This is a genomic window from Roseburia zhanii, from assembly GCF_014287635.1.
GTDB lineage: Bacteria > Bacillota > Clostridia > Lachnospirales > Lachnospiraceae > Roseburia_B > Roseburia_B zhanii.
This window is the reverse complement of sequence record NZ_JACOPH010000008.1, coordinates 57,672-115,342: the sequence shown is the minus strand read 5'-3', so window position 1 is coordinate 115,342 and position 57,671 is coordinate 57,672. Positions and strand designations below refer to the sequence as shown.

The window sequence follows — 57,671 nt, the reverse complement described above, 5'->3', positions numbered from 1 at the left end:
ATGCTCCTGCACCTACTGCGGAAGAATACGCTTTACATACCGTCACGATCTTTTTGATCTCATATGGCGGAATGCCTGCACCGATCGCACCGTAGGCAGCTAGTGTAGAAGAAGATGTTACCATTGGATAGATTCCATGGTCTGGATCTTTTAAAGTTCCTAACTGTCCTTCTAAGAGAATATTCTTGCCTTCTTTGATCGCTTTATCTAAGTAAGAAGATACATCACATACATATGGAGCTACCATATCACGGTACTCATGCATGGTATCTAATAATTCTTTTGGATCTAATAATGGTTTGTGATATAAATGCTCTAATAAGACATTCTTTGTTTCGCAGACACGCCCGATCTTTTCTTTTAAGATATCTTCTTCAAAAAGTTCATTTACCTGAAAACCGATCTTTGCATATTTATCTGAATAGAATGGTGCAATTCCTGATTTCGTAGATCCAAAAGATTTACCGCCTAAACGTTCTTCCTCATACTGATCAAATAAAATATGATACGGCATAACGATCTGTGCACGGTCAGATACTAAGATCTTTGGTGTCGGAACATCACGGTCAGTAATAGATTTGATCTCCGCAAACAATACAGGGATATTTAAAGCAACACCGTTTCCGATAATACTTGTCGTATGGCTGTAAAATACACCTGACGGCAAAGTATGGAGTGCAAATTTACCATAATCATTGACGATCGTATGTCCTGCATTTGCACCACCCTGAAAACGTACAATAATATCAGCTTCTTTTGCAAGCATATCTGTAATCTTGCCTTTTCCTTCATCTCCCCAGTTTGCACCTACAACTGCTTTTACCATTCTTCATTTCCTCCTTAAAAAAGCGGCTGTGTAAAAACACAGCCGCTACCTATCGTTCTTACTTTTTGATTATACAAAAAGGCATCTTATAAGTAAAATCAATGTTTCTTATATTAGATATAACTTGTGATTATGTGTTAGTTTTCTTCTCTTTTCGATAAAAGACGCCCTAACAGTTCTTCAGATGCTTTTGTCCGAGGAATCTTCTCATCATAAACAATGCAGAACTCCCGCTGCGGTATCTCTGATTCAAATTCTAATTCAAATAATTCCCCATCTGCTAACTGTTCCGCTGCAAAATCCCGTACCACAGATGCGATTCCAAGGCTCTTGACCGCAAACTGTATCAGCATATTGCTTGTCGCAAGTTCAAATTCCGGCTTTAACTGCACATCATACTGTTTTAAAAATTCTTCCACATAGGTCTTTGTAGAGGTACTGCCCTCTAAACACATGACCGGAAGATGCTCTAACTCTTTATAAGATAACTTTTTTCCCTGCAAGGCATGAAATTTTCTGCCTGCAACAAAAACATCCTGAATCTTACGGACCGGTATGACAGACAGATTTGCCTTTGTATTCACCGGTGTGCTCACCACACCAAAATCAATCTTTCCATCCTGCAGGTGTCGCAATGTTTCCGGTGTCGGTGCATTTGTGACCGTCACTTTGATCTTCGGATATGCTTCGTGAAATTCTTCTAAATACGAGAGCAGATAAAACTGTAAAGTCATATCACTTGCCCCAATGCGGATCTCTCCGCTTTCGAGATCAAGCATCTCTTTATATTTCTTTTCACCGAGCAGGATCGTTTCATAGCCTCTTTTGATATAGGAATACAGTACTTCACCCTCTGTTGTCAGACGAACACCTTTAGATGTACGCACAAACAACCGGCTTCCTAATGCATTTTCTAAATTCTTAACCGCCTGACTGACTGCCGGCTGGGATAATGATAATGCTTCTGCTGCTAATGTAATGCTCCGATGTCTGCTGACATAATAAAAAATGCGGTAATATTCTAAATTGATATCCATGTTACATTAATTCCGGTATCTTTTTTGAACAGGCAACTGCTAATGCTCCCGGTCCGATATGACAGGACACGCTAAGTGACAACGGATTCATAATGATCTCTGATCCTGGAAATGCTGCCTGCACTTCCTTTTTAAATTCTTCTGCTGCTTCAAGATCATGTGTATATGCCATTTCAAGGTACATATTCTTCCCTTCCGGATCATCGAACCGGTTGGTAAAATCATTCTTCATCGCATCGATCATCATGGATTTCGCCTGCTTGACTGTCCTTGCTTTTGCAAATGCGTCTAATTTTTCTCCTTGGATCTGGAGTACCGGTTTTAAACGGAGCAGTGTTCCTAACGCTGCTGCTGCCGGTGTGATACGGCCGCCTTTTTTCAGATACGCCAGTGTATCAACCATAATATAGATCGAAGATTCGAATTTCTCCCTCTCTAAGATCTCTTTGATGGCTGATGCCTGATATCCTTGTTCTGCAAGTGCTTTTGCATCTAAAACAGACTGCCGCTGGGTAACAGAGATTCTCTGGTTGTTGACAACAAATACTTTTCCATCGTAGTCTAATGCAAGCATGGCAGCCGTTTCATAAGAACTGCTCAATCCGCTTGACATCGGAATATGCACGATCTCATCATACTCTTTCAACAATTCATCCCATAACTCTGTAACACTTGCTATGGAAGGCATCGAAGTTGAGATCTCACACCCTTCTTTTAATCTGTTATAAAATTCTTCCTGCGTTAAATCCACATCTTCAAAAAATGTTTCATTATTTACAAAAAAAGGCATTGGTAATATATACACACCCAGTTCTTTCGCTTCCTGTTGTGCTATTCCACTGTTACTGTCTGAAACAACCGCAACTCTGCTCATAAAGTTTCCTCCTGTATAACGGATTATTGTTACAGTTCACAGATATCCTGCAAACCATAACTTATTTTCCATAAATCATAAAATCTAAAATTCTCTGCACATCTTCCTGTTCATGTGCAACGATCTCTAACTCTGGAATGTTTCCATTTGAAAAGATATTTGCAAGGGAAACGTACTGGCATAATTTGGATTTTAAATTTAATCTGTCACCTTCACCGGTAACTAATTCTACTGTTCCCTGACATTCGTCAATTACTTTAAAAAATGCATCTACATCTGTAATATTCTGTACTTTCATATTAATCTTCCTTTCTGTTCTGATCTGTTCTGATAATTGTATCCGGCAATCTATGTACTGTTACCGGAAACGGTCTGCTGTTTCTAAGTATAACATGACGCTCAATTATTGCAACCTTATTTCGGTAAAGACTGCTTAAAGAGTTTGTGAACGGTCTTTGATATTTTTATTAAAATTGATCACCTGATGATCATATTCTTCACTCATATAGGAAGAATGGATCATAAAATCTGCCGAAGCACGGTTATTTGCGATTGGAATGTCGTATACCTGTGCAATACGCAAAAGTGCCTTAACGTCCGGATCATGCGGCTGTGCTGTCAATGGATCTGAAAAGAATATCACAAAATCCACCTTACCTTCTACGATTTTTGCTCCGATCTGCTGGTCACCGCCTAATGGGCCGCTGTTATATCCCCGCACCGGCAGTCCTGTCTGGTCAGTGATCATTCTCGCTGTTGTTCCTGTTCCACATAGAAAATGCATCTTTAAAATGTCTGCATTTTCCCTGCACCATTCGATGAGTTCTTTCTTTTTTCCGTCATGTGCGATCAGTGCGATATTTTTCTGCTTGCCGATCGTCAATGTAATCATGTTATCGTCCATCGTCTTCTCCTTTTCTAGTCGTAACCATGCCCTATCTCTCAAGTTACTTCTGATGATTCTCACATATGCCTATTTTACCATGAATGTCTGGTTCTGAAAAGTTTTTTCTGTTTTTATGTGTGACTTCTTACCCCTTATATCAAAAAGGCCGAAGAAAGAGTGAATCTTTCTCCGGTCTGTATTCTATAGAATAATTTACATCATTCCGCCCATTCCTGCGCCACCTGCCGGTGCTGCCGGAATATCTTCTTTGATATTTGCAACTGCTGACTCTGTTGTCAGTAATGTGGATGCTACGGAAGTTGCATTCTGTAATGCACTTCTTGTAACCTTAACCGGATCAAGAATACCGCTTGCTACCATATCTACATATTCCTCTGTTGCTGCGTTAAATCCAACACCTGCTTCGGATTCTTTTACTTTATTGATGATAACTGCACCTTCGAGTCCTGCATTTGCAGCGATGTAGTATAATGGTGCCTCTAATGCTTTTAAGATTACCTTTGCACCTGTCTTTTCATCACCATCTAAGGTATCAGCTAATTTAGCAACTTCTTTTGATGCATGGATATAAGCAGAACCACCACCTGCAATGATTCCTTCTTCTACGGCTGCTCTTGTAGCATTCAAAGCATCTTCCATACGGAGTTTTGCTTCTTTCATCTCTGTTTCTGTAGCAGCACCTACACGGATAACAGCTACACCACCTGCTAATTTAGCAAGACGCTCCTGTAATTTTTCTTTGTCAAATTCAGATGTCGTTTCATCGATCTGGGAACGGATCTGTGCGATTCTTCCTTTGATTGCTTCTTTATCACCTTCACCATCAACGATCACTGTATTTTCTTTCTGGACTTTTACAGATTTTGCACGTCCTAACTGCTCTAAGGTTGTATCTTTTAATTCTAAGCCAAGTTCTTCAGAAATCACCTGACCACCTGTTAAGATAGCGATATCTTCCAGCATTGCTTTTCTTCTGTCACCATATCCCGGTGCTTTTACAGCTACAACATTGAATGTACCACGTAATTTATTTACGATAAGTGTTGTCAATGCTTCACCTTCGATATCCTCAGCAATGATTAAAAGTCTTGCTCCGCTCTGTACTACCTGCTCTAATAACGGAAGGATTTCCTGAATATTAGAAATCTTCTTATCTGTGATCAGGATATACGGATCATCTAATGCAGCTTCCATCTTATCCATATCTGTACACATATATGCGGAAACATATCCACGGTCAAACTGCATACCTTCTACTAAATCTAATTCCGTCTGCATGGTCTTTGATTCTTCGATTGTAATAACACCATCGTTTGTAACTTTTTCCATTGCATCTGCAACTAAGTTACCAACTTCTTCATCACCGGCAGAAATTGCAGCTACTTTTGCGATCTGGTCTTTGCCATTTACTTTTTCGCTCATGGCTTTCAATGCTTCTACGGCTGTATCAGTAGCTTTTTTCATACCTCTACGAAGAACGATTGGATTTGCTCCTGCCTCTAAGTTCTTCATACCTTCCTGAACCATTGCCTGTGTTAAAACAGTTGCGGTTGTTGTACCATCACCTGCAACATCATTTGTCTTTGTTGCAACTTCTTTTACCAGCTGTGCGCCCATGTTTTCAAAAGCATCTTCTAACTCGATCTCTTTTGCGATCGTAACACCATCATTTGTGATCAGTGGTGCACCAAAAGATTTGTCTAATACAACGTTTCTTCCTTTTGGTCCTAATGTAACTCTGACTGTATTTGCTAATTTATCAACACCTGCTCCTAAAGCACTTCTTGCTTCTGAACCATATTTAATTTCCTTTGCCATAATGCTTACCTCTTTCTTTTATTATTCTACAACTGCTAAAATGTCATTCTGTTTTACGATGATATATTCTGTATCTTCTAATTTTACTTCTGTTCCTGCGTATTTAGAATAAATAACTTTCTGTCCGACAGTTACCTGCATCTTTACTTCTTTTCCATCTACGATCCCACCCGGTCCTACAGCAATTACTTCTGCTTCCTGTGGTTTTTCCTGTGATTTACTTGTTAAGATAATTCCTGATTTGGTTGTTTCTTCTGCTTCTACCTGTTTCAGGACAACTCTGTCTGCTAATGGTACTAATTTCATTTGAAATGCCTCCTTATTATTTTCTGTTCTTTCTTTTTTGAGTTATTAGCACTCATTTCTTTCGAGTGCTAACTGATAGTCTTATAATATGTTTTGCAACACATTTCTGCAACCGGACTTTTTTATCCTTTTGCAATTATATTCTCATTTTTTCTCTTTTATGCTCTCGTTTTCTCGTTTTTTCTCATTTTCAGCGTTTTTTGGCTATTTTATACTTTTTTTAGAAATGCTTTATTTTGTCTTTTTAATCACTGCTTCTTTGAGTGTCTGATTACTCTCTTTCCATAGCAGTTTCAGTGTTTTCTTAAGTGCTTCCTGACTTTTTGTCCCAAGGTAATTCCGGATCTTTAAAAGGTCTACAAACTGTTTCCACTTCATATTAGCAAGATCATCTACTGTTTTGATCTCACCTTCTTCTAAGATACCAAACAGTGCATCTACAAATTCCTCACGTTCCCTGCCGTCCATCTGGTGAATCCATGCTTTTAAGGTCTTATCTAACAGCACACTCTGCTCTGTTACGGATTTTACATGGACAAATGACGGTCCTTGTACTTCCCAGCTCATTGCATCATGCTGCATCGGTCCATCATTGGAACTCTCCACGACTTCGTATTCTTCTTCATGCTCTAAGAGCATTCCAACGATCGATGATTCCGGTATGATCGTATGGATCTTTGGCAGCATTTTATGATATGCTTCTGAATTTATCATGTGCTCTGAAAATCCGGGACCATCATTGCTGTAGATCGCAATGATTTTTTTCTGAATCGATTCTTTACAGTATACGGACGCATAGACAGACAGATTCCCACCTTTCGAATGTCCGCCGACACGCACTTTTTTGTAACGGGCATTAACAACTTCATTTAAGTATTCCACGGCTTTTAACTGTCCCGGTGTCTGCTCTAAAAAACTCATGTTAAAATTTTCTTTCCAGCCGACGATCGTATTATCGGTTCCACTGTATACGACAAAAAAACTTCCGTCATCTAACCGGATCGTCATGGCACAGAACTGGGACTGCTCTTTTAAGTTAATGTCATTGATATAATTCGAAAGTTCGATATTTCCAAATCGTTTTGTCCTCGCCATTGCCCGCATCAGAAATGCAGCCATCTTTGTACTCGATACTTTTGCTTCGATCTCCTCATCGGTATGATGCTCAAAAAAGATCTTTGATGCTTCTTTTAAGGTAATGCTCTTATCTTCGTTTAATGAAGGTACGATCCCGTCAAAATCCACATATACCAGTTCTGAAAAGATCAGATTATCCACTTCATTAAATTCTGCCTGCTTAAAACTTAAATCCCCTCTCCAGAGAAGATAATCCATCATATTTGCCATAACTGCCTCCTCTAAATCAATGAAAAATATTCTAACCCTGTTTTGATCCCGTCTTCCCATAAGGATGTTGTAATATGATCTGCTGCTTCTTTAGCATCATCTGTCGCATTGCCCATTGCGATTCCATGTGCTGCATATTTTAACATTTCCACATCATTCGCACTGTCCCCGAATGCATATGTGTTTTCATGTGAAATGCCCAGATATCCGCAGACTTTTTCTATCCCACTGGCTTTTGAAAATCCTTTCGGCAAGATCTCCACAACTTGTTTTTCGTGAAAGACTAATTCATATTGGTCTGAAAGTGCCTTTTTAACTGCCGGAATGTCGCCTTTTGTAAAATCTGCACTCAGTTTATTGACTTCGTAATTCCCCGCATATTCTTTTAACGGTAAAAATTCTGTATCTAAGATCCTCTTTAAATAATCGATATATGGATCGTCCCCAAAACTTTCCTCATCTGCATACAAATAATGTTTTCCCTCTAAGATTGCCGGCATATGACAGTTTTCCAATTCTGTTAAAAGATCTGCAATCTCTTTTTGGGACAGGCTTCTCTCAAAGATCACTTCTCCATGATATTCGATATAAGTTCCACAGCCTGCCACGATCCCGTCAAATCCGATCTCCTCTAATAATTCCCTGGCACGTATCGTAGCCCGGCTTCTTCCGCTGCAGATAAATGCATAATTTCCATTTTCCTGTAACTTATGGATCGCTTCGATGGTGCTTTTAGGGATCTGCATCTGACTATCCCACAGGGTTCCGTCAATATCAAAAAATACTGCTGTTTTCATTTAAGATCTCCTTTTATCTGAATATTCCGTAATACGATAAAATGGTGCGAATCTGAATATTCAAATCCGCACCGTTTTCTATTCTTCATCACGACTGTCATACACATGATTACTTGCTATATATCCAATACACCAGATCAGTCCTGCAACTGTCAGTGAAGATATGCATTTGATCACATTGATCACAAGCTGCCGCAATGTCAATGTACCCAGCGTATATGCTGTTATCGTTCCCCGGATCGGCTGTATCAGCATTACCCATCCACCTACATAGACAGAAACTGCTAAACCGATCAGATATATGACAATTGCCAGACAAAATTTTATATTCCGACTCATCTCCCGATACTCCTTCTCACAACTCTCTCACTCATTGACAAGAGTATCATAACACTATTTAAGAGGTTTTTGCAAGAGTGAACCGTTTTACTGTACAGAAAGTCCTGAATATCCCAAAAGATTTTCGTCCACTTCCCTTGCCACTTCCCTGCCTTCACGGATCGCCCAGACAACTAAAGACTGTCCTCTGTGCATATCTCCTGCCGTAAATACTTTTTTGACATTTGTTGCATATTTTCCGGCTTCTGTAGCTACATTGGTTCTTTCATTCAACTGCACACCAAATGCATCTGCCACATATTTCTGCGTGCCAAGGAAACCTGCTGCGATCAGTACAAGGTCTGCATCTAATTTACCTTCTGAACCCGGCACTTCAACCATCATCATCCGTCCGGTCTTTTCATCTTTCTGGCTCTCTAATTTTACCGTCTTTACTGCTGTGACATTTCCGTTTTTGTCTTTGACAAACTCTTTTACCGTTGTCTGATAGATTCTAGGGTCTCTGCCAAACATAGCGATTGCTTCTTCCTGGCCATAATCTGTTTTGCAGACTTTCGGCCATTCCGGCCATGGATTGTTCTCTGCTCTCTCATCCGGTGCCTTCGGCATCATCTCAAGCTGTGTCACAGAAACGGCTCCATGACGGATACAGGTACCGACACAGTCATTTCCGGTATCACCACCACCAATGATCACGACTTTTTTACCTTTTGCAGAAATATATTTATTGTCTTTTAAACCAGAATCTAACAGGCTTTTTGTGGTTGCTGCCAAGAAATCTACTGCAAAATAGATTCCTTTTGCATCTCTGCCTTCGGCTTTGATATCTCTTGGATTCTTTGCACCACAGGCTAAAATAACTGCATCATAATCTTTGATGATCTTTGCTGCTTTGACATCCTTACCAACGTTTGCACCTGTGACAAATTCAACGCCTTCTTCTTTCATCACATTGATCTTACGGTCGATGATATGTTTTTCTAACTTCATATTCGGAATACCGTACATCAGAAGTCCGCCGACTCTGTCATCACGTTCATATACAGTCACTTTATGTCCACGTTTGTTAAGCTGGTCGGCTGCCGCAAGTCCGGCAGGACCGCTGCCGATCACTGCTACCTGCTTTCCGGTACGCACTCTTGGCGGTTTTGGATCGGCATATCCTTCTTCATAGGCATTTTCAATAATGCCATATTCGTTTCCTTTTACAGAAACAGGATCTCCATAGTGACCACAGGTACATGCTGCTTCACATAATGCCGGACACACTCTCGATGTAAACTCCGGGAAGTTATTCGTCTTTTTCAGACGGTTATATGCCTGCTCTAAATTGCCGGTGTATACCAGATCATTCCATTCCGGTACTAAGTTGTGAAGCGGACAGCCGCTTGTCATACCCATGATATTCATTCCTGCCTGACAGAACGGCACGCCACAGTTCATACATCTTGCAGCTTGTTTTCTCTGTTCTTCCTGTGAAAGAGGGGTGTGAAATTCGCAAAAATCCTTAATACGCTCCTTTGGACTCACCGCTGCTGCTGTTTTTCTCTCATACTCCATAAATCCTGTTGGTTTTCCCATCTTGCGTCCCCTCCTTAATTCCTTGTATTTGCATAAAATGCTTCAATCTGTGCCTGCTCTGAGGAAAGACCTTTTTCTTCCATCTGGACGATCGCCATCATCATGCGGTTATAATCATATGGGATGATCTTCTTAAATTTCGGCAGATATTCGCTGAAATTATCTAATACCTCTTTTCCTTTTTCGGAATTTGTAAAAGCAACATGTTCTTTGATCATCTCTTTTAATTCCATAACGTCATATTTGTTTGACACTTCTTCGGAAAATACCATTTCTTTGTTCATCTTTGTATACAGATCGTTATCTTCATCTAATACATAAGCGATACCGCCGCTCATACCTGCTGCAAAGTTCTTTCCAGTCTTACCTAAGACTACAACACGACCGCCTGTCATATATTCACAGCCATGATCGCCAACACCTTCTACAACGGCTGTTGCACCGGAGTTACGGACACAGAAACGCTCGCCTGCGACACCACTGATAAATGCTTTACCGCTTGTCGCACCGTATAATGCAACGTTACCGATAATGATATTGTCTTCTGTCTTAAACTTCACACCGGTTGGTGCATAGACAACTAATTTTCCACCGGAAAGTCCTTTTCCAAAGTAGTCATTCGAATCACCTACAAGCTCTAATGTCAGTCCTTTCGGGATAAATGCACCAAAGCTCTGTCCGCCGGCTCCATTACATTTTACAACGAAGCTGTCTTCTTCTAAGCTGTCACCGTACTGTTTTGTGATCTCTGAACCAAAGATCGTACCAAACGAACGGTCTGTATTTGTGACATCTACATTGATGCTGCGTTTCTGTCCGCTTGCAAGTGCATCTTTTAACTGTTTTAAGAGAACGGTCACATCTTTTGTCTTGTCTAATTTAAAGTCATAGACATGTTTTGGATCAAAAGTTACTTTTTCCTTAGGACCTGCAAATGGGTTATTTAAGATCTTAGAAAGATCTAATTCTTTTTCTCTGCCGGTCAAATCTTCTCTTACCTTTAAGAGATCGCTGCGTCCTACCATTTCATCTAAAGTATGGCAGCCTAATTTTGCCATATATTCTCTTAATTCTTCTGCGATAAAGCGCATGAAGTTCTCTACATATTCCGGTTTTCCTGCAAAACGTTTTCTAAGTTCCGGATTCTGTGTTGCGATTCCTGCCGGACAGGTATCTAAGTTGCAGACACGCATCATTACACATCCTAAAGTTACTAACGGTGCAGTTGCAAAACCAAATTCTTCTGCCCCAAGCAGTGCTGCAACAGCAACATCACGACCACTCATCAGCTTGCCGTCGGTTTCGATACGGACTTTATTACGGAGTCCATTCATGATCAGTGTCTGATGTGTTTCTGCAAGTCCTAACTCCCATGGCAGACCTGCATTGTGAATGGAACTCTTTGGTGCTGCACCCGTACCACCATCATAACCGGAGATCAAAACAACCTGTGCTCCTGCTTTTGCAACACCTGCTGCGACTGTTCCGACACCTGCTTCGGATACTAATTTTACAGTGATCCTAGCATTGCGGTTTGCATTCTTAAGGTCATAGATCAACTGCTCTAAATCCTCGATGGAATAGATATCATGGTGTGGCGGCGGTGAGATCAAAGATACGCCCGGTGTGGAAAGTCTTGTCTTTGCAATCCACGGATATACTTTTTTACCAGGAAGATGTCCACCCTCACCCGGTTTTGCACCCTGTGCCATCTTGATCTGGATCTCATCGGCACTGACTAAGTAACGGCTGGTAACACCAAATCGTCCGGATGCAACCTGTTTGATCGCTGAACAGCGGTTTACCCTGCTGTTTTTACTATCCATACGTTCTGCATCTTCTCCACCTTCACCGGAGTTGGATTTTCCATGCAGACGGTTCATAGCGATCGCTAATGTTTCATGTGCTTCCTGTGAAATAGAACCGTAAGACATTGCACCTGTCTTAAATCTTGTAACGATCGAATCCACACTTTCTACTTCTTCGATCGGAACACCTTTTTTCGGATAATTGAAATCCATCAGTCCGCGGATATTTGCATCTTTTTCTTCTGCATTGACTAACTGCGTATACTGCTTAAACAGGCTGTAATCTCCACGTTTGGTAGATTCCTGTAAAAGATGGATCGTTGCAGGATTATACAAATGGGAATCCGCACCGCTTCTCATCTTATGACGGCCCCTGCTGTCTAAGGTCAGGTCTGTTTCTAATCCTAATGGATCATATGCTAAGGAATGAAGTGCATCGACATCTTCTGCAATATCATTTAAGTTAATACCACCGATACGGCTGACTGTATCTGTAAAATATTTATCGATCACATCTTTATCAATTCCGATTGCTTCAAAGATCTTAGAACCCTGATAAGACTGAATGGTAGAAATACCCATCTTTGATGCAATCTTGACAATACCATTGATGATCGCCTGATTGTAATCATGGATCGCAGCATAATAATCTTTGTCTAACATATGTTCATCAATCAGCTGTTTTACAGTATCCTGTGCAAGATATGGGTTGATCGCACAGGCTCCATATCCTAACAATGTCGCAAAATGATGTACTTCTCTTGGTTCTCCGGATTCAAGGATCATGGCAACTGCTGTTCTCTTTTTCGTCTTTACTAAATGCTGCTGTAAACCGGATACCGCAAGCAGTGACGGGATCGGTACATGGTTCTCATCGACACCACGGTCAGAAAGGATCAGGATATTTGCTCCATCTCTGTATGCTCTGTCTGCTTCTACAAACAGATGATCGACCGCTTTTTCAAGGCTTGTATTTTTGTAATATATAATAGGAAGAACTGCTACTTTAAATCCTTCTACATTCATGGATTTAATCTTCATAATATCGGTATTTGTAAGGATCGGGTTGTTTACCTTTAATACCTGACAGTTGATTGCTTTTTCCTCTAATAAGTTACCGTCTTCTCCGATATAAACCGTTGTGGAAGTAACGACTTTCTCACGGATAGAATCGATTGGCGGGTTTGTTACCTGCGCAAACAACTGTTTAAAGTAGTTGAACAACGGCTGATGGTCACCTGCTAATGCTGCAAGCGGTGTATCAATACCCATTGCCGAAGTACCCTCGCCTCCATTTTTTGCCATCGGAAGGATTGCATCTTTTAAAGACTCATAAGTATAACCGAACGCTTTCTGCATTCTCTGGCGTTCTTCTTTGGAATATTCCGGTACACGTTCGTTCGGGATCTTTAAGTTTTCAAGGCAGATCAGATTCCGGTCTAACCATTCACCATACGGCTGTTTGCCGGCATACGTTTCTTTTAATTCTTCATCATCAATGATGCGTCCCTGCCTGGTATCTACTAAGAGCATTTTGCCCGGACGAAGTCTTTCTTTTGCAACGATCTTCGTCGGATCAATATCTAAAACGCCAACCTCAGAAGAAAGGATCAGATAATCATCGTCCGTCACATAATATCTTGAAGGACGCAGACCGTTACGGTCAAGGATCGCACCCATCACATCTCCATCAGAAAACAGGATCGATGCAGGACCATCCCATGGCTCCATCATCGTTGCGTAATACTGATAGAAATCTTTTTTCTTCTGTGGCATTGCCGCATTGTTTGCCCATGGTTCCGGGATCATGATCATAACAGCAAGTGGAAGATCCATACCACTCATCACTAAGAACTCTAATGTATTATCTAACATAGCGGAGTCAGAACCTTCACTATTGATAACCGGAAGGACTTTCTGGAGTTCTCCTTTTAAATGTTCTGATTCCATGGTTTCCTCGCGGGCAAGCATCTTATCTGCATTACCTTTGATGGTATTGATCTCACCGTTATGTACGATAAAACGGTTTGGATGTGCACGTTCCCAGCTTGGATTTGTATTCGTTGAGAAACGGGAATGTACAGTTGCGATCGCAGATTCATAATCTTTATCCTGTAAATCTGCAAAGAACAGACGTAACTGTTCTACTAAGAACATTCCTTTGTAGACGATCGTTCTGCTTGAAAAAGAAACGACATATGTATCATCATTTGACTGTTCAAAGACACGTCTTGCTACATAGAGTTTCCGGTCAAAATCGATTCCTTTTGCTACATTTTCCGGTCTTTTTACAAATCCCTGCATGATATATGGCATACAGTCAACTGCTTTTTGTCCAAGTTTTGTCGGATCTGTCGGAACCTCTCTCCAGCCTAAAAATTCCATGCCTTCCTTTTTCACGATGACTTCAAACATCTTCTTTGCCTGATTCCGTTTCAGTTCATCCTGCGGAAAGAAGAACATTCCGATTCCGTAATCTCTTTCCTCTCCAAGTTCGATTCCAAGAGGTTTTACTGCTTTAGAGAAGAATTTATGTGAAATCTGCAAAAGAATACCGACACCATCACCTGTCTTTCCTTCTGCATCTTTACCAGCTCTGTGTTTTAAGTTCTCTACGATTTTTAATGCATTCGCAACTGTATCATGTGTTTTGATACCTTTGATATTGACGACTGCACCGATACCGCAGTTATCATGTTCAAACCGTGGATCATACATACCCTGTGCTGTTGCATTACTTTCATTCTGCTGTTTCATAGCTTCATCCCTTTCCTTCATGCTTTTTCTACAAAAAATGATACATGATTTTTTCTCTCATGTAAATAACTTTTTTCTTCTTGTTGTCTGATAATACGACTTTTCATAACTTTTATTTCGTATTATCTGATAATATATGCGAATTTTTGTTTTGTTTGATCGTTATAGAAACAATTATAATTGATAATTTTTAAAAAGTTTTTAAAAAAACAGGTGCAATATGCACCTGTTTTGTAAATTGTGTCTGAATTGTGTGTCAACTACGACCAATTCATTCAGTGACTTATTCTATTTTTTGTTGGCTGAGATAATCCTGTATCTCATTTAAAACCATACGAGCGATTGATTGCATCCTTGTAGAAAGTATCCCTTAAACAATTTTCCGCAACCTTTAATGTGTCTTTGGATTCTTGAATACGATATTTGCACAGATCCACTTGTCGATTATCCATTCAGTACAATTCCCTCCTTTTTCACATTATCATAAAAAGGCAATGCCCCCAGCCAGTAATTAAATTGTTCTTCGTTCTTTATTACAACGCTTATATCCACAAAATATTCCATTTGAAATTCAAAAGCCACATTGAATATAGTATCTTCAACTTTTTCTATTTCTTCATCACTAAGTGTGGTTAAAATCATTATATCAATATCTGAATTATCTGTATAATCTCCGCGGGCAAAAGAACCATATAAAATAACTTTTGTCAGACTATCACCTAAGATTCTTTGCACTTGCCCTGAAAACTCCAAAATAATATCCCTCTTATCCTTCATACTACATTCACCTTCTCAAAACAAACTTCCACTTTCATACTATATACCTTTTACTTCACATTTATGGTATTCACTTTCCATACCCCGATTCCTGTGATAAAAAGCATCAGTACTGTAACTACGATCCAGATTACCATATGATTGTCCATTCCTGCAAACACATTCGTTTCTGCACGCAGTACAGAGGTAAGATTGGCTGCCATATGTGCTGCCACTGCTCCGGCGATATTGCCTGATCTTTCCACAAACCATGCCAATAGCAGTCCAAATACTGCTGCATAGACAAACTGCACCAGATTCATGTGTACCGCACCAAAGATCACTGCTGAACCGATCACTGCTGCCTTCACACCAAAGGAATCCTTGATCCTTCCATATACGATCCCTCTGTATAATAATTCTTCAACAAAAGGAATCACAATACACAGAGCAAGAATCTCAAGCGGAAGTCTGCCGGTATAAAAAGTCTGTTCTACCTGCTGATAAGAAGCTGAGTGTTCGGCAAGTTTTACCATACCAAGCAGATTGTTCCATGCTACCGCAAAACAGCCGCCTATGACAAACATCCATACCACCTGTTTTATCCGGATACCGGCACAGAGCATTTTGCACTGTTTCCAAAACGGCAGATTTCCCTCTACTGTTCCACGCATCATCTGATCCGGATAATAAAACGAATATAAAAATGGAATTGATACGAATGATGTGATGAGCTGCCGTAACAGCTTACTGTTCAAATCTGCCGGAAGTATAAAATCTAACATAAACAATGTAACTGCTGTTACGACAAAATAAATAGCGACCGGATAGATCACATTCCAGATCCTCATTGATTTAGAGAGTTTCAATGTAATCTGCCACCTCCTTTGCCGAATCACATATAAAAACGGCTCCAGCTTTTTTTAATTCTTCTGCTGTTCCAAAGCCATAGGTGACACCGATGCAGGGGATCTCTGCCTCTTTTGCACCGATCGCATCAAACTTTGTATCACCGATCAGTATCGTATCTTCCCGTTTCATGCCATTCTCTTTAAATACATGCTCTAAAACCTGTTTTTTGGTACTGATACTTCCATCTAATGCAGCACCGTATACCCCGTCAAAATATGTTTCCAAATGAAAATGTTCTATGATTCGCTGACAGGCTGTTTCCGGTTTGGAAGAAGCTACTGCAAGGTGATATCCTTTACCATGTAACTCCTGAATCAGTTCTGCAACCCCTGCATACAGTTCACACTCAAAAATCCCTTCTCTGTCAAAACGTTCTCTGTATTTGACTACGGACTGTATTGCCTTTTCTTCATCAAATCCATATTTTTTCTGAAATGATTCCTTTAAAGGTGGTCCGATAAAACAGAGCAGCTCCTGCTGTGGCGGCTGCTTGATTCCCCAGAAATCAAGTACATACCGGATGCAGTTCGTAATTCCTTCTTCGGAATTGATGATCGTTCCATCCAGATCAAATAGTATATTTTTCATTTCGCGCCTCCATAAGTTCTATGCCCACTATTATAATCAATACTTTTTGGTGTGACAAGAAGATTTGCATTCATAAGTGAACAAAACAACCTCCAAACCGAGTAATTATTCTTACATCAGTTCAGAGGTTGACACAAACTTTAGGATACTCCCAACTTCTCCACTTACTTTGTCTTCTTCAGTGCTTTCTTCCAGTTACTGTACATCTTTGCAGAACCTATTTTTTTGTAAGCACGAATTCGCACATAATAATTCTTCTTTTTCTTAAGACCCTTGATGGTATACTTTGTCTTTGAAGCCTTTTTGATTGTTATCTTCTTTAAATTTTTAAATTTCCTATTCAAGGAATATTGAATTTCGTATCCAGATGCGTCAGATGACTTCTTCCATGATAACTTCAATGATTTCTTCGCTGAATTAACTTTTAATCCTTTTACAGCTTTAGGAACCTTGATGCTTGACGTCGAAGTTACTTTTGGTTCTGTTATCGGTGCTGTACCCGACTCGGTCGTTGGTCCTATGGTTGGCTCGGTCGTTGGTCCTACGGTTGGCTCGGTTGTTGGTTCTACGGTTGGCTCGGTTGTCGGTTCTACGGTTGGCTCTTGTTTTTCCTCGTTTTTACTTACAATTACGATGCTGGTAACTTGTGTTCCATCCTCTGTTGTTGCAGTAATCTCTGATGTTCCTACTGCTTTTGCAGTAATTTCACCATCATTTACAGTAGCCACCTTTTCATTGGAACTAGACCATTCACATTCAACCATAGTATCATCATATATTGCATACAAAAAATCAGTTTCATTTTCATATAAATACATATACGGCATTGACATCTTTAATTTACTCTCAGAATAATCACTAATTCCCTCAACTTTACATGCTGCAACATACGAGCCATTACTTGCATAAGCCTTCAATGTTGTAGTCCCTTTTTTCTTAATTGTAACAAGACCATTTTCAACAACAGCAATATCTTCGTCATCAGAATACCAATCTACAGTCTGCACTGTTGCATTTTCAGGGTATACACTCGCACTTATCTGAATTTGTTCATCTTTCACTCCCACAATAGATGTTTTGTCTAATGAAATATATTCCAAATCTATATCATCTGTTGAAACCTCAACATCACAATAATCAGCATACTTTCTATCTTTCGTACTAACAAATATCCTTGTCTTTCCAACATTGTTAGCATGAATGATTCCATCATTTTCTATTGATGCAATATTTTCATCCAGACTATAATACTCTACTTCCATATCAGGATCGTTATGACTTAAGAAATATGTTATTTTTTCTGTATTTCCTCGCTTCATTACATATTTCTCTTTCTTTACAACAAGAGCACCCTCGTCATCCTCTCCTGATGCAACAAGAAATGATGCCGACATCACCTCGCTTGTATTCTTATTCGGTTCAGCTGCAATATATTGTAAAAAAGTATTTTTTGAAATTATCAGTTCACCTTTATACTCTGAACTAGCCTGTGTTGGAATAGTACCATCTGTTGAATAGTATATTTTTGCATTTTCCGGTGCACTCAAATGTATTTTTTTACTTTCTGTAAACACTCCCGACTCAGTATCACAAGTTGGATTGTCAGTTGTTTCAATGTACTTGTATATTGGGTAAATATCAACATCTGATTTCACACCAATAAATCCGTATTCATTCCAACCATCAAATACCATTCCGTTAATTTTGTCAGCCTCAGGCTCCATTGCATCATTTAAATATTCGACATCTTGAGAGCTGATAACCTCTCCATCATTATTAAAGAACCTAACTTTAAATGTCTTTATTTTATAATTAGCAGACAAAATGGTATTGTCAGTTACATTTGTTATTGTTTTACCATCCGGAGTTGTCCAATTTACAAAATCGTATCCTTCAATCTCTTTAATTTCAGGATAAGAAACCGGATCTCCGTAACTAAATACTTCTGTATATGCTTCCTTTGTTTCCCAGTTTACAAAAGCTACACTGTACTTGTTTTTCGCATATTGAGCAGTAATTTCCATATCATCTCTGATATTTGTAACACCATAATCCCATCCAATGAAAGTATAGTTTTGTTCTTCTGGTGCTTTTGGAGAAGTTGCACTATGACCTAATGTAACAGTCTGTGTATCAATTATTTCTCCGTTCATCCCCTTAAATATGACAGTATACTTAGGTTTTGGAGCTTCAATTGTTTCCAGATAAAAAGGTTCATCTCCTCCTTCTATCGCCATCATGACTTTATAATCGCCTGTTTTTTCACTAATCTCCTGTCTGCATACAAATTTATGTGAAAAACTTCCGTCTTCATTAATTGTGACTTTTCCAACATACTCATTATTAGAGTCAGAAGGTTCATCTCCTTTGTATACTTGAATTAAAGCTTCTTTTCCCGCTAATAAGGAATCAACACTGCCATTAATTGTATATTCTTTTCCTTCGTTATTCTCTAAATCCGTCATTTTAGCTCTATAACGGTACGTTGTTCTTGACTCCACCTCTTTAGAAGAATTTGCATTTACCTCATCAGTCGTCCAATCAGACCAGTCATCCCACTTTGACCATTTATATGAATATCCTTTTGTAGCATCTCTGTAACGATATTCTTTGTGACTTGTAGCAGGAACAGAATATTCTTGCTTTAAGAACCAGCATTCCGATCTAAAATTACATCCATAATCCCCAATATAATACTTTGTCTGTCCATTATATGAACCTATGGCTCTCATCTTCAAAGAATCATAACTATTTTCACAATACTCATAATAAATCATTCCACCTTCATTATAATATGAGAAAGCAAGCTTATTAGGATCCTTCCAATAATAGAATATTCTTCTTGAATATCCATCATTATTAGACACATCCTTTGATTGAACTTCGCGTTTTGTATTTATTGTTTCGCTTGGACTATATGCAGTTCTTGACCATCCACTCCATGAACCATAGTTCCAGTCAGTATCAAATATCGTATCTACCAGATTCCAGCCTTCATTCACAGAATTTCTGGTTGTAGCTGTTAATAGATTTCTATACCTGTACTCAGTTCTATTTTCCACCTCAACTTTTTCGCCCGGATTAGTCGGAATCCAATCACTCCATTCTCGTTCAAGTTCGTATGAAACTGTTTGCGAATATGGAATACCTGACGAAAATCTATCAACAATGTACAAACTGACATTTGTAGCTACTCCGTCATATGGTATGTACATTTCCAAATTTTTTCGATATTCAGCCTTATCCAATGAAAAAGCTCCTGATTCTGTTGAATTTATAAGTTTTCCAGTAGATGTTCTTAATGAAAATATTCCTCTGCATCTTGTTCGTTTATCAGGATTATTCTTTATATTGTAATTTACAATATATCCATCTTCCTTAAAAATACAACTATTTATTTCAACCAAAACCGGAAGATCATTATTTTTCCAGACATAACAAGCTTTTACAGTAACATTTCCCTGAACATTTTTATAATCCTCATTATCCCAGCCAGCGAAAACATATCCGGCTTCAGCTTCAGGTGGAGTCGGTGCAATAGCATCATTCTCGTATAAAACAGATTGTGTATCAACAATATTGCCATCTTTATCTACAAATGTTACTTTATACGAATTTCTTTTAAATTGTGCAACAATTGTCCTATCAGATGTCACATTACTATATTCACCTTTCCATCCAGTAAATGTATGCCCTTTTCTGCTGATTCCTGTCGGTGCAATTGCTGAATACCCATATCTTACTGTTTGCTCGCATAATAAGTTTTCCTTATTATCTTTATCATATTCTACAAAACGAACCTTACTAGGATTATGAGCTACAATGGTTTTATTAAGAACAGCTGTATCGCTATTCACTCCCCCTCGTGCGAAACCTGTTATTTGATACTCTCCCTCACCAGGCAGAGAAAAGGCTATCGATGTTGCATTTGCTGAATCTGTAGTCTGAGTTTTTGTATAACTTCCACCTTTTGTCTGGGTAATCGTCATTGAATAACCACTATAAGCAGCAGCATCTGCCCCCCAACATACTGTAACCGCATCTCCAACCGCATAATCTGTTTTAGATGTACTCAATGATGGAGTATTCGGCTTTTCAGTCCCTGTGGTTCTGTCATTAATCCAATCCGTATAATATCTGGTTCCATTCACATCGGCATATACTTGCCATCCATACACATGACCCGGTCTAAGGCTAATCCCTACTTCCGTATTAAGATTGTATTCGATACTACCCTCAGATACGTATTGATTAATAGGATAAAACACTTCTTCTTTTCTGCCAATTATATTGTTGCCATCTCTCACTTGAATTCCACATACAGAAATTCTTTTTCTGCCGGGATTGTATACCTTCGCTTTACAAACCATATTGGTATCATACTTATCAGCCCAAATAGCTTTCACAGAGGCATTTTTTACCGGTTGAGATTGTGGCAGAGATGGTGAAACATTACCACTCCCACTATAATGATATCCATAGGAAAACTTCATATCTTTAATATTATATCTATTATTTTGAATATGAACTACCCCCGGGCCATAATTGCCTTCCGCTACATGCAGCCAATTCTCACTTCTTCCTATTACAGCAAACCAATGCTGATTGCTCTTACTCACATACCAATGTCCAACATCTCCTGTATTCAGTTCATATTTATTTGTAAATTTTGAGCCCTCATGTAAAGATACACCATGTACATAAAGAGTAAAATCCCTTACATATGCATTACATCCGGTTCCTAACCCCTTCTCAATCTTAAATTCGGGGTCTTTTAACTTCCCCCAACTAACTCCGTTTTTCCATCTGTCATCCTTAATAAATTCTGCAATACTGCCCCTATCTTTTGCCATTACAAAACCAGCCCTACATACCGGGATACTCGTCAATAAAATTGCAAAAACAAGCAGTCTAGAAATCCATCTTCTAATTTTTTTCATATTCTATACCATCCTTATTTTACTTTGACCTTCTTTGCCTTTGACCAGTTCGAATACAATTTCATCGATTTCCCATTGATTTTCACCGTCTTATAAGTACGCACACGAACATAATATTTTTTCTTCGATTTTAATTTTTTAACTGCAATAGATGTTATCTTGTTCTTCTTTACTGTCTTGATCTTTGCACCTTTGAATTTTGCATTTGTGGCATATTGAAGTTCATAGCCGCTTGTCTGTGCAGACTGTTTTTTCCATTTTGCAAGGAAACTCTTTTTCTTTACAGTTACTTTAGATAGATTTGTTCCTTTTGGCACTATGTTAAATACTGCTGTCAGGGTTCCGGTATAATTACCGATTCCGGTTGCTGTAACGGTAGCCTGTCCGACATTTTTGTTGTTGCTATAGGTTAATGTGTAATTAGATGAATCAACAGTCTGTCCCGTTGTATCTGTAATGACAACTGCCGGCTGCTGTGCTTTTCCGGTATAAGTAACACTGGTAACAGATGATTTGATTGTGGATAAGGCTATTATTTTCTGTCCGTTATTATTATTATTTTTTGTAGAATTATTGTCTGTATTTTGGTCCTGATCTCCGTAAGATACGGAAACATTTGGAGAGTCAGCAAATACACGCCAATAGACAAATTTGGTAGAAGGATTTAAAAAGACAACATTTTTCAAGTTAGGACATTCTGAAAATGCATACTCATCTACAGCTGTAACTGATGCCGGTATCGTAACACTTTCTAAACCACTGGAACTAAATGCATATGCTCCGATTTTTGTAACTGATGTCGGAATTGTAACACTTTTTAAATTGCCACATTCATTGAATGCATATGCTCCTATCTGTGTAACAGTACTCGGAATCGTAACACTGGTAATATTTTTATTTTCGTAAAATGCATGACCTGCAATATATGTGACAGTGTTTGGAATATTCACATTGCCTGATGCAGTACTTCCATCAATTAAGATATTGTTAATTACTACAAACGGACTCTTTTTTGCTTCATTATCTAACCATGTTGTACCATAAAATGCCGCATCACCAATCTGCATCACTGATGCCGGGATCGTGATATTCGTCAGATTATCGCAGCTATAAAATGCAAACTCTCCAATGCCAATGACAGAATCCGGGATTGTCACGTTTGTTAAACTGGTGCATTGATTAAATGCATAATCTCCTATATATTTAACAGAATCTGGGATTGTTACAGTTGTCAGATTATTAAATCCCCTAAATGCAGCCCCGGCAATACTGGTAACAGAATCTGGAATCGTAAAATTTGTAATACTTTTATCACCTTTTACTTCTATCAATACATGATTCAGTATGATATATGGATCATCGTTATCAAACGCAGCAGACAGCCAAGCTGTTGCACTAAATGCTTCCCATCCAATATCATATGTAGCATCAGAAATTTGAATATCTTCTAACTTGTAACATCTACTGAAAGCTGAATTTCCTATCGTTGTGACAGAATCCGGAATTGTGATACCAGTCAGACTATAACAACCTGAAAATGCATTTTTTTCAATACATTTTACTGAATTAGGAATTACAATATTTGTTAAATTTTCACAATTACTAAATGCCCCTCTACTTATAGTATCAATCGAATTTGGGATCGTGATATTTGTTAATTTTTTACAACTACTAAATGCCGATTCACCTATAGTATCAATCGAATTTGGAATACTTACACTGACCAAGTTCGAACAAGATGAAAATGCATATTCCCATATTCTTGTAACTTTCTTCCCATCAATCTCCGATGGAATCACAATACTCGTCGTCTCATCATCATAATATTTCGTGATCATCACGGTTCCATCTTGTTGTACCTGATACTGATAATTTCCATACCGCAAATCATCTCCAACCGGATCAACAATATCTTCCTCTGCCGCCTGCACGATCATCTGCTCTGGTGATGCAGTTGCAGTTCCTGCCACCATGCATAATGCCAACAAAACAGATAAAAACTTTTTCTTCATATCATTCGCCCTCCTTTTTGTTTCCTATACTCTCAGAACTTTTTAGGTTACCCCAATCACGGTCATACGCACCTAAACAGCAGAGTGTTTAGGTGCTGTCTGAACAGTAACCTTTTTAGACCTCCGTTAGTATAAAACCATACAGATTGCAGACACTTCTACGATCTGTATGGTTTAAATAATTTTTCAATACTTATTTGACTTTCACTGTTTTTGCTTTTGACCAGTTAGAATATAATTGCGTGGATCTTCCATTGATCTGCACATTTTTATATGTACGAATACGCACATAATATTTCTTTTTTGCTTTTAATTTCTTAAGTGTAGCTGATGCAGTTTTGTTTTTCTTGATTGTTGTGATCTTTGCACCGTTAAATTTGGCATTTCTGCCATACTGAATCTGATATCCGGTTGTCTGTGCCGTCTGTTTCTTCCATTTTACAAGTGCCTTTTTCTTTTTCGCAGTCACCTTAGATAATTTTGTACCTTTTGGAAGAATGGTAAATGTTGCTGTCACTGTTCCTGTGCAGTTGCCAATTCCTGTAACAGTGATCGTTGCCTGTCCTACATTTACATTATTGCTATAGGTGATCGTATAATTCGATGCATCTTTCACTTGTCCTGCCGTATCAGTAACGACAACAGATGGTTTCTGTTCACCACCATTATAAACAACACTATTAACAGATGATCTTACATTCGATAAAACATATGTTGTTGGTTCTGTTGTCGTACTGCTATTACTGTCAGCAGCAGTCTGATTCTGATCCTGCCATAAAGTATGTGTAAAAGCAGTCTGATCAATTTGTGTATTTGGATTTAATAAAACAACTTGTTTTAAGTTCTCACACCAGGAAAATGCACCGGAAGCAATTTCTTGAACAGAAGCGGGGATCGTAATACTTGTTAAACTCTTGCAAGCACTAAAAGCATTCTCTTCTATACGTGTAATCGAATTTGGCAATGTAACAGATGTTAAACTGTTACATCCATTAAATGCGTCACTTCCTATAGCTGTCACGGAATCTGGAATTGTAACGGATGTTAAACTGTTACATCCATTAAATGCATCATTTCCTATAGTTGTCACAGAATTTGGAATTGTAACGGATGTCAAACTGCTGCAATCAGCAAATGCTTCTTTTCCTATAGCTGTCACAGAATTTGGAATCATAATACTTGTCAAACTCTTGCAATCACTAAAAGTGTTCTCTTCTATACATATAATCGAATTTGGCAACGTGACTGATGTCAAATTAACACAGGCATAAAATGCATTCTCTCCTATAGTTGTAACGGAATCCGGAATTTTAATACTTGTTAAACTTCCACACTCTGCAAAAGCACCAGATCCTATACGTGTAATCGAGTTTGGTAATGTAACTGATGTTAAACTATCACAATCACTAAATGCATAACCTCCTATAGCTGTCACCTTTTTTCCGTCAATTTCTGATGGAATAATAATGCTGCCCATAGTAGTACCAGCAGGAACATAACAAATCTCTATTGTTCCATCATCTAATTTAAGATAACAATCTTTCCAGAAATCACTATCCGTATCTTCTGTTGTATTCTCTGCCGCCTTCACGATCATCTGCTCCGGTGATGCAGTTACAGTTCCTGTCACCACACACATTGCCAGCAAAATCGATAATATTTTTTTCTTCATATTCTTGTACCTTTTCCTTTCATTCAACTTTCATACCTGTCCGATGTTTTTTAACATTAAGTTCTATTTCCACTTGATTGAATAGGTTCCGATATAGCCATAACTCTCAAGTTCCATATAATAAGTACCTTTTTCTACTTTTATTTTGCCCGTGTTTTTCTTTTTATTTTTTAATGTTCCATCGGTATATAATTTTAATTTTTTACCCGATTTTTGATATAATGACAAGAACATTGGATTCAGAGCACCTTGCCTGTCAATTTGTACTTTTATTGTCTTATTACTTGGAACTGTAATCTTATACCAACGAGATGTTTTTTTCTTTTTTGCATCATCACATGCAAATACACCTGTTTCTTTTTTACCGCTTTTTAAAGTAACTGCTTTTTTACTCTTATAATTTTTCTTCTCTTTTACAGCCGTAAATGTATATTGCAACTTATATGCCCCAGACTGTTTCACTTTTATATAATATGTTCCCTTTCGCACACCTGCATATGATATTCCACTCGAAAAGCTGTCACTCACTTCCTGCTTTTTACTGTTGCACAAAACGACAGAAATTCCATCTCCAGTTGCATTGATTTTTAAAAGTCCTGAAGATTTGGCATTAACTGGATAGTACGCCGGTGTTTTGTAATGACCATATCCATTCTCCCATTCTCCTGATTTCAGTGCCCTACCTGTCGTAACCGTCTTTATGTATGCTTTGACCTGAATATCTGCTGATACACTCTGATGTGTTTTATCCAGACTAAGAAGCAAGTACAACTTTCCTGCATTTTCTGTATATACAGAAAAATTCAGACTACATTTAGAATCTCTGACAGTATTTATACCATACTGCAAAACATCCTGCATACCTGACGGATTCTCTACATTACTGATAAAGCCTGTTATACTGGTTCCTGCCTGTGTAAAAATTGTTGTATCAATATTAACAGCTCCAGCTTGTGACACCTGTATCGGAATTTTGATCGCGCCTCCTGAATTTTCCTCTATCTTGTAAGTCGATGCCGTTACATTCGTTCCATCTTCCTCTGCTCCGACAAGATTTGCGGTTACTGCCGAAGTTTCTGCCGCCTGTGTTTTGATACCAGCGGCAACTGTTAATACTACTGCCATAGCCATCATAAATAATACTTTTACATATTTTCTCATAACCATATTCTCTCCTTTCATAGTTGGCTTAAATTGATTATACTACGCTGCTCTCGCCGCAAATGTCATTTGTACTAACTGGTTTTGATCTTGTCACATCTGGCATTATTTGTCATATATTGTCGTAAGTTTGTCGCAGTTTACAAGTATGCATGGTTATGTTCTAACGCCGCTTTCACCTCGCGGTACCGCTGTCTGCTCACAGGTATCTCCATTCCATTTTCCAAGATAATCTTTGTTGCCGCAAGTTCTACAATATGATTCCGGTTTACTGCATAACTTTGATGACACCGAATAAACGTTTCTCCATATGCTTCACACAATCCTGATATCCGTCCATAAATACATATGACTGCATCTTTCCTGTGGATCTGCAATTTCCGTCCCTGACTCTCGACATATGAGATTTCTTCTATTGGGAAAAAGATAGCAGTTCCATTCTGTTTTATGGAAAACAATTCTTCTTTGCCGCCTTTTTCTGACAGGACTTTTTTTACACATTTTTCTAACCGTTGTCTGTTTAATGGCTTTAACAACAGTCCATCTGGTGAGATTTCATCAAACATTGCTTCTACCTGTTGTAGATTTTCCGCTAAAAATATGATCTGTGCCATTGGAAATTTCTGTTGTATGTACATCGCAAAGTCTATCTCTGTCACCTGTTTGATTTCCATTGATAAAAAAATAATATCTGCTGTTCTTATAAATCCATCCTCTATTTCATAAAATAACTGTTTCGCAGATACATAGCCATGCAGCAAAAATTGCTTCGGGAATATCTGCCCGATCATCGTGCTTAGTTTTGAAACGGATTCCATTTCTTCGTCACATATGATTACTCTTTTCATAATTTCCCCTGACTTCTTCTTTTGCAACAATCGTTTCGCCTTTGTACCATTCTGTTTCTATATTTAAGATCTCACTGATCGCCTGTATGTATTTTTCTCCGCTTCGTTCTCCATGCAGGATCTTGTTCAGATACTGTGGCGTTGTCCCTAATGTATCTGCAAGCTGTGTCGCTGTCATGTTCCGGTCGATCAGCTTTTTCTTGATCAGTTTTCCAAACGTTGTATATCCTGCCTTTTCAAATGCACTCATACCATTCGCCTCTTTCGTTTACTCTCCTGAATAACTTTTCTCGATTGAGAAAATCCTTAATATATGTTATTTTTATTTTGGTTTATTTTTAACCCTTTCAAAAGTATATCTCTCATATCGGAGAATGTCAATATATTTTATCCTTTATAGGAGATTATAGCTTTACAAATGATATTAGCTGATGGTTACGATTTCGATATATATAATATGGAGGTACCTATGGAACTTGACACACTTGAAATTGGAAAACGAATCAAAGAAAGACGTAAAGAACTTCGTCTGACTCAACTAGATATAAAAGAAAAAACCGGAATTTCTTCCGGTAATATGAGTGATATTGAACGTGGAAACCGCCTTCCGGCAGCGAATACTTTACTACAGCTTTCAGAAGTCCTGCAATGTTCCATTGACTATCTTCTAAGAGGGAAATCTTCTATATCGGAGAATCCAACGACATCTCCGCCTACAGATCTTTCCCCACAGGAACAGGATATGTTAAAATTATTCCGCAATATTTCCAAAGACGATCAGGAAGAACTTCTGATGCTTGCTAAAATGAAATATTTAAGAATGCAAAAGGCAGCCGATTCTCATACAGATGCCTTTTAATTATTTTCTTCTTCTGGGTTATTTTTAACCCAGAACGTTGCTGCTGATCTATTCTGCTGATACTTTTCTTTTATCTGAAATGCATATCTGCATTCTGGTCTTTGTATTTTTTTCATTTCAAAATCCAGCACCTCAAAAATATCATAACCTGCCGGCACGTATCCCTGATCTGCTGTATATTCCTTATAATACTGCTTCATCTCTGCGAGCAGATCAGACGCATATGTCTTACAATCTGGATTTTCTTCCCAGAAAGATATTCTTGAAGCCTTTTGATGCAGCTGTATCCTCTCTTTTTCTGATACCTGCTCCAAAAAAATCCCATGAAGCTTTCTTTTTATGATACGCTCTGCCACAGGAGTATCTTCTTTTTCAAGCATCGATAAAAGCTGTGTGCTGCGATATGCGATCAACAGATGGATAAAGATCAGATCTTTTCGCTCCACACCGGAACAGCAGAACGGATTCAGATCCAGCATACGCAGTTCGATATGGTTGATTCCATTTTCTTCTAAATTTCTAAGCGTATTCTCTCCTTTAGGCTTTAAACGGATCGGATAATACAGTTCTTTTATGGAACTGATCTTCCCTGTAGCAAGATATTTCTTAATGCTTTCTATATATCCGTCAAAATCTGCATAGGAAAGTTCCGGTATAAACAGATTCCAGTATCCATAAGGACTGTTACGAAAAGAAGCATAGGTATTCCATTCTTCTTCCGGAACTTCCATATCTGTTAAGAAACGTTCCTCTGCCACCGGACTTGCGGCAGTCAGTGCAACGATCAGCCAGCTGTCCATCATCAATGCATCTGCTAATGTTGTATACCATGCGTTCTTCTTTGCCTGTTTATCTTTTCCGGCAAAAGAATCTTTGTAAATATCAAAAAAGGAATCCGGCAGGGAATAATTAAAATGTACGCCTGAATAGAGCATTTTTACTTTTCCGTACTTTTTCGCAAGGTATTTCCGGTATTCTGTTTTTTCTTCATAGGCACCGGTAAATTCTGCGATCTTAATCTGGTCTATGCCATCATACGCCGGTGGATTGGAATACATCCATAAAAATTCCATTCCCTCTCTCCGAAGGGCGATCTTTTCTTCTACAAGAGCTGAAAGTTCACAGATCTCATCACAGGCATCGTGTAACTGCAAATGTACACCGCTGATAAATTCCACCTGACTTTCACAGAAATCTCTGCTGATCTGTTCTTCTTCCATGACAAGATGTGGTGTTGCTGCAAGATACCCTCTGGCATCCACACGCAGAGATTCTTTTTCTATGCCAAATTTTCCTTTTAGTAATTCCTGTTTTAACTTTTTATTATCTGTCCATGCTTTCATATAATGCACATCTCACTTCTCCTAGATAGTAAAGTGAACCGAATGCGATCACAACTGCCTGTCCACTTTCTTCTAAGGCATCTTTGCAGGCATCTCTTACTGCCTGTCCTACACTTTGTTCTGCAATGGCATCTTTCCCCTGTATTCTGATCTCCCTTGCTAACTGCTCTGCTGACAGTGCTCTGTCATTCTCTGGTGTTACAGTATATATTTTTTCAAACAATGGTAACAAATGCCCTAACATTGCCGGATAAGCTTTATCTGCCATCACTCCCATGATCCCGATCAGCTTCTGATCTGGAAAATTAGTTGTTAATGTTTCTTTTAATTTTATAGCTGCGTCCTCATTATGTGCCCCATCAATATAAAATAACGGATCCTTTTGCAGACATTCAAATCTGCCCTGCCAGTTTGCCATGAAAAGTCCATTTAACAACTGTTCCTCTGTGATATGATACCCCTGTTCTCTCAAAACCCGAATCGTTTCAATGGCAACAGCCGAATTTTCTACCTGATAACTTCCAGTCATAGATAAACGAACTGTTCCTGATGCCGGATATTCATAACATAATCTGCCATCTTCCATTCTGATATGTGTTCTATCATGCACCTGTCTGATCTCTGTCTGCATCTTCCCGGCACGCTTTTGCAGTACCTGCATCACTTTTATCTTCTGATCAGCAGTTACGACCGGACATTTGTATTTGATAATTCCTGATTTAATTTCTGCTATTTTTTCTAATGTATCGCCAAGAAAAGACATATGATCCATACTGATCGATACAAATACGCTGCACAATGGTTCTTCGATCAGATTTGTTGCATCGGTACTGCCTCCCATACCGGTTTCTAATAAGACAATGTCACATTTCTGTTTATAAAACCATAAAAAAGCGGCTGCCGTATCGACTTCAAAGACTGTCGGATGCGGCTTTCCCTGCTGTTCTAAGGACATACAGGCTTTAGCAACTTCCTGCATACAGGCAGCATACGCTTCTTGCGAGATCTTTTCTCTGTTGATCTGATAGACCTCTAACGGATCAAATACCGCTGGTGAATTATATTGTCCCACCCGGTATCCAGCTTCTTTTAATACCGATGCTAAAAAACAGCTTACCGAGCCTTTACCATTCGTTCCTGCAATATGCACTATCTTTAATTCTTTCCAGATATCTCCTAATTCATACATCAGATTACGGATATTCGTAAGCCCTAATATACTTCCATATTCCTTCGCTTTTTCGTGAAACTGTACTGCTTCTTCATAATTCATCTGACCATCTCCTAAGTTCTGCCGCATATGCCTGCTCTATTGTCTATCTGTTTTTATCTTTCTGCCAATGACAATCTTACCCTAGGTATGTTTCACACCTTTGGTATCACGATTTCCAACCCGCAGGCGGTTTAATTCTAATTCTTTGCCCTTTAATGGAACAACGATATTCTCTCCTGCCTGCATCAGATAAACTTCTTCTAATTCATCGCCCATTGCAAGACGGATACCACGCACACCAACAGCGCCTTTTTTCTTCTCCGGGATACTGCCTGCCTCAATACGCAAGAACATTCCTTTCTTCGACTGCATGATCAGATGCATTTCTTCCTCATAAAAACCAATCTTGATGACTTCATCACCATCACTTAATTTTGTTGCGGCTGTTGTCCGTTTCGCCACATCAAATTCTGCGCCGTCTACCATCTTTAACATACCTGTTTTCGTTGCAAACAGCATTTTATGCAGCCGCATCTGCTCTAATGATGCCACGAATATCAGATTTTCCTCGCTGCTGTTATAATTGCTCAGGTTATCGATCGGCTGTCCTTTATCGCGGAATTTTCCATAGGGAAGATCGGCTACTTTTAACAGATGCATCTGTCCCTGACTTGTAAAAATACCAATCTTGTCTGTATTCTTACAAATGATCACATATTTATTTTCACTATCCGCAGCTTCTTTATTTCTCTCATATGCAGTCACATCGATCGTTCTCGCATAACCAAAACGATCCATTAAAAATACAACATCCATTTCTTCTACTTTCGGTTCTTCTAAGACGATCTCTGCACCGTTTTCGATCGTTGTCTTTCTCTCCTGTGCATATTCTTTCTTAAAGGCATCTAATTCCTTAATGATCACTTTTGCCATGGCAGAACGGTTATTTAAGATCTCCTCATACTCTGCTATGTTCTTAAGCGTTGTATCATGGTCTTTTAACAGGGCTTCGATCTCTAACCCGATCAGCTTGTACAAACGCATTTCTAAGATCGCTGTTGCCTGACGTTCTGTAAAATGAAGTTCAGATGCCTGTTTTTTTGATGCTTCACTCTTAAATTTGATCGCACCGGTTTCTCCTTCTACTAAACAGGCTTTTGCTTCTTTGATATTTTTACTGCCACGTAAGATCTCTATGATCAGATCGATCACGTCACAGGCTTTGATCAGACCTTCCTGAATCTCTTTCTTTTCTAATTCCTTTTTTAACAGTGTGGTATACTTTCTCGTTGCGATCTCATACTGGAAATTTACATGATGGCGGATAATCGGCACAAGTCCCATCGTTTCCGGTTTTCCCTCTGCAACTGCAAGCATATTTACACCAAAGGTATCTTCTAATCTTGTCTTTTTATAGAGCAGATTGCAAAGCTGTGTGGCATTTGCCCCTTTTTTCAGTTCAATGACGATACGGATTCCCTCTTTTGAGGACTGGTTTGAAATATCTACAATATCTGTCGTTTTCTTAGTTTCTACCAGATTGTATACATCATTTAAGAACTTACCGATGCCGGCACCGATCATCGTATACGGGATCTCTGTAATGACAATACGTTCTTTGCCGCCTTTGACCTGTTCGATTTCAATCCTGCCGCGGATCTTGATCTTGCCCATTCCGGTAGAATAGATCTGTAACAGATCATCTTTATTGACAACAATTCCCCCTGTCGGAAAATCCGGTCCACTGATATACTGCATCATCTGTTCGGTATTGATATCAGGATTTTTCATATAGGCTTTCACGCCTTCAATCACTTCACCAAAATTATGCGGTGGAATACTTGTCGCCATACCGACTGCAATTCCTTCTGCTCCATTGATCAGGATATTCGGCACTTTTACCGGAAGTACAAGCGGCTCTTTTTCTGTTTCATCGAAGTTTGGTCCAAAATCCACAACATCTTTATCTAAATCCGCAAGGTAAGCTTCCTGTGTGATCTTTTCTAAGCGTGCTTCGGTATAACGCATTGCAGCCGCTCCATCTCCTTCGATCGAGCCAAAATTACCATGTCCGTCTACTAATGGCATTCCCTTTTTAAATTCCTGTGCCATGACTACAAGTGCATCATAGATCGAGCTGTCTCCATGCGGGTGATATTTACCCATCGTATCTCCGACGATACGGGCACATTTACGATATGGCTTATCATAACGTATGCCAAGTTCATACATATCATATAAAGTTCTGCGCTGTACCGGCTTTAATCCGTCACGCACGTCCGGCAGTGCTCTTGCGATAATAACACTCATTGCATAATCAATATAAGATTTCTGCATAATCTCCGAATATTCTGTGCGGAGAATCTGTTCTGTTTCACTCATTTTTGTTATCCTTTCTGGTAACTATTCCGTACATTTACAATCACTCTTTATATATCTAATTCCGCATCTCTTGCATGTTCATAAATAAATGCTTTTCTCGGTGGAACATCTGTACCCATTAACATTTCTGTTACGTCAGATGCCATTCTTGCATCTTCGATCTCCACTTTCTTTAAGATCCTGCGCTTAGGATCTAGCGTAGTTTCCCACAACTGTTCTGCGTCCATTTCTCCTAAACCTTTATATCTTTGCAGGGTAAAACTGCCTTTATGTGTTTTACGGTATTTTTCTAAAGCGGCATCATCATAGAGATATTCTTCCTGCCCTTTTGATGGGATCGCTTTGTATAAAGGCGGCATGGCAAGATAGACATGTCCCTCAAAGATCAGTTCCGGCATAAAACGGTAAAACAATGTCAAAAGCAAGGTTGAAATGTGTGCACCGTCTACATCGGCATCTGCCATAATGATGATCTTGTCATAGCGGAGTTTTGTAATATCAAAATCATTGCCATATCCTTCCGAAAATCCACAGCCAAACGCATTGATCATTGTCTTGATCTCAGCATTTGCAAGCACTTTGTCAATACTTGCTTTTTCTACGTTCAAAATCTTACCACGGATAGGCAGAATTGCCTGAAAATTACGGTTTCTGGCTGTTTTTGCAGAACCGCCCGCAGAATCTCCCTCTACGATAAATATTTCACAGATTGAGGCATCTCTGCTCTCACAGTTGGATAATTTACCATTGGAATCAAAAGAGAATTTCTGCTTTGTCAGAAGATTCGTCTTTGCTTTTTCTTCTGTCTTACGGATCTTTGCAGCTTTTTCCGCACAGCCGATCACCGCTTTTAATGTATCTAAATTTTTATCGAAGAAAAGCTGGATCTCATCTCCGGTCACTTTTCCTGCTGCCCTTGCTGCGTCCTGATTATCTAACTTTGTCTTGGTCTGTCCTTCAAACCTCGGTGCAGGGTGCTTCACTGATACAACTGCTGTCATGCCGTTTCTGACATCTGTTCCGGTAAAATTCGCATCTTTTTCTTTTAAGATGCCAAGTTCCCTTGCATACTGGTTAATGACCGTCGTAAATGTCGTTTTAAAGCCGGTCAGATGCGTACCGCCTTCTGCATTATAGATATTGTTGCAGAATCCTAGTACATTTTCATGGAATTCATTGGTGTACTGGAAAGCTGCTTCAACGGTAATGCCTTCACTTTCTCCTTTAAAATATACAATATCGTGTATGACCTCTGCATTCTTGTTCAGATCCTTTACAAATCCACGGATTCCTTCTTCCTCATGGTATACGATATGCTCTGTTTCCCCGCCACGTTTATCTTCATATATGATCGTCAGTTCTGGATTTAAATAGGCTGTTTCATGCAGTCTGCTTTTGACCTCATCTTCTTTAAATCTCGTTTTTTCAAAAATCTCAGGATCCGGAAGAAAATTGATCTTTGTTCCTGTTTTCTTCGTCTTAGCGATCTTAGGCAGCAGACCATTTTCTAATTCTACTACTGCTACGCCTCTTTCATAACGGTCATGGTGTACATAGCCTTCTCTGCTGATCTCCACGTCCATATAGGTAGAAAGTGCATTCACGACAGAAGAACCTACGCCATGCAGACCTCCGCTCGTCTTATAGACAGAATCATCGAATTTACCACCTGCATGTAATGTAGAGAATACAACACGCGCTGCTGATACCCCTTTTGCGTGCATTCCGACCGGTATTCCCCGTCCATTATCCACAACTGTACAGGAACCGTCTTTTTCTAACGTAACTGCTATCGTATCACAAAATCCTGCTAAATGTTCATCTACTGCGTTATCTACAATCTCATAGATCAAATGATTCAAGCCTTTTCTCGATACACTTCCTATATACATTCCCGGTCTTTTCCGGACAGCTTCAAGCCCCTCTAATACCGAAATGCTGCTTGCATCATATGTATTACTCTTTGCCATTTCATTCTTCCTTTCTGAATTTCTGCAACTTTCCTTCCCATTTATGCAGAAACAGTACTTATCCTATTTTGACACTTACATCATCTTACCACAGAACATATATTCTGTCACCCAAAAAATGTATTTTTTTCAAAGAAAAACACCAGACTGTCGTGTCTGATGTTTTTTCGTCTTTCTCTTATGCTCTAAGTTTACTCCTCCGTATCCCGTCCCCTGCGCATCAGATTCGTCCCTTTCTGGTACGACATATGTGATAAGACCATGATCGCAATTTTAAATGTCATGGCATCTTCAAACTTACGGATATCAAGTCCGATCGCTTTTTCAAGTCTTTCTAAACGATAGACTAACGTATTCCGGTGCACAAATAACTGTCTTGCCGTTTCTGAAATATTTAAGTTATTTTCAAAGAATTTCTGGATCGTCACGACATTTTCTTCGGTAAATACATCCGGTATCTCGTCTCCGAATACTTCTTTTATGAACATTTCACAAAGACTCATCGGGATCTGGTAGATCAGCCGTCCGATACCAAGCCTGCTGTATGAGATTGTTTCTTTCTCAACATAAAAAATCTTTCCGACCTCGATCGCCATTTTTGCTTCCTGATATGACCTTGAAATATCCTGAAGATTCACCACCCGGTTCCCGTAACCGACACGTACACGTACCATGGCTTCCGTCTGCAGGTTATCCCGCATCACTTTGGCGATCTGCTCTAAGTCTTCTTCCTCTTTTAAGCCTCGTACATCTTTTACAATAATGATGTTCTGCTCGTCTACTTCCGTAATAAAATCTTTCGTTGAAGTTCCAAACATACTCCGTACCAATTCCATGATATTTGCATCTTTTTTGCCCTCGATCTCGATGACAAATACGACACGTTCTGTCTGCTCGATATGGAACTTTCTAGCCTTGTTATACATATCGACCACCAGCATATTGCCAAGCAGTATGTTCTGCATAAAATTATTCCGGTCAAACTGCTCCCTGTAGGCTTCTGCTAAATTACGGATCTGACATACCGCTAACTTTCCTACCATATAAGCTTCTTCTGTTGATGATTTCACCAAAAGAATATAGTTCACTTCATCTTCGACAAATACTTTAAAAAAATGCGAACCGGCAAGCATCTGGCTTTCTGCCATGGAATCTGAAAAATTGACAACTGCTGCCTCTAAATCTTCTCTCTGGTCAAATGTAGCTGCTAACAGTTTGCCTCTTTCATTATAAAGTGCCATATCTATTCTGGAAATCTCTTTCATTTCCTCTAATGTCAGTTGTATTCTATGATTCGATAACAAATGCTTCCACCTTCCTGTTTATATCAGCTTTCCCATTAACTGAAAGCCGCCTTTTATTAACGTTTTTCGTCCTTCCCTATAATGTAACAAAGCCGGGCGTAGTAAATACGCCCAGCCTGATATGTACACCTGTAAGCACAGATTAGTTTGTAATTGTTAATTCTGTTTCTTTATCAAATACATGGATCTTCTGAGAATCCATAGCAAGTTTGATATGATCACCAAGACGAGCCGGTGTTCTTGAATCAACTTTAGCACACATATTTACATCACCAAGTTTAAAGTACAAGATAACCTCTGAACCTAATAATTCATATCCTGTTACATCTGTTTCAATTGTGCTGTCTTTATGTGTTTCAAGTTCGATCGGGGAATCTCCTAAATCATCCGGTCTGATACCAAGTACTACAGTCTTTCCATTGTAACCGCCATCTGCTAATTTCTTAGATTTTGCCGGTGGTAATGTTACTGTAAATTTATCGAATGCTAATGTAGCTTTATCTCCCTCGATCTTACATGTTGCATCGATAAAGTTCATCTGTGGAGATCCGATAAATCCGGCTACGAATAAGTTCTGTGGCTCATTGTATAATTTGATTGGAGAATCAACCTGCATGATGTCACCATCTTTTAATACAACGATTCTTGTTCCTAATGTCATAGCTTCTGTCTGATCATGTGTTACATAAATGATCGTTGCGCCTAATCTCTGATGTAATGCAGAGATCTCAGAACGCATCTGTACTCTTAATTTTGCATCAAGGTTAGATAAAGGTTCGTCCATTAAGAATACCTTAGGATTACGAACGATCGCACGTCCCATAGCAACACGCTGACGCTGTCCACCGGATAAAGCCTTTGGCTTACGGTCTAATAATTTGTCAAGATCAAGGATTTTTGCTGCTTCTTCAACTTTTTGTTTGATCTCAGCCTTTGGAACTTTTCTTAATTTTAATCCAAATGCCATATTATCAAATACTGTCATATGTGGATATAATGCGTAGTTCTGGAATACCATTGCGATATCACGGTCTTTTGGTTCTACATCGTTCATGATCTTTCCATCAATAGAAAATTCTCCACCGGAGATTTCCTCAAGTCCTGCGATCATTCTTAATGTAGTAGATTTTCCACATCCTGAAGGTCCTACAAAGATGATAAATTCTTTATCTTCAACTTCAAGATTGAAATCTTTCACTGCTTCAAATCCGTTTGGATATACTTTGCGAATATGCTTTAATGATAAACTTGCCATTTCTATTCTTCCTCCTAAAATAAGTCTCTTCACTAATTGATGTTATTACTTTAACAGACCTTGTTTCTTTTTGCTATCCGAGAACTACACAAAATCTGGTGTATTTTCTTGTAACATCGACGAAGATACCACAAAATGCACTTTCCATTCGTCAACCTGACCAATCCAAATCCCTTTTCTGTACAATCTGCCTAAATTATATACATTTTATCACGATTACTGCTTTCCGGTACTGCCAAATCCACCACGGTTTTTTCCGTCTAAATGTACACATTCTTCAAATAAGATCTGCGGCTGGTTTTCAACGATACGGAACTGGCAGATCCTGTCATTCTTCTCGATCACCGTATCTCTTGTCGCATAAGCCGGCAGACGCCACATATCATCATCACCACAGTAAGAACCGTCAATGATACCGCAGCTGTTTGTCTGTAAGATACCATAGTTCTTAAATGTAGAACTTCTCGGTACAACATGTGCTTCATACCCTTTTGGCAGTTCCATCGCTACCCCTAACGGTATCAGTTTAAACTCACCTGCTTTCAACTCCACACGTTCAGATGCACGAAGATCGATCCAGTCGGATTTACCGTCTATATAACATAATCTTTCGATCTCATCTGTAAAATATTTGATCTTGATTTTTTCCATTTTGTGATCACTGCTCCCATTTCAAATTCTGATGTTCCATGCGTTTATCCCGAAGCATCAGCTCTTTTACTGCTTCTTTTGCTGTTTTTCCTTCAAATAATACCTTGTTGACCTGTTCGATGATCGGCATGGATACTTCATACTTCTGCTCTAATGCGATCGCTGCTTTTGCAGAATACACACCTTCTACGACCATCTTCACTTCATCCATCGCTTCCTGCATCGTATAGCCTTCTCCGATCAGCATACCGGCTTTACGGTTTCTCGAATGTCTGCTTGCACAGGTCACGATCAGATCACCCATTCCTGTTAATCCGTTGATTGTTTCGATATTCGCTCCCATCTTAACAGCAAGTCTTCCGATCTCTGCGATCCCTCTTGTGATCAGGGCAGCTTTTGTATTATCTCCATAGCCTAAACCATCAGCCATGCCCGCTGCAAGTGCGATCACATTTTTTAGGGCTCCGCCTAATTCCATGCCAAGGATATCCGGACTTGTATACACGCGGAATACTTCATTCATAAAAATGCTCTGTACATACTCTGCTGTCTGTCTGGTATGCGCACCTGCCACTAAAGTGGTCGGCAGTTTTGCCCCTACTTCTTCTGCATGGCTGGGGCCGCATAAAACAGCTACATCAGCTGCCTTGATCTCCTGTTCGATAATATCTGATAATGTCATCAGTGTGTGTTCTTCGATTCCTTTTGCTACACTGACAATGATCTGTCCTTCTTTTACAAATGGTGCCATGGACTTTGCTGTACTTCTGGTATATGGAGATGGTACCGCTAAAACCACCATATCCATGCCCCCGACCGCTTCTTTCAGATCACAGGTAAATGTGATCGTATCTGCTAACTTCACACCCGGAAGTTTGTCGACATGCTCATGCTTTTCTTTTAACATGGCAATCTCTGCTTCTACGATCGACCAGACTTTCACACAATGTCCATTGCTCTCTAATACGGTTGCAAGCGCACAGCCCCAGCTTCCAGCCCCGATAATCCCTACATTTGCCATTATTTTTCCGTTCCTTCCTCTTTCTTTTTTAAGCTGAATTTATTTTCAGTGCCATTTAAAAGACGTTTGATATTCTCATGATGCCGCACAATCCCAAGCAGCATGATCGCTGCTGCAAGAATATAGATCTCTGTCTTATAAGCAGTTGTCACATCAAGCCAGCCCAGTTCCCCAAACACGACCGTCTGTATAAAAAAGCTGATCAATCCAAGGATCGAGCCTAAAGATACATATTTTGTAAGTATGACTGTCACGATAAATATTGACAGACCGATCGGTACTTCGATCGGGCAGAAAGCGATCATCAGTGCCCCTGTACAGGCAATTCCCTTTCCACCTTTTTTCTTTTCCCCTTTCCGTAAACACATATAAAACGGAAAATTATGTCCAAGGATCGTACCAAAACCTGCATACAATTCTAACAGACGTACTCCTTCCGGCTCTGATCGATGGAACAGAAGCCAGACCACAAAAATCGCAAGCAAAGTTTTTAAAATATCACCAAGCAGTGTGATAAGCCCTGCTTTCCAGCCAAACATACGAAGTGTGTTTGTCGTTCCTGCATTTCCGCTTCCCATTGTTGTGATATCTTTATGCTTTGTTTTTCCAAGCAGATATCCCGATAAAAACAGCCCGAATATATATCCGATCACGATTGCTATGATACGTTTTAAGATCATGTTACTTATCTTCCTTTCTCTCCCGGATGATAAATTTCAAAGAGGTTCCCTTAAATCCAAATGCCTCGCGTATCCGGTTTTCTAAATATCTCGTATATGAAAAATGCATCAGTTCTTTATCGTTGACAAATATAACAAATGTCGGCGGTTTGACTGCCACCTGTGTCACATAGTAGATCCTTAAACGTTTTCCTTTATCAGAAGGCGGCTGCTGCATCGCAACTGCTTCTGTAACGATCTCATTTAACACACCGGTTGCCACACGCATGGAATTGTTTTCAAGGACCATCCGGATCATGTCAAAGATCCTGCCTGTCCTCTGACCTGTTTTTGCGGAAATGAACATGATCTCCGCATATGGCATAAAACTTAAGATCTGGCGGATCTTCTCTGTATGTTTGTAGATTGTCTTATTATCTTTTTCAATGGCATCCCATTTATTTACGACAATGATGATACCTTTTCCTCTGTCATGTGCAATTCCTGCGATCTTCGCATCCTGTTCCGTAACGCCTTCTGTCGCATCAATGACGATCAGGACGACATCTGCACGTTCTACCGCTGTCACTGCACGTATGATACTGTAACGCTCTAAATCCTCTTTGATCTTGCTCTTTCTGCGGAGTCCTGCCGTATCGATGAATACATATTCTTCTCCATTATATTTAATGGCAGTATCAACAGCATCCCTTGTCGTTCCTGCAATATCGGATACAATGACTCTGTTTTCTCCTAACAGACGGTTGACTAAGGACGACTTTCCTACATTCGGTTTTCCGATGATCGCTACGCGCGGACGTTCATCTTCTTCATCTTTTCCCGCATCATCCGGAAAATGTTTGATGATCTCATCTAACATATCACCGATCCCAAGCTGTGAAGCTGCTGAAACCGGTATCGGATCACCGATCCCAAGATTATAAAATTCATACACATCCGGCATAAATTTTTCAAAACTGTCCACTTTATTTACAACTAAAACGACCGGTTTTTTCGACCGGCGCAGCATATCTGCCACTTTTGCATCGGCATCTACAAGCCCTTGCCGTACATCTGTGATAAATACGATCACATCTGCTGTTTCGATCGCAATTTCTGCCTGCTCGCGCATCTGTGATAAAATAATATCTTTACTATCCGGCTCAATTCCGCCTGTATCAATCAATGTAAAAGTCCGGTCTAACCATGAAGCATCTGCATAGATCCTGTCTCTGGTAACTCCCGGTGTATCTTTAACAATAGAAATTCTCTCTCCGGCAAGAACATTAAATAATGTAGATTTGCCTACATTTGGGCGGCCTACTACCGCTACAACCGGTTTACTCATATCACTTACTCCTTTTTCTATTCCTTTAAAATCGCATCAAGCAAATCTTGCCCGCTTGATTTTACAATATCTATTTTGACTTGTAAAGCATTTTTCAGTTCCGTCAAAGTCATATCATCTAAAAAAACTTCTTCACCGCTGCGAAGCAGATTACATGGAAGTAACAGCTTATCGCCTAACTCTCTGTCCTTAAGCTGTGCTAAAAGATCCTGTCCTGTCAAAAGTCCGGAAACTGTGATCCTTGTTCCAAAAAAATGATTTTCGATCACAACGACCTGTACAGTTATATTCGGAAATTTCTCCATGAATTTTTTACTTAATCTGGTCAGTAATGAGGATGCCGACACACCCGTTGCTAATGTAACTGTCCGGCAGATGTCATCGTCTTTCTCTGCTTCATTTAAGGTTTCCATAAATTCATTCTCTAACAGCCGCATCATTCCGACACCATTTTCTAACTGCTGGTAGCCATCGTAATTATCTTCGTCCGGCATATCTTCTTCGGCTAACAGATACCACTCATCTCCGGCATGTACAAAATGAGTCTGATATTTCTCCATACAATAATCCTGCCACTTATGGATAATGCCAAGTACTTCTTTTGCATCTTCTTTTTCAAATGGCTCTAACGGATAAAGCCCTTCTCTGTACTTTGTCAGTCCGACCGGAACAACAGAAAGGCTCTGCATATATGGTATATACTCTGTCAGTTTTTGAATACTGTATTCTAACTCTGCTCCGTCGTTAATTCCTTTGCAGAGTACGATCTGACCATTCATCTCTATCCCCGCCTCTAACAGTCTTTGCATCTTATCTAATGCATCTCCTGCAAAACGGTTGTGTAACATCTTACACCGCAGTTCTTTGTTCATCGTATGCACAGAAACATTGATCGGCTCTAAATGATAGTGAATGATCCGTTCGATATCCTTATCCTTCATATTTGTAAGTGTTACATAATTTCCCTGCAAAAAAGAAAGTCTGGAATCATCATCTTTAAAATATAACGTTTCACGCATTCCTTTTGGCATCTGATCGATAAAACAGAACATACATTTATTCTGACAGGAACGGTAATCATCCATCAGTCCGTTCTCAAATTCGATGCCTAAGTCCTCCATGTAATCTTTTTCTATCTCTAATTCCCATTCTTCGCCATCTTTTTTTCTTACAACAACAGTCAGTTCCTCGTCATTGACCAGATAATGATAGTCGAATACATCCTCTATTTTTTGTCCGTTTATAGACAAAAGCACATCTCCCTTTTCAAGTTCAAGTTCCTCTGCGATGCTGCCCGGTTCCACCCGGTCTATCACATGCTCTTTTGCCATATCGTACTCCTTAACTTCATTTAATAGTAACTATTTTACAATAAAATAAGAAGAATAACAACCTTATTCAAATCTGACAGGAAAAACATTGCATATTTGCACTGCCTTTAAAAGCAGAAAGGAGCAGTCCCCTGCAAATTTTACTTTGCAAAAGTGGACTGCTCATCATTCCATCATTTTTAATAATCTGCGTCGACAGTTCCCTCAGCATCACTGTTCTGTTCTGTGACCGTCACTAAATCATCTTCACTTTCAATCACACCTAACTCGATCAATGTGGAAATGATATTTTTACAATTTTTATCAAAGCTGATACATGCTGTAGAATCAGTATTATAGGGTTCTGGATAAGAATCTCTGCTATACAGGTTATACATATTTATAATACCCTTTATACATGAATAATCTATATTGATCGTACTGACATATGTGATATCCTGATAATCCGTACCGGTACTCATATTACTAAGCAGATACTCTTTATAATTTCCTGCCTTAAGATCCGCTACAAATGCCTGATAGAGTTTTTCTGTATTTTCCTTTGAAAGATCATATCTCCAATACTCATCCGTACTGCCTCTGGTACCATCAATGTACCCTTCATCTATCGTCATCTGATCATAGTTGAACCCGAATACATTCTTTAAGTAAGCATCCGGATCTGACATCATTTCTGCAACTTTACCATATGCACTTTCCGGATCCTTTAACATATCGTCTGTTGCCGGAATCGTATAAGTCCGCCTTAATACAGAGCCGTCTTTCAGATAGTATTTGATATTTACCCATGAAACGTCTTCGTTCGCTGCTGCATAACTTTCAAATTTCTTTTTGGAATCTATGATCTGTTTGTGGATATCCTTTATTTCCTCAATCAACTGTGTATCTTTGCCACCTACCGGATATGCACAGTTAATATATGCACTTTCAATTTTATCCGTATCCGGTAATTTACTCTCCTGTCCGAACCAGTTACATTCGATACCGATCAGGACTACGAAAAACACTGCCACAAATGCACCGCACTCTATCATGCGTTTTTTCGTAAATACACGGAAACCTTTTTCTAAAAACATCTGTGCCGCAAAGAAAAATACTGCGCCAAAGATCAATGTGCTCAGTGCCAGCATGATAAATACCTGTGTTGCACCTCTGATATTAAAGATGCTGCTGAAGATCGCACCAAATAAAGTGCCACCGCATAAAGCAACACCCCAGCGGAAGAACGGACCAATCCACGAAATAGCGATCAGGTTCCCGGCTGTTTCCATATTTCTTGATTTATAGATCAGATAAGCAAAAACGATCAATACAACTGCACAGAGTGCATATCCAATCACAACATTAGCTCCTGATATTCCATTACATACCGGATATTCTCCCTGATAATCGATATTTGTCGTAACTTTTCTGCTCATATAAAATAGCGGTGATAAAACGTCTAAAGCACTATTGTTATAATCTCCCGACAAACCATAGGAAATCTGTGCCACCAGATTTACAAAAATAAATTTATATCCTACATACAAAAAGTTGATGATCAATGCAAATACCGGAATGGCAAAAAGCTGTCCGGTAAACATTCCGATAAATACTGCAAAAGTATAGAAAAAGAAACTGATGCCACATGCAAATAAAAATCCCTGCAGCAGATAGTTCATGCTGGTATATCCGCATCCTGCACTGACTAATGTTCCTGTCAAAAATCCTACAAATTCAGGAACTAATAAGAATAAAAGTCCTGACAGATAATTTGTGATAAACAGTTCTTTTCTGGTGACCGGAAGGGCATGGATCGTATTTGCAGAACGTGAGTTATACAAATACGAAAAAACCGCCATCGCTGCTATCACTGAAAAAGCGAAGAGAACCGCCGGTGATATATAGACACTTACTGCAGATATGATATCCGTTTCTTTCATTGCTGCCAATTCTTTTTCTGTAAGTCCTGTCATCATTTTATACTGCAGGGAATTATTATAGATCATAAACGGCAGTATAAACAGATTCCAGCCCATGACGATCAGCCAGATCGGCCAGAAATGGGTAAAATTTTTATTAAAAATCGTCTTGTTAAAACAGGATGTCTTTGACTTCATAATCTACTCCTCCTAATTCATAGATGAAAATCTCCTCCAGTGTCAGTGGAAGCAGATCGATCAACATCGGATGCATTTTTTCAAGCTGCTCCTTTGCTTCTGTTGGATTTCCTTTTACGATCAGTGTATAAACCCTTCCGGTATTCGACATGTGTAAAACGTCAAAGTTTTCCGGAAGTTTCGGCATTTCTGCCTGAAATGCCACCTGTATCTTGCAGACACTTCCCTGCAGTTCACTTAAGGACCGTTCAATGATCACTTTTCCTTTATGCATGATGCCCACATGATCGCATACGTCCTCTAACTCTCTTAAGTTATGTGACGAAACTAAAACAGTGGTATCACGTTCTGCCACATCTGCCATGACAATACTCCAGATCTGCCGGCGCATCACAGGATCTAATCCATCTACCGGTTCATCTAAGATCAAAAGTTCCGGTCTTGTACAGATTGCTAACCAGAATGCCACCTGTTTCTGCATTCCTTTTGAAAGACTGCGGATACTCTTTTTGGGATTGATGGTTGGGAAATATTCCATCAGGCGGTAAAACATCTTATCGTCAAATTTGGGATACATGCCCTGATAAAACCGCTTCATTTCCATTACATCTGCCTGCATGAAATAAAAGATATCATCCGGTATGAATGCAAACTTTTCTTTTATATGCGGATTTTCATATACGTCTTCTCCTGCGATCTTTACTGTTCCCTCATTTTGTCTGTAAATACCTGTCAAATGACGTATCAGTGTTGATTTTCCTGCTCCGTTTGGCCCGACTAAACCATAAATAGCACCTTTTTTTACATGCATATCTGTACCATCTAAAGCACGAAATCCATCAAATTCTTTTACAAGATTATTCACTTCGATCATTTCATCTTTTCCTCCCCATTCTTCAGATTTTCCATGCGGTTTCCTAATTCTTCGACTGATGCATCAAGTATAAACAGTTCTGATACCACATCATCAAATTCTACTAATAATTCCTGTTTACGCATCTGACATACCATTGCTGTCGCAGAAGCAAATGTACCCTTGCCCTGCTTGGTATAAACATAACCTTCTGCTTCTAGTTCCCGATATGCCCGCTGTATTGTATTTGGATTAATTGCAAGACTTGACGCTAACTCCCTGACAGATGGCAGTTTCTCATCTGCCTCGATCGCATTTGACAGTAAAAGCCGCCTGATGCCATCTTTGATCTGCTCATAAATGGGTTTTGCATCTCTATAATTTAGTTGCAGCAATCTGATACCTCCTGTCTTTTTTATAATGTTTAAAGTGTATTAGTACATTTCATACAGTTAGTATAGACTGCTGGTTAAATTATGACAATAAAGATATGTGTAGGATTTTTTTAAGAATTTCTTAAGTGTTATTTTAACGCCAGCACTGCCGCTAAATTCCCGCGTTTTCCATGACTTGCCCGATGTGAGAATAACAGCTTCGGATTGCAGCAGGTGCAGACATTCGTTACGGAAATATGCTCTTTTAAAACACCTGCTTCTTCTAAAACGATCTCATTTGCCCTCCAGAGATCCAGCTGGTATTTTCCATTGCCCTTACCGATCAGGATCTCATTTTCCCGTCCTGCAAATTCTGTACAAAATGCATCTGCCACATCTTCGCTGACTTCGTAACAGTCCTGACAGATTGAAGGTCCGATCGCACAGATGACTTCTGACGGTTTGGTGTCAAACTCCTGCTGCATTTTATCTATGGTCACTTTTCCCATGCGTCCGACCGTTCCCCTCCAGCCTGAATGGCTGAGTCCAATGGCATGATGCACAGGATCAACAAAATATAATGGTACGCAGTCTGCATAAAATGTGATCAGCGTAACACCGCTTTCATTCGTGATCAGACCGTCAATGTCCGTATATTTCCGCTCACTGAACCTGCTATGACAGATATCCTCTTTTCCGACACGCAAAACGTTTGTCGTATGCGTCTGGTCGGAACTTACAAAACTTCCATTATCTACCTGCAATGCATTTGCCAATCTGCGGTAATTTTCCCTGACTGCATCTTCCCTGTCACCTCTGGTAAAACTCAGATTTAAGCTGGAAAAGATTCCCTCACTCACACCACCTGCCCTTGTGGTAAATCCATGCTTTACCATACCGGTCTGTTCTAATTTTTCATAATAAAACAATGGAAAATCAATCTGATCCTCAAGCAAAATATGCTTAAGAGCCGGTATCTGACCGGCTGTCTGATCTTTATATCTGATTGCTTCTGCTAATTCCATTTCCTCTATTGACATATGATACATTCCTCTTATCATTTTATTTTTCTATCCCCGATATTCAAATGCATTTTCAAGATGCCTGATATTTCCATCTCCATCAATTGCGATCACATCAAATCTGCATGATGTATCTAATGCATAATGATGTCTGGCATAATAACACAAAGCCGTCCGGCTGATACGGCATTGTTTCCGGTAATCGACCGCTTCTAACGGATCACCGCAGCTATATGTGGCTCTGTATTTCACTTCACAGAAAATAAGATCATTTTCTGCAGATGATGCAATAATATCAATTTCTCCATATTTATTTCTATGGTTTTGTTCTAAGATAGTATATCCCCTTTTGGCAAGATAATCTGCCGCCATCTGTTCATAATCACTCCCAATTTTGCGTTTATTCACCCAATTCTCCTTTTCACCTGCTATTTGATCTTTGAACGCAGTCTGTCCATATCATCTACAAATACCAGGATTTCTGCGACAACATCATACAATTCCGGCGGGATCGTATCTCCGATCTCAAGTTTTGATAATGTATCTGCCAGTTTATTATCTTTATAAAATGGCACATTTCCTTCTTCACCTTTTTTGATGATACGCTCTGCTAGTTCCCCTTTTCCTGTGGCTAAGATCTTCGGTGCAAGATCTCCCGGTTCATACGAAAGGGCAACTGCTGTTTTTACTTTTATATCTTCTTTTTTACGCTCCATATCTTCACGCCCTGACATCAAAAGAATATCTATGCACCATTCCTCCTGCGGATGGTGTTTTCTGTTTTAACATATCTTCTACAAAATTCATTTTTTCTTCCTGAGTCGTAACAGAGATCTTTACCTGATACCCTTTTTGTTCTAATCGTTCCTCAAGGATATCCATATGATCTAAGATCAGCTGGTAAGATGCATCATCTGCTAAATAAAAATTCGTTGTCACCTGCTTTTTACGCAGTTTTACCGATACATCTGTAGAACCTAAATGCTCTAAATCTAAATGCAGGAATGCAGTCAGTTCTTCATCTGCATCATGGTGTTTTCTGCCTCCGGTATAGACATACAGATCGCTGTGGGCATTCTGTCCTGATAATTTCAAAGGGATCTGCATATAGGCACATGTATGGTTTAACTGATTCATAAACTGGATATTATTCCGTACATTAGATGCTGTATCTGTTAATTGTGGGGAACTCTGATGGAAATTCTTCAATACCTTTTCCATCTGTGCTAACTGACGGTCTAAACGTTCATATAATTCATTGATCTTATGCTCGCTTTTTAATTCTTCCGGCTTTAAAAGCCACTGTTCTTCCATGACACTACGCACGATATTCCGGTATTCTTTAGAAGAAATTAACTCCTTTAAGATCTGTCTGCTGACTGGATCTGTACTGTTAAATGCCTCTGAAAGAACCTGCAAAAATTCTTTGGCAGACAGATTTCCGTTAAGCTGATCCTGCGATAGATCCGGAAGTTTCATAAGCTGTGCAGATAATTTTTGTATATCCCGCTGCATGTTATCTGGTACAGTTTCCATGGCAGACGCTGATGTCTGTGTATTGCCCTCTGCTGTGGTCTGCTGCACATTTTTGTCTGTATTCTGTTCTTGTGCTACAGAAGATACACTCTGTTCATCTGCTCCTGCCGCAGCAGATGCCGCCTGCTCATTTTTGTCCGCTGATACAGATACTTCCTGCCCGTTTTCTTCTGTTGCAGCAGAAGATACCATCTGTCCATCTTGTCCTTCTATCACGGATGCGTCGGTATTCTCCCCGGATGAAGCAGATACTATCAGGTCATTTTCTGTAAGAACTGCTGCTTTTGTTTCTTCTGTAACAGACGCTTCACCCGCACCCTGTCCTTCTACGGCTGATGCAGCATCAGAACCTGCATCTGCTGTATCCTGTGCTGCCTGCATTTCCTCTGATCCGCCTAAAAAAATATCGATCATCTGCTGGTTTAATTCTAAAAGTCCCGTTCCATCTTTTCCTAATTGTTCGGGCAAAAGTTCCATGACAGACTCTAACTGGTCTAAAATCGCATACTGGTCTGATTTATAATTTTCAAACTGTGCTGCCATTTCATCCGTCACAGGAATACCAAGCTTTTCCATCTGCACAACCGTTGCAACGTCTATCTGTGGATTACCCACCACTAGCTTTGCCATAGAAATAAGACTCTGTCTGTCAATCGGCATCGACTGCTCCATCATGGTATTTACCATCGTAAGCATCTTGCCGCTCACCTGTAGATTTGCTGCATCTAATGCATAAAGCAATGTCGGATTGCTGCTTACTCCATTAGAATATGGACGAATTGCGATCTGTGTTCCATTATTGGATTTTACCTGAAAAAACATAGACTCCCCGACCTGCACCGATACTCCGTTATCTAACCTCGCCTGTATGGTCTTGCCATCTGAAAGTCCTAAGGTTACGACACCGTCTTCAACCTGATTGACGCTCCCCTCAAAAATATTTCCGACAGACATTTCTGAAAACGAAGACATCACCTGACGGATTCCCTGTGTTCCATTCGGAACTACCGTACCATTTGCAATATTTCGATTGTACTGGTTCAGCATATCCGTAATCTGCATAGCATCCTCCTATGTTTCCATCAACTTACAATATCTTAATAAAAGTACTGACATCATACAAAATTTTTAATAAAAGAATTCCTGTGTATCGGGGATGGCCCGTATTGTTTCAGTGCTGCAATATGTGCCGCCGAACCATATCCCTTATTCGATGCGAAATCATATTCCGGCAGAACCTTCGCATATTCCTCCATCAGTCTGTCCCTTGTCACTTTTGCTACAATACTTGCTGCTCCAATAGAAATACTCTTTGCATCTCCTTTGATGATCGGAATCTGTCTGATATCCACCTGCGGGATCGTAACTGCATCATTTAATAATATATCGGGTTTTATGCTTAATTTTTGAATAGCTTCCCGCATAGCTTCATAAGTAGCCTGCAAAATATTGATCTCATCGATCCTCTGCGGGGATGCCATTCCGATGCCAACAGCAACTGCCTGCTCCATGATCACATCATATAGTTCCTCTCTCTTTTTTGCGGAAAGTTTTTTAGAATCGTTGATATAAAGGATCTTACAGTCTTTCGGCAGAATGACTGCACCGGCAACGACCGGCCCTGCCAATGGTCCTCTTCCAACCTCATCGATCCCACAGATATAGCCACAGGTATCATATTTCTTTTCATATACTTTTAACTGTTCGATACGTTCCATTTCAAGTTCAAGATCATGCAGACGCTTTTTTGCCTGTGCAACCAGCTTTATCACGCCTGCTCTTTCATCTGTCTGATATTCTGTAATAAAAGAAGGCAGCTCACTGTCTAAGGCTGCCTTCAACTCATCTTTGATCGTTCCAATTTTCTTATCCATTTGTTAAACTCCCTGTCCCTCTGACGGCATTTCGATCGTAAATCTTCCTGTTTTTCCACTGCGGAATTCATCGATCACTAATGCTGCTGCTTTGCTGTAATCTAATTCATTCCCCTTACTGCGGCAGTTACGTTTATCCGCAATGAGTTCTAACATTTTTACAGCATCGTCTGTTTCTTCTACATCATATCTGTTTTTCAGGACACCAGCATATTCTGACAACAGAATCTTTAAAAGTTCTAAGGCAAGTTCATCTGTATTTAATATTTCGTCCTTGATCGAACCGATCAGTGCCAGACGGAGTCCTACCATCTGATCTTCAAATTTCGGCCACAAAATACCCGGTGTATCTAATAATTCCACATTTTTATTCAGGCGGATCCACTGTTTGCCTTTTGTGACACCCGGCTTATTCCCTGTCTTAGTACATGCCTTGCCTGCAAATGTATTGATAAATGTTGATTTTCCAACATTCGGTATACCTACGACCATTGCACGCACCGGACGGTTTTTGATTCCCCTCCTGCGGTCACGTTCGATCTTCTCTTTACATGCTTCCATGATCGTATTCTGGATCGCTTTCATGCCATTCTTGCTTCTGGCATCAATGCATACGACAAAATAACCTTTGCTCTGAAAATATTCACTCCAGATCTCTGTCTTTTTTGCATCTGCTAAATCCGCTTTATTCATTAAAATGAGTCTTGCTTTATTTTTTCCAAGTTCATCAATATCGGGATTCCTGCTTGAAAATGGAATCCTCGCATCTACTAATTCTATGATCAGATCGATCAATTTTATATCTTCCTGCATCTGACGTTTTGCTTTCGTCATATGCCCCGGATACCACTGAAACTGCATACTGTTCTCCTTTTTTATTTTAAAAATCCAAAATCCTGAAATGGCGATACGATAAACCATGCCTTGCCGATAATATATTCTTTTTTGACATTTCCTATATTCGCATACCGGCTGTCTTCACTGTTGTTACGGTTATCACCTAATACAAAGTACTCATCATCGCCTAACGTGATCTCATCTGCCGCAAGTTCAGGATCTAAAATAGCAGCTGTATCAACAGCTTCTTCAAATAATTCCCCATTGACATAAACAGCACCGTCTTTGATCAAAACCGTATCATTCGGCACCCCGATCACACGCTTCACATAATAATGCGATTTTTCATTGCCATTTGGCAGGAATACGATGATATCATTTGCCTTGGGTTTTGTGACTGAATAGACAAAACGATTGATCAGAATCTCCTGATCATTCTCTAATGTTGGTGCCATGGACTGTCCGACCACACTGGTGCGGAGTCCGATATAATAAACTAATACAAATGCGATCACCAGTACCAGTACAATCTCTATCACCCATGAAACAATCTCTTTGACAACCGGTACGTTGATCTTCTTTTTTTCATGTCCAAAATGTAATCCGCTTCTTCTCATATCTTCCTCATCCGCAGCTATTTTTCCCTGCATAGTTACGCTTATCTTTTATCTGCTTATTTCGATTTTCTGCACCGTTTCAGTATACACGGAAACAAATCGGATGTCTAGCCTGTGGATGATGAAAAAAAAAGAAACGCCATGACAGCGTTTCTTTTTTTCATAAAATTATTCTGCATCCGGCTTCTCAACTGCGGAAATTGCAGCTTTCTGCATCGGAATACGGCAGTTCTTATTGCTTCCAAATTCAACGATCACTGTATCTTCGTCAATGTCAATGACTACGCCATAGAAACCGCTGGTTGTTAAAACGGTATCTCCTACAGCTAAATCTGCTAACATAGCATTCTTTTTCTTCATCTCTTTCTGCTGTGGACGAATCATAAAGAAATACATAAAAACAAATAAGATCACCAATGATAAAAGCATTGGAAGTGAACTTCCTGCGCTTGCAGTTAATAATACAGACATTATTCTTCCTCCTAATAAAATCGTAACTATTCTATACTCTCAAAGCACTTAGACTATTGTACACAAATCTTTATAAAAGGGCAAGTAGTTTATAGAAATTTTAGTCTTTACTCCTGTGGTCCCTGTGCCATACGATATAATTTTTCTTCTTTATAACTCTGATATCTGCCCGCATCGATCGCATCCCTGATCTCTTCCATCATCGTATTGTAAAAATACAGATTGTGAAGTACGGTCAGACGCATACCAAGCATTTCCTTTGCTTTCAGCAGATGTCTGATATATGCCCTGCTGTAACGGCGGCAGGTCGGGCACTGGCAGCCTTCTTCGATCGGTCTTGCATCTTTTGCATATTTCTGATTGAACAGGTTGATCTTACCCTGATTCGTATATACATGACCATGACGACCATTTCTAGTCGGATATACACAGTCAAAGAAATCCACTCCACGGTCAACAGCTTCTAAAATATTTGCCGGTGTTCCGACACCCATCAGATATGTTGGCTTATTCTCCGGCAGATGCGGCACTGTCACATCTAAGATATGATACATTTCTTCATGTGTTTCGCCGACTGCCAATCCACCAACTGCATATCCGTCTAACTCCATTTCTGAAATTCTTTTGGCATGATCGATACGGATATCTTCGTAAACAGCACCCTGATTGATGCCAAATAAAAGCTGTTCTTTGTTGATCGTCCGCTCAAGTCCGTTTAAGCGGTTCATCTCCGTCTTACAGCGTTCCAGCCATCTGGTTGTCCGGTCAACGGAATTTTGTACATAAGTATGGTCTGCCACACTGCTCGGACATTCATCAAATGCCATTGCGATCGTTGAAGCTAAATTAGACTGGATCTGCATACTTTCTTCCGGCCCCATAAAAATCTTACGTCCATCAATATGGGAATTGAAATATACACCTTCCTCTTTGATCTTACGGAGTCCTGCTAATGAAAATACCTGAAATCCGCCTGAATCGGTAAGAATCGGTTTATTCCATGACATAAACTTATGCAGACCACCCATCTCATAGATCAGATCATCTCCCGGTCTGACATGCAGATGATAGGTATTCGATAATTCTACCTGTGTCTTGATCTGCTCTAAATCTTCTGTAGATACTGCTCCTTTGATCGCAGCTGCTGTTCCAACATTCATAAAAACCGGTGTCTGGATCACACCATGTACCGTGTGGAATTCTGCCCGTTTTGCATTTCCGTCTTTTTTTAATAGTTTATATTCTGCCATTGTGATATCTTCCATTCTTCTTTTTTTCGAAACAAATTGCCAGAAACACAGATCGTGATCCTGGCAATCAATTCCCTGATATTATTTCCTAAATGTAACTTTTCGCATTGCACCACCCTTTATAAATAACTTCTGGTATGCTGCAATTTTCATATCCGGTACCTTTACTACACACTTCTTGTTGAGATTGCGAAATGCGTTTTTACCAACAGAGTTAAGTTTTTTAGAATTGATCGTGATCTTCTTTAGATTCCTGTCACCATAAAAAGCTTTTGCTTCTATTTTTTTCAGACCTTTTCCTATGATAACGCTCTTTAATTTCTGGCAATTCTTAAATGCGTCTTCTTCAATCGTCTGCACATTGTCTGCAATCTGCACTGTCTGCAGCTGTTTATAATCTTCGCATGCTTCTTCCTCGATCGCAATTACTTTAAAACTATAACCATCCTCTGAAATAGTTGCCGGAATCTTGATGCTTTTTACTGTTTTTTTACCTGCTTCACAAAATGCAACTGTTCCACTCTCCTTGCTTTCATCCCACGAAAGTACTTCGTATACATATTTGTTAGAAGTTACAATTTCATCGCCTTCTTCATAAAGTTCATCTTCCTCATCGTCTTCTTCGTCATCATCATCATCGTCGTCATAATCACTGTCATCTTCCTGTGCATAACAGACCATTGCCGGCTGTTTGATGGAAATACCAAATGTTAATACAAATAATACACTCATTAAAAACATAAGTCTTTTTTTCATAGGTAACACCTCCATCTTATTTTGATAAATTATATCATGCATTTTCCGTATTGGCAATGTTTTTCCATCTAGAGTTTCCGTACTTTTATCCACAAAACCTTGATTTACCACACTATTCCCTTTATAATAAAATCACTGTATGATTTTACAGTAACAAAGTATGTAACGATAACATTACAGAATACCAAAGTATACGAATATCAGGAGGCTTACATGGCAGGTTCAACATATGGCAATATATTTAAGATCACAACATGGGGGGAATCCCATGGAAAGGGTATCGGTGTCGTGATCGACGGATGTCCGGCAGGACTTCCTCTATCAAAAGAAGATATCCAGATATATCTAAACCGCAGGAAACCGGGACAGTCCCGCTACTCTACCCCCCGTAAGGAAGATGATGCAGTAGAGATCCTCTCCGGTGTCTTTGAGGGAAAGACAACCGGCACACCGATTTCTCTTGTTGTATTTAATAATAACCAGAAATCTAAAGACTATAGTGAAATTGCAAGTTACTACCGTCCCGGACATGCAGACTATACTTTTGATGCCAAATACGGTTTTCGGGATTATCGTGGCGGCGGACGTTCTTCCGGCAGGGAAACCATCGGCAGAGTTGCCGCCGGAGCAATCGCTGCAAAGATATTAAAACAGCTGGGTATCACTCTCACTACCTACACAAAATCCATCGGAGCTATCCGCATTTCTTCTTTTGATGCGGATACCATCTACAACAATCCGCTTTATATGCCGGATGCAGATGCTGCCAAAAAAGCAGAAGAATATTTAGAAAAATGTCTGTCTGAATCCGACTCTGCCGGTGGTGTGATCGAATGTATCATCGATGGTGTTCCAGCCGGCATCGGTGATCCTGTCTTTGAAAAATTAGATGCCAATCTCGCAAAAGCCATCCTTTCGATCGGTGCCGTAAAAGGCTTTGAGATCGGTGACGGATTCGACGTGGCACTTGCAAAAGGAACCACAAACAATGACAGCTTTTACATGACAAATGATCATACGGTTGCCAAATCCACGAACCATTCCGGTGGTGTTCTAGGCGGTATGAGTGATGGTTCAAAGATTATCTTCCGTGCAGCCGTAAAGCCAACACCTTCTGTTGCCTCTTTACAGAAAACGGTCAACAAATCCGGTGAGGACATCGAGATATCCATTCATGGACGGCATGATCCGATCATTGTTCCTCGTGCGGTCGTTGTCGTAGAATCCATGGCAGCACTTACGATCCTTGATGCCATGCTTTTCAATATGTCCGCAAAAATGGATAATATCTGTAATTTTTATAAAAACTAAGCGCAAAGCGTCTTGGCATTTTAAAAGATCTGCTGGGAAGTTGTGGTGACCACGTTTATATCGAAGACGGTGTACATATGTCATACGGCTCCCTTGCGGGAAGAATGTTAATCTGAATACAATTTTAAAATAAAATACCGGTTCCACAATTATTTTCATTCTTGTGGAACCGGTATTTTTTAACCTTCTAACTTATGGATAAATACACAGTTTGGTTTGTCGATCTTGATCGGTTTTCCTTCCATCAATGCAAACTTCTTATCATAAAATGTTGCATAAGTATTGATCTCATTTGTTTCATGGTTCAATGTCATGAAATGTTTGTCATCAGGAAATACTGCTAATGCTTTCGGGAAATCTCCGCTGATCGGTGTGATACAGTTCAATGTCAGCATACCGGTTTCCTCACCACGTTCAAAGATCGTTACTTCATCTGTTCCTGCACTACAGCAGAACAGATACTTTCCATCCCATGAGAACTCCATATTCTGGGAACTGCAGCGGTCATCTACTTTTGCCTCTGTAGAAATGGTCTGGATACGGTCAAATTCCGGGCCTTTTTCATCAATATAATAATTATATACATCAACGGTATTCTTCAACTCATTTAAGATATATGCATTTTTGCCATCTTTGCTGAAACGGATCATCTTTGGTGCTGAATCTAAGTCACAACGGATAATATCTACTAATTTTAATTTGCCGGTCGTATAATTGATCCGGTACACTTTGACATGGTCTAAAGCTCCATCGACTGCACACAGATACTTCTGATCCGGTGTTACTTTTACACAGTTGACATGCGGACGGCTGCTTCTGTCTGCAGCACTTCTTCCCACACCTTTATGGAAGATACCATCTGCGATCTCTCCTACGGAACCATCTTCATTGATATTCATCATGGAAACTCGTCCATCATGGTAACCTGCAACATACAGATAACGGTTTTCCCTATCAACATCGATATAACAGCCTCTCATACCGCCGATCCACTGTTCGTTCATCGGCTCTAAATCTCCATCAGGAAGTACTTTAAAAGATTTCACACCTTCGTCTGTAATGGAATATAGGAATTTTCCATTTGTAGAAACGATCAGGTCTGAAGGATTATTGATCTCAATTACTTTACGCTCCTTCATCGTTCCATTCAAAACATCTAAATCATAAATATGGATTCCTATACTATGTTCATAAGTATAGGTGCCTACATATGCAACGTACTTTTCCTGTTTCATCGTCAACACTCCTCTTCTTTTCTGCGTAAAATATCATAGCGCACTAATGGTGTACCTAAATCTATCAATAGTTTCTGCTTCGGATGAGGTGCGGATTCCATTTCATTTCCGTCTTCATCTAGTATTTTCTGAACAGTTACGATAAGATTCTCCCCTGACGGTTTCATCACTTCTATTTCTTCCCCGACAGAAAACTTATTCCGCTGTTCGATCTGATAGAGCCCATCTATGCAATCGCCTACGATCCCTAAATAGGTATACTCTTTCAGATATGTGTTATTATCATAAATCTGTGCTTCCTCCGAAGGTTTTCCAAAGAAAAATCCTGTTGTAAACTGGCGGTAAGTACAGTTTGATATCTGTTCTAAATACCATGGCATATGTTCTTTATAAAGTTCCGGTGATTCCATATAATCATCGATCGCTTTCCGGTATGTCCTTGCTACCGTTGCCACATAAAGGGCTGTTTTCATTCTGCCTTCAATCTTAAAACTGTCGATTCCGGCATCAAATAATTCCGGTATATGTTCGATCATGCACAGATCTTTGGAGTTAAAAATATAGGTTCCCCGTTCATTTTCAAATACCGGCATATATTCTCCCGGACGTTTTTCTTCTACGATAGAATATTTCCAGCGGCATGGATGGGTACAGGCTCCCTGATTTGCATCTCTTCCGACTAAATAGTTACTTAACAGGCATCTGCCTGAATATGAGATACACATTGCACCATGGATAAAGGTTTCGATTTCAAGATCATCCGGTATATTTGACCGGATATCTTTAATCTCCTGCAAAGATAATTCCCTTGCTG

Annotated in this window: 49 protein-coding genes (2 of these 49 cut by a window edge); 2 read left to right on the top strand and 47 right to left on the bottom strand. The window is 39.5% G+C overall.

Annotated elements, in window-relative coordinates:
• From H8S17_RS10470 to H8S17_RS10370, 21 genes are all read right to left on the bottom strand, one after another.
• Nucleotides 1-826, bottom strand: partial view of an adenylosuccinate synthase gene (locus H8S17_RS10470; protein ID WP_186867270.1) — the 5' portion only. Its footprint begins 467 nt before the window's first position; the window shows 826 of its 1,293 coding nt (coding positions 1-826); it begins with the start codon at nucleotides 824-826; the stop codon falls past the left edge of the window.
• Nucleotides 827-963: 137 nt separating this feature from the next.
• Nucleotides 964-1,863 (bottom strand): LysR family transcriptional regulator, encoded by a 900-nt coding sequence (locus H8S17_RS10465; protein WP_186867269.1) that lies wholly within the window; start codon nucleotides 1,861-1,863, stop codon nucleotides 964-966.
• A 1-nt stretch (nucleotide 1,864) separates the two neighbouring features.
• Nucleotides 1,865-2,737 carry a DegV family protein gene (locus H8S17_RS10460; RefSeq protein WP_186867268.1) on the bottom strand — a complete coding sequence of 291 codons (873 nt, stop codon included), beginning with the start codon at nucleotides 2,735-2,737 and terminating at the stop codon, nucleotides 1,865-1,867.
• Between the two features lie 61 nt (nucleotides 2,738-2,798).
• On the bottom strand, nucleotides 2,799-3,035 hold the full coding sequence (locus H8S17_RS10455) for a polya polymerase (RefSeq protein WP_178051195.1): 237 nt from the start codon (nucleotides 3,033-3,035) through the stop codon (nucleotides 2,799-2,801).
• Between the two features lie 135 nt (nucleotides 3,036-3,170).
• Nucleotides 3,171-3,641, bottom strand: a complete 471-nt coding sequence (locus H8S17_RS10450; RefSeq protein ID WP_186867267.1) for a methylglyoxal synthase — start codon at nucleotides 3,639-3,641, stop codon at nucleotides 3,171-3,173.
• A gap of 195 nt (nucleotides 3,642-3,836) precedes the next feature.
• Nucleotides 3,837-5,462, bottom strand: coding sequence for a chaperonin GroEL (groL, locus tag H8S17_RS10445; protein WP_186867266.1), 1,626 nt, complete (start codon nucleotides 5,460-5,462; stop codon nucleotides 3,837-3,839).
• A 21-nt stretch (nucleotides 5,463-5,483) separates the two neighbouring features.
• Complete coding sequence (locus tag H8S17_RS10440; RefSeq protein ID WP_178051192.1) at nucleotides 5,484-5,768, bottom strand: co-chaperone GroES; 285 nt, start codon at nucleotides 5,766-5,768, stop codon at nucleotides 5,484-5,486.
• 231 nt (nucleotides 5,769-5,999) lie between these two features.
• The gene (locus tag H8S17_RS10435; RefSeq protein ID WP_186867265.1) at nucleotides 6,000-7,115 is read right to left on the bottom strand and encodes a DUF2974 domain-containing protein; all 1,116 of its coding nucleotides are present in this window, start codon (nucleotides 7,113-7,115) and stop codon (nucleotides 6,000-6,002) included.
• 11 nt (nucleotides 7,116-7,126) lie between these two features.
• Nucleotides 7,127-7,912, bottom strand: a complete 786-nt coding sequence (locus H8S17_RS10430) for a Cof-type HAD-IIB family hydrolase (protein ID WP_186867264.1) — start codon at nucleotides 7,910-7,912, stop codon at nucleotides 7,127-7,129.
• 78 nt (nucleotides 7,913-7,990) lie between these two features.
• A complete protein-coding gene (locus H8S17_RS10425) occupies nucleotides 7,991-8,251 on the bottom strand; it encodes a phospho-N-acetylmuramoyl-pentapeptide-transferase (protein WP_186867263.1) in 261 nt (86 codons plus the stop codon).
• A gap of 87 nt (nucleotides 8,252-8,338) precedes the next feature.
• Nucleotides 8,339-9,832, bottom strand: coding sequence for a glutamate synthase subunit beta (locus H8S17_RS10420; protein WP_186867262.1), 1,494 nt, complete (start codon nucleotides 9,830-9,832; stop codon nucleotides 8,339-8,341).
• Between the two features lie 14 nt (nucleotides 9,833-9,846).
• Nucleotides 9,847-14,397, bottom strand: coding sequence for a glutamate synthase large subunit (gene gltB / locus H8S17_RS10415; protein WP_186867261.1), 4,551 nt, complete (start codon nucleotides 14,395-14,397; stop codon nucleotides 9,847-9,849).
• A 444-nt stretch (nucleotides 14,398-14,841) separates the two neighbouring features.
• Nucleotides 14,842-15,174 (bottom strand): nucleotidyltransferase domain-containing protein, encoded by a 333-nt coding sequence (locus tag H8S17_RS10410; RefSeq protein WP_178051426.1) that lies wholly within the window; start codon nucleotides 15,172-15,174, stop codon nucleotides 14,842-14,844.
• Between the two features lie 50 nt (nucleotides 15,175-15,224).
• Entirely contained in the window at nucleotides 15,225-16,022 is a 798-nt protein-coding gene (locus tag H8S17_RS10405; protein WP_186867260.1) for a CPBP family intramembrane glutamic endopeptidase, read from the bottom strand.
• Nucleotides 16,009-16,653: an HAD hydrolase-like protein gene (locus tag H8S17_RS10400; protein ID WP_186867259.1), complete on the bottom strand. Its 645-nt coding sequence runs from the start codon at nucleotides 16,651-16,653 to the stop codon at nucleotides 16,009-16,011. Before H8S17_RS10400 ends, H8S17_RS10405 begins: the two co-directional genes overlap by 14 nt.
• A 164-nt stretch (nucleotides 16,654-16,817) precedes the next feature.
• Nucleotides 16,818-21,593, bottom strand: coding sequence for an InlB B-repeat-containing protein (locus H8S17_RS10395; RefSeq protein ID WP_186867258.1), 4,776 nt, complete (start codon nucleotides 21,591-21,593; stop codon nucleotides 16,818-16,820).
• Nucleotides 21,594-21,607: 14 nt separating this feature from the next.
• Nucleotides 21,608-23,605, bottom strand: coding sequence for a leucine-rich repeat domain-containing protein (locus tag H8S17_RS10390; RefSeq protein ID WP_186867257.1), 1,998 nt, complete (start codon nucleotides 23,603-23,605; stop codon nucleotides 21,608-21,610).
• 193 nt (nucleotides 23,606-23,798) lie between these two features.
• Nucleotides 23,799-25,277 carry a leucine-rich repeat domain-containing protein gene (locus H8S17_RS10385; RefSeq protein WP_186867256.1) on the bottom strand — a complete coding sequence of 493 codons (1,479 nt, stop codon included), beginning with the start codon at nucleotides 25,275-25,277 and terminating at the stop codon, nucleotides 23,799-23,801.
• A gap of 63 nt (nucleotides 25,278-25,340) precedes the next feature.
• Nucleotides 25,341-26,438 carry a PPC domain-containing protein gene (locus tag H8S17_RS10380; protein WP_186867255.1) on the bottom strand — a complete coding sequence of 366 codons (1,098 nt, stop codon included), beginning with the start codon at nucleotides 26,436-26,438 and terminating at the stop codon, nucleotides 25,341-25,343.
• A 140-nt stretch (nucleotides 26,439-26,578) separates the two neighbouring features.
• The gene (locus H8S17_RS10375; RefSeq protein WP_186867254.1) at nucleotides 26,579-27,286 is read right to left on the bottom strand and encodes a LytR/AlgR family response regulator transcription factor; all 708 of its coding nucleotides are present in this window, start codon (nucleotides 27,284-27,286) and stop codon (nucleotides 26,579-26,581) included.
• The gene (locus H8S17_RS10370; RefSeq protein ID WP_186867253.1) at nucleotides 27,264-27,536 is read right to left on the bottom strand and encodes a helix-turn-helix domain-containing protein; all 273 of its coding nucleotides are present in this window, start codon (nucleotides 27,534-27,536) and stop codon (nucleotides 27,264-27,266) included. The genes H8S17_RS10375 and H8S17_RS10370 overlap by 23 nt, the downstream gene beginning before the upstream one ends.
• Before the next feature lie 219 nt (nucleotides 27,537-27,755).
• Here H8S17_RS10370 and H8S17_RS10365 point away from each other — a divergent pair, with 219 nt between their 5' ends.
• Nucleotides 27,756-28,145 (top strand): helix-turn-helix domain-containing protein, encoded by a 390-nt coding sequence (locus H8S17_RS10365; protein ID WP_178051832.1) that lies wholly within the window; start codon nucleotides 27,756-27,758, stop codon nucleotides 28,143-28,145.
• On the opposite strand, the gene H8S17_RS10360 is transcribed toward H8S17_RS10365, so the two are convergent.
• From H8S17_RS10360 to H8S17_RS10245, 24 genes are all read right to left on the bottom strand, one after another.
• Nucleotides 28,142-29,488, bottom strand: a complete 1,347-nt coding sequence (locus tag H8S17_RS10360; protein ID WP_243238058.1) for a glutathione synthase — start codon at nucleotides 29,486-29,488, stop codon at nucleotides 28,142-28,144. The two genes, H8S17_RS10365 and H8S17_RS10360, sit on opposite strands and share 4 nt — an antisense overlap.
• The gene (locus H8S17_RS10355; RefSeq protein WP_186867251.1) at nucleotides 29,469-30,761 is read right to left on the bottom strand and encodes a bifunctional folylpolyglutamate synthase/dihydrofolate synthase; all 1,293 of its coding nucleotides are present in this window, start codon (nucleotides 30,759-30,761) and stop codon (nucleotides 29,469-29,471) included. The genes H8S17_RS10360 and H8S17_RS10355 overlap by 20 nt, the downstream gene beginning before the upstream one ends.
• Before the next feature lie 81 nt (nucleotides 30,762-30,842).
• The gene (locus H8S17_RS10350) at nucleotides 30,843-33,083 is read right to left on the bottom strand and encodes a DNA gyrase/topoisomerase IV subunit A (protein WP_186867250.1); all 2,241 of its coding nucleotides are present in this window, start codon (nucleotides 33,081-33,083) and stop codon (nucleotides 30,843-30,845) included.
• Between the two features lie 47 nt (nucleotides 33,084-33,130).
• A complete protein-coding gene (locus H8S17_RS10345; protein ID WP_178051828.1) occupies nucleotides 33,131-35,053 on the bottom strand; it encodes a DNA gyrase/topoisomerase IV subunit B in 1,923 nt (640 codons plus the stop codon).
• Between the two features lie 191 nt (nucleotides 35,054-35,244).
• Complete coding sequence (locus H8S17_RS10340) at nucleotides 35,245-36,357, bottom strand: PucR family transcriptional regulator (RefSeq protein WP_186867249.1); 1,113 nt, start codon at nucleotides 36,355-36,357, stop codon at nucleotides 35,245-35,247.
• 142 nt (nucleotides 36,358-36,499) lie between these two features.
• Nucleotides 36,500-37,612 carry an ABC transporter ATP-binding protein gene (locus tag H8S17_RS10335; RefSeq protein ID WP_186867248.1) on the bottom strand — a complete coding sequence of 371 codons (1,113 nt, stop codon included), beginning with the start codon at nucleotides 37,610-37,612 and terminating at the stop codon, nucleotides 36,500-36,502.
• A gap of 216 nt (nucleotides 37,613-37,828) precedes the next feature.
• Nucleotides 37,829-38,263, bottom strand: a complete 435-nt coding sequence (locus H8S17_RS10330; protein WP_186867247.1) for a dUTP diphosphatase — start codon at nucleotides 38,261-38,263, stop codon at nucleotides 37,829-37,831.
• A gap of 7 nt (nucleotides 38,264-38,270) precedes the next feature.
• Entirely contained in the window at nucleotides 38,271-39,284 is a 1,014-nt protein-coding gene (locus tag H8S17_RS10325; RefSeq protein ID WP_186867246.1) for an NAD(P)H-dependent glycerol-3-phosphate dehydrogenase, read from the bottom strand.
• Nucleotides 39,284-39,964, bottom strand: a complete 681-nt coding sequence (locus tag H8S17_RS10320) for a glycerol-3-phosphate acyltransferase (protein ID WP_186867245.1) — start codon at nucleotides 39,962-39,964, stop codon at nucleotides 39,284-39,286. The genes H8S17_RS10325 and H8S17_RS10320 overlap by 1 nt, the downstream gene beginning before the upstream one ends.
• A 1-nt stretch (nucleotide 39,965) precedes the next feature.
• On the bottom strand, nucleotides 39,966-41,291 hold the full coding sequence (gene der, locus H8S17_RS10315; RefSeq protein ID WP_186867244.1) for a ribosome biogenesis GTPase Der: 1,326 nt from the start codon (nucleotides 41,289-41,291) through the stop codon (nucleotides 39,966-39,968).
• Between the two features lie 17 nt (nucleotides 41,292-41,308).
• Nucleotides 41,309-42,622: a DUF512 domain-containing protein gene (locus H8S17_RS10310; RefSeq protein WP_178050310.1), complete on the bottom strand. Its 1,314-nt coding sequence runs from the start codon at nucleotides 42,620-42,622 to the stop codon at nucleotides 41,309-41,311.
• 179 nt (nucleotides 42,623-42,801) lie between these two features.
• The gene (locus H8S17_RS10305) at nucleotides 42,802-44,721 is read right to left on the bottom strand and encodes an ABC-2 transporter permease (RefSeq protein WP_186867243.1); all 1,920 of its coding nucleotides are present in this window, start codon (nucleotides 44,719-44,721) and stop codon (nucleotides 42,802-42,804) included.
• Entirely contained in the window at nucleotides 44,696-45,595 is a 900-nt protein-coding gene (locus tag H8S17_RS10300; RefSeq protein ID WP_186867242.1) for an ABC transporter ATP-binding protein, read from the bottom strand. Before H8S17_RS10300 ends, H8S17_RS10305 begins: the two co-directional genes overlap by 26 nt.
• On the bottom strand, nucleotides 45,592-45,969 hold the full coding sequence (locus H8S17_RS10295; RefSeq protein WP_186867241.1) for a GntR family transcriptional regulator: 378 nt from the start codon (nucleotides 45,967-45,969) through the stop codon (nucleotides 45,592-45,594). Before H8S17_RS10295 ends, H8S17_RS10300 begins: the two co-directional genes overlap by 4 nt.
• A gap of 128 nt (nucleotides 45,970-46,097) precedes the next feature.
• Nucleotides 46,098-46,988 (bottom strand): peptidoglycan editing factor PgeF, encoded by an 891-nt coding sequence (pgeF, locus tag H8S17_RS10290; RefSeq protein WP_243238054.1) that lies wholly within the window; start codon nucleotides 46,986-46,988, stop codon nucleotides 46,098-46,100.
• A gap of 30 nt (nucleotides 46,989-47,018) precedes the next feature.
• Nucleotides 47,019-47,378, bottom strand: coding sequence for a YraN family protein (locus H8S17_RS10285; protein ID WP_186867240.1), 360 nt, complete (start codon nucleotides 47,376-47,378; stop codon nucleotides 47,019-47,021).
• 20 nt (nucleotides 47,379-47,398) lie between these two features.
• Entirely contained in the window at nucleotides 47,399-47,686 is a 288-nt protein-coding gene (locus H8S17_RS10280) for an EscU/YscU/HrcU family type III secretion system export apparatus switch protein (protein ID WP_178050305.1), read from the bottom strand.
• 4 nt (nucleotides 47,687-47,690) lie between these two features.
• Nucleotides 47,691-49,568 (bottom strand): flagellar hook-length control protein FliK, encoded by a 1,878-nt coding sequence (locus H8S17_RS10275; RefSeq protein ID WP_186867239.1) that lies wholly within the window; start codon nucleotides 49,566-49,568, stop codon nucleotides 47,691-47,693.
• A gap of 53 nt (nucleotides 49,569-49,621) precedes the next feature.
• A complete protein-coding gene (locus tag H8S17_RS10270; protein WP_186867238.1) occupies nucleotides 49,622-50,380 on the bottom strand; it encodes a ribonuclease HII in 759 nt (252 codons plus the stop codon).
• A gap of 3 nt (nucleotides 50,381-50,383) precedes the next feature.
• Nucleotides 50,384-51,241: a ribosome biogenesis GTPase YlqF gene (gene ylqF, locus H8S17_RS10265; protein WP_186867237.1), complete on the bottom strand. Its 858-nt coding sequence runs from the start codon at nucleotides 51,239-51,241 to the stop codon at nucleotides 50,384-50,386.
• 14 nt (nucleotides 51,242-51,255) lie between these two features.
• Nucleotides 51,256-51,834, bottom strand: coding sequence for a signal peptidase I (gene lepB, locus H8S17_RS10260; RefSeq protein ID WP_178050301.1), 579 nt, complete (start codon nucleotides 51,832-51,834; stop codon nucleotides 51,256-51,258).
• Between the two features lie 168 nt (nucleotides 51,835-52,002).
• Nucleotides 52,003-52,305, bottom strand: a complete 303-nt coding sequence (yajC, locus tag H8S17_RS10255) for a preprotein translocase subunit YajC (protein ID WP_178050300.1) — start codon at nucleotides 52,303-52,305, stop codon at nucleotides 52,003-52,005.
• A gap of 107 nt (nucleotides 52,306-52,412) precedes the next feature.
• A complete protein-coding gene (gene tgt / locus H8S17_RS10250; RefSeq protein WP_186867236.1) occupies nucleotides 52,413-53,555 on the bottom strand; it encodes a tRNA guanosine(34) transglycosylase Tgt in 1,143 nt (380 codons plus the stop codon).
• Between the two features lie 81 nt (nucleotides 53,556-53,636).
• Nucleotides 53,637-54,311 carry a leucine-rich repeat domain-containing protein gene (locus H8S17_RS10245; RefSeq protein WP_186867235.1) on the bottom strand — a complete coding sequence of 225 codons (675 nt, stop codon included), beginning with the start codon at nucleotides 54,309-54,311 and terminating at the stop codon, nucleotides 53,637-53,639.
• Between the two features lie 213 nt (nucleotides 54,312-54,524).
• On the opposite strand from H8S17_RS10245, the gene aroC reads away from it, so the two are divergent.
• The gene (gene aroC / locus H8S17_RS10240) at nucleotides 54,525-55,622 is read left to right on the top strand and encodes a chorismate synthase (RefSeq protein WP_186867234.1); all 1,098 of its coding nucleotides are present in this window, start codon (nucleotides 54,525-54,527) and stop codon (nucleotides 55,620-55,622) included.
• A 179-nt stretch (nucleotides 55,623-55,801) separates the two neighbouring features.
• On the opposite strand, the gene H8S17_RS10235 is transcribed toward aroC, so the two are convergent.
• Nucleotides 55,802-56,857, bottom strand: a complete 1,056-nt coding sequence (locus H8S17_RS10235; RefSeq protein ID WP_186867233.1) for a lactonase family protein — start codon at nucleotides 56,855-56,857, stop codon at nucleotides 55,802-55,804.
• A gap of 2 nt (nucleotides 56,858-56,859) precedes the next feature.
• Nucleotides 56,860-57,671, bottom strand: partial view of a peptidase U32 family protein gene (locus H8S17_RS10230; protein ID WP_186867232.1) — the 3' portion only. Its footprint extends 418 nt past the window's final position; the window shows 812 of its 1,230 coding nt (coding positions 419-1,230); the start codon falls outside the window, past its right edge; its stop codon occupies nucleotides 56,860-56,862.

Bases quoted from the DNA above. Each gene is read 5' to 3' on its own strand.
- H8S17_RS10465 (WP_186867269.1), bottom strand. From the start codon at position 1,863: ATGGATATCAATTTAGAATATTACCGCATTTTTTATTATGTCAGCAGA.
- H8S17_RS10460 (WP_186867268.1), bottom strand. From the start codon at position 2,737: ATGAGCAGAGTTGCGGTTGTTTCAGACAGTAACAGTGGAATAGCACAA.
- H8S17_RS10455 (WP_178051195.1), bottom strand. From the start codon at position 3,035: ATGAAAGTACAGAATATTACAGATGTAGATGCATTTTTTAAAGTAATT.
- H8S17_RS10450 (WP_186867267.1), bottom strand. From the start codon at position 3,641: ATGGACGATAACATGATTACATTGACGATCGGCAAGCAGAAAAATATC.
- groL (WP_186867266.1), bottom strand. From the start codon at position 5,462: ATGGCAAAGGAAATTAAATATGGTTCAGAAGCAAGAAGTGCTTTAGGA.
- H8S17_RS10440 (WP_178051192.1), bottom strand. From the start codon at position 5,768: ATGAAATTAGTACCATTAGCAGACAGAGTTGTCCTGAAACAGGTAGAA.
- H8S17_RS10435 (WP_186867265.1), bottom strand. From the start codon at position 7,115: ATGGCAAATATGATGGATTATCTTCTCTGGAGAGGGGATTTAAGTTTT.
- H8S17_RS10430 (WP_186867264.1), bottom strand. From the start codon at position 7,912: ATGAAAACAGCAGTATTTTTTGATATTGACGGAACCCTGTGGGATAGT.
- H8S17_RS10425 (WP_186867263.1), bottom strand. From the start codon at position 8,251: ATGAGTCGGAATATAAAATTTTGTCTGGCAATTGTCATATATCTGATC.
- H8S17_RS10420 (WP_186867262.1), bottom strand. From the start codon at position 9,832: ATGGGAAAACCAACAGGATTTATGGAGTATGAGAGAAAAACAGCAGCA.
- gltB (WP_186867261.1), bottom strand. From the start codon at position 14,397: ATGAAACAGCAGAATGAAAGTAATGCAACAGCACAGGGTATGTATGAT.
- H8S17_RS10410 (WP_178051426.1), bottom strand. From the start codon at position 15,174: ATGAAGGATAAGAGGGATATTATTTTGGAGTTTTCAGGGCAAGTGCAA.
- H8S17_RS10400 (WP_186867259.1), bottom strand. From the start codon at position 16,653: ATGAAAAATATACTATTTGATCTGGATGGAACGATCATCAATTCCGAA.
- H8S17_RS10395 (WP_186867258.1), bottom strand. From the start codon at position 21,593: ATGAAAAAAATTAGAAGATGGATTTCTAGACTGCTTGTTTTTGCAATT.
- H8S17_RS10390 (WP_186867257.1), bottom strand. From the start codon at position 23,605: ATGAAGAAAAAGTTTTTATCTGTTTTGTTGGCATTATGCATGGTGGCA.
- H8S17_RS10385 (WP_186867256.1), bottom strand. From the start codon at position 25,277: ATGAAGAAAAAAATATTATCGATTTTGCTGGCAATGTGTGTGGTGACA.
- H8S17_RS10380 (WP_186867255.1), bottom strand. From the start codon at position 26,438: ATGAGAAAATATGTAAAAGTATTATTTATGATGGCTATGGCAGTAGTA.
- H8S17_RS10375 (WP_186867254.1), bottom strand. From the start codon at position 27,286: ATGAAAAGAGTAATCATATGTGACGAAGAAATGGAATCCGTTTCAAAA.
- H8S17_RS10370 (WP_186867253.1), bottom strand. From the start codon at position 27,536: ATGAGTGCATTTGAAAAGGCAGGATATACAACGTTTGGAAAACTGATC.
- H8S17_RS10365 (WP_178051832.1), top strand. From the start codon at position 27,756: ATGGAACTTGACACACTTGAAATTGGAAAACGAATCAAAGAAAGACGT.
- H8S17_RS10360 (WP_243238058.1), bottom strand. From the start codon at position 29,488: ATGAAAGCATGGACAGATAATAAAAAGTTAAAACAGGAATTACTAAAA.
- H8S17_RS10355 (WP_186867251.1), bottom strand. From the start codon at position 30,761: ATGAATTATGAAGAAGCAGTACAGTTTCACGAAAAAGCGAAGGAATAT.
- H8S17_RS10350 (WP_186867250.1), bottom strand. From the start codon at position 33,083: ATGAGTGAAACAGAACAGATTCTCCGCACAGAATATTCGGAGATTATG.
- H8S17_RS10345 (WP_178051828.1), bottom strand. From the start codon at position 35,053: ATGGCAAAGAGTAATACATATGATGCAAGCAGCATTTCGGTATTAGAG.
- H8S17_RS10335 (WP_186867248.1), bottom strand. From the start codon at position 37,612: ATGGCAAGTTTATCATTAAAGCATATTCGCAAAGTATATCCAAACGGA.
- H8S17_RS10330 (WP_186867247.1), bottom strand. From the start codon at position 38,263: ATGGAAAAAATCAAGATCAAATATTTTACAGATGAGATCGAAAGATTA.
- H8S17_RS10325 (WP_186867246.1), bottom strand. From the start codon at position 39,284: ATGGCAAATGTAGGGATTATCGGGGCTGGAAGCTGGGGCTGTGCGCTT.
- H8S17_RS10320 (WP_186867245.1), bottom strand. From the start codon at position 39,964: ATGATCTTAAAACGTATCATAGCAATCGTGATCGGATATATATTCGGG.
- der (WP_186867244.1), bottom strand. From the start codon at position 41,291: ATGAGTAAACCGGTTGTAGCGGTAGTAGGCCGCCCAAATGTAGGCAAA.
- H8S17_RS10310 (WP_178050310.1), bottom strand. From the start codon at position 42,622: ATGGCAAAAGAGCATGTGATAGACCGGGTGGAACCGGGCAGCATCGCA.
- H8S17_RS10305 (WP_186867243.1), bottom strand. From the start codon at position 44,721: ATGAAGTCAAAGACATCCTGTTTTAACAAGACGATTTTTAATAAAAAT.
- H8S17_RS10300 (WP_186867242.1), bottom strand. From the start codon at position 45,595: ATGATCGAAGTGAATAATCTTGTAAAAGAATTTGATGGATTTCGTGCT.
- pgeF (WP_243238054.1), bottom strand. From the start codon at position 46,988: ATGTCAATAGAGGAAATGGAATTAGCAGAAGCAATCAGATATAAAGAT.
- H8S17_RS10280 (WP_178050305.1), bottom strand. From the start codon at position 47,686: ATGGAGCGTAAAAAAGAAGATATAAAAGTAAAAACAGCAGTTGCCCTT.
- H8S17_RS10275 (WP_186867239.1), bottom strand. From the start codon at position 49,568: ATGCAGATTACGGATATGCTGAACCAGTACAATCGAAATATTGCAAAT.
- H8S17_RS10270 (WP_186867238.1), bottom strand. From the start codon at position 50,380: ATGGATAAGAAAATTGGAACGATCAAAGATGAGTTGAAGGCAGCCTTA.
- ylqF (WP_186867237.1), bottom strand. From the start codon at position 51,241: ATGCAGTTTCAGTGGTATCCGGGGCATATGACGAAAGCAAAACGTCAG.
- lepB (WP_178050301.1), bottom strand. From the start codon at position 51,834: ATGAGAAGAAGCGGATTACATTTTGGACATGAAAAAAAGAAGATCAAC.
- yajC (WP_178050300.1), bottom strand. From the start codon at position 52,305: ATGTCTGTATTATTAACTGCAAGCGCAGGAAGTTCACTTCCAATGCTT.
- tgt (WP_186867236.1), bottom strand. From the start codon at position 53,555: ATGGCAGAATATAAACTATTAAAAAAAGACGGAAATGCAAAACGGGCA.
- H8S17_RS10245 (WP_186867235.1), bottom strand. From the start codon at position 54,311: ATGAAAAAAAGACTTATGTTTTTAATGAGTGTATTATTTGTATTAACA.
- aroC (WP_186867234.1), top strand. From the start codon at position 54,525: ATGGCAGGTTCAACATATGGCAATATATTTAAGATCACAACATGGGGG.
- H8S17_RS10235 (WP_186867233.1), bottom strand. From the start codon at position 56,857: ATGAAACAGGAAAAGTACGTTGCATATGTAGGCACCTATACTTATGAA.